Below are 41,130 nucleotides of genomic sequence, written 5' to 3'. Positions count from 1 at the left end.
CGCGCTCGCGGCGATCGACGAGGAGGCGGCCGCCGGGCGCGGCGTCTCGGCGGCGGCGGCGCTGCTCGGCGTCGAGCTCGGCTGAGCACGGCCCCTCGTCGATCGCCGCGAGCGGCCCTCGGTAGGCTGACGCCAGATACGGGCAGAGGCGGACCCGTCGAGAGGAGGAACCGGCTCCGTGCCCGGCTGTCCGAACCGATGATCAGCGTGGTCCTACCCGACGGCAGCCGCCGCGACCTCTCCGAGGGGTCGACGATCGGCGACCTCGCCTCCGCGATCGGCGCGCGCCTCGGCGCCGCCGCCGTGGCCGCCGAGGTCGACGGTGACCTCGTCGACCTGAACTTCGTGCTGCGAGCCGACGAGAGCGTGCGCATCGTCACCGCCGAGAGCCCGGAGGGCACCCACGTGCTCCGCCACTCGACCGCACACGTCCTCGCGCAGGCGGTGCTCGCGCTCTGGCCGGGCGCGCACTACGCGATCGGCCCAGCGATCGCCGACGGCTTCTACTACGACTTCGAGCTCCCCGACGGGAGGCGCTTCACCGACGAGGACCTGCCGCGCATCGAGGAGAAGATGCGCGAGATCATCGCCGAGGACCAGCCCTTCGTGCGCGAGGAGCACACCGTCGACGAGGGCCTCGCCCTCTTCTCCGACCAGCCCTTCAAGACCGAGATCATCGAGGGGGTGCGCGCCGCGGGCGGCAGCGACGAGGAGCTCGCCGGCGAGGTCGCGGCGGGCGCCGCGCAGGTCAGCCTCTACCGCAACCACGAGCGCTTCGTCGACCTCTGCCTCGGTCCGCACGTCCCCTCGACCGGCCGCCTCGGTCACTTCAAGTTGATGCGCGTCGCCGGGGCCTACTGGCGCGGCGACGAGCACCGCCCGCAGCTGCAGCGGATCTACGGGACCGCCTGGGCGAGCGCCCGCGAGCTCGCCGAGCACCTCGAGCGCCTCGAGGAGGCCGCGCAGCGCGACCACCGCCGCCTCGGCGTCGACCTCGACCTCTTCTCCTTCCCCGACGAGATCGGCTCCGGCCTCGCCGTCTTCCACCCGAAGGGCGGCCTCATCCGCCGGGTGATGGAGGAGTACTCCCGGGAGCGCCACGCGGCGGGCGGCTACGAGTTCGTCAACACCCCGCACATCACCAAGTCCGAGCTCTTCGAGATCTCGGGGCACCTCGACTGGTTCGCGGAGGGGATGTTCCCGCCGATGGAGCTCGACGGGGAGCACCGCTACTACCTGAAGCCGATGAACTGCCCCTTCCACATCCTCATCTACCGGAGCCGCCAGCGCAGCTACCGGGAGCTGCCGATGCGCCTCTTCGAGTTCGGCTCCGTCTACCGCTACGAGAAGTCCGGCGTGGTGCACGGCCTGACGCGCGTGCGCGGCATGACCCAGGACGACGCGCACATCTTCTGCACCCGTGAGCAGATGGACCAAGAGCTCGTCTCGCTGCTCGAGTTCGTGCTCTCGATGCTGCGCGACTACGGCCTCGACGACTTCTACCTCGAGCTCTCGACCAAGCCCGCGGGCAAGGCCGTCGGGAGCGACGAGGAGTGGGAGGAGGCGACCGCCGCGCTCGAGCGCACCGCCGGGGCGCTCGGCCTCGCGCTCGTCCTCGACGAGGGGGGTGGCGCCTTCTACGGGCCGAAGGTCTCCGTGCAGGCGCGCGACGCGATCGGGCGCACCTGGCAGCTGTCGACGGTGCAGGTCGACTTCCAGCTGCCGCAACGCTTCGGCCTCAGCTACGTGGGCTCGGACAACAGCCGCCACCAGCCGATCATGATCCACCGCGCCCTGTTCGGCTCCGTCGAGCGCTTCTTCGCCGTCCTCCTCGAGCACTACGCCGGCAAGTTCCCGACCTGGCTGGCCCCGGTGCAGGCGCGCGTGCTGCCGGTGCGCGACGACCACGGGGACTACGCCGCGGAGGTCACCGAGCAGCTGCGCTCGGCGGGCGTGCGCGCCGACCTCGAGGAGGCGAGCGAGCCCCTCGGGGCGCGCATCCACCGGGCGAAGAACGAGCTCCTCCCCTACATCCTCGTCGTCGGCGGGGACGACCTCGCGGCCGGTACCGTGGGTGTGAACGCGCGCAGCTCGGCGGCCCCCGAGCGAGGGGTGTCCGTCGGCGATTTCATCGCCCGCATCACCGACGAGATCAGCCGTCGCGCGAGCCCCGAGGACCGGGTCGGGGCGTGACGCTCGACCGCCTGTGGGCGGCGTGGCGCTCGGACTACGTGAACTCGTTCTCCGAGGTCGCGGCGAGCGGCGCCGACGCCGAGCAGGGGCCCGCGGGGGAGTGCGTCTTCTGCGCGATCCTCGCCTCGGGGGCCCCCGACGAGGAGCGCCACCTCGTCCACCGCTCGAGCGGCGCGGCGACGCTCCTGAACGCCTACCCCTACGCGAGCGGCCATGTGCTCGTGATGCCCCTGCGGCACCTCTCCGAGCCCGAGGAGCTCGACCCCGGGGAGTCGCTCGAGCTGTGGGCCGAGGTGCAGCGGGCGCTCGCCGCCGTGCGCGCCGCCTACGCACCCGACGGGGTGAACCTCGGTGCCAACCTCGGCCGCGCCGGTGGTGCGGGGATCCCCGGCCACCTGCACTTCCACGTGCTGCCCCGCTGGGTGGGCGACACGAACTTCATGACCACGATCGCCTCGGTGCGGGTCCTCCCCGAGGCCCTGTCGGAGTCCTTCGCCAAGCTGCGCGCGAGCTGGCCGGAGTGAGGCTCGCCTTCGCCTCCTACCTGGACGCCATCGCGGAGGAGGCGGACCGCCTCGACAGCCTGCTCGCGGCCGACCTCGACCGCGCCGCGAACCTCGACAAGAAGGTCCCCGCCTGCCCGAACTGGACGGCACGCGAGCTCCTCGGCCACGTTGCCGCGACGCTCGAGTTCTGGGCCGAGCAGGTCGCCGCCGGCGACCCCGAGGAGATGACCGAGACCGTCGAGGAGTGCGACCCCGAGGCGGTCGCGGCCAACGCCGACCGCCTCGTCGCCGAGCTGCGGACCGCCGGCCCGGAGGCGCCCTGCTGGAACTGGAGCGGCGAGGAGTTGACGACCGCCTGGGTCGCCCGCCAGCTGGCGATCGAGACGGCGGTGCACCGCGTCGACGGCGAGCAGAGCCAGGGCCGCCCCCTCCCCGTCGAGCTCGAGCTCGCGATCGACGGCATCGAGCAGCGGATCGCGGTGCACCTCGCGAGCGACCTCGGCGAGGGCTCCTCGGCCTCGCTCGGCGGCACCGTCTGTCTGATCTGCGAGGACGCTCCCGCCGCCTTCGTCGTCGAGGTGGAGCGGGGGCGACTGCGCTGGCGGCACGGCCGCGGCCCCGCCGACGTCGTCCTCGTCGGCGCCGCCTCCGAGCTCTTCCTCTACACCTGGAACCGCCTCCCGCCCGAGGCGCTGAAGCGCACCGGCGACCTCTCCGTGGCCGAGGCCTGGCGCAAGCTCCCGAGCACCTGAGGTGGGAGCGGCCGCCGTGGAAACCGGGCCGCGGCTCCCTCCGGTGGTAACCTCGTAGCGGTTCAGCAGGGAGGATCGATGATCGACGGCCGCCGTCGCCGCACTGCGACGGCCCCCCAGCAGGTGACCGACGCCCCTGCCCAGTCGTGGTGGCGCCTCGGCACGGTGCTCGTCCGCATCGGCGTGACCGCCGATGCCGTCACGCTCGTCGGCATCGCCCTCGCCGCTGCCACCGCGGTGCTCATCGGCTTCGGGCACCTCTTCGCCGCCGTCTTCCTGCTCACCGCTGGCGGGCTGATGGACGCCCTCGACGGCATCGTCGCGAAGGCCGCCGGCAGCGCGTCGGCGCGCGGCGCCTTCTTCGACTCGGTCGCCGACCGGATCTCCGACGGCCTCGTCTTCGGCGGCCTCACCTGGCACCTGCTCCTCGGCGCGCAGCCCCGCGAGGCAATCCTTCCGGTCGCCATCCTCGCCGTCAGCGCGCTCATCTCCTACGAGCGCGCGAAAGCCGAGTCGCTCGGCTTCAACGCCCGCGGCGGCCTCATGGAGCGCGCCGAGCGGCTGATCCTCCTCGGCGTCGCGCTCTTCTTCCACGTCGTGCTCATCTCGCTGCTGCTCGTGCTGCTGGCACTCTGCATCGCTACCGCGGCGGGGCGCTTCGTCCGGGTGTGGCGCATCGCCGGCGGGGTCCCACCCCGCCCCGCGCTCGGGCGTGCCCGCATGGAGAGCCAGTGGCGGGCCTGGCGGGAGAGCGGCCGGGCGCGCAGCCGCCGCAACACCCGCAGCCGCCGCAGCCTCGAGCCGGCGGGGACCCGTCTGCGCAAGGTGCTCGGCAGCGAGCGCGCCGCAGCCCCGGTCGGCCGTCGCGCCGGCGGGCGGCGCCGCGCCGCGCTGGCGCTGCGCGAGCGCTTCGACGGCGGCCGCTGACCTCTCCCCGCACCGTCGAGGAGTAGCGAGTGGCGGCCGGCGGCATCAACCGCACCTACCTCCTCTACCGCGGCGGCGCGGCGCTGCTCCGTCTCCTGCCGCGCCGCCTCGTCCTCTTCCTCGGCGCCGCCGGCGGCCGCCTGGCGGCGCGACGCGCGCCTGAGCGCCGCCGTGCCGTCGCCGCCAACCTCGCCCACGTCCTCGGCGACGGCGGTGCCCCCCGAGCTGACGACCCGCGCCTCGAGGCGCTCGTCACCGAGGCCTTCGTGCAGTACGGCCGCTACTGGGCGGTCACCGCGCGGTTGAGCCGGCGCGACGGAAGGGGCATCGACCGACGCGTCACGATCGAGGGGCGGGAGCACTTCGAGCTCTTCCGCAGCTCGTCGGTCCTCTACGCGTTGCCGCACCTCGGTGTCTGGGAGTGCGGGGGCTTCTGGTGCGTGCGCCAGGGCCTCGACCTCACCACCGTCGTCGAGCCGGCTAGCACCGAGCGGCTGAGCGAGTTCTTCACCAAGGTGCGCAGCGCGCTCGGCCTGCAGGTGCTCGCGCTCGGTCCGCGCACCGCGACCGAGCTGCTCAGCGTCTTGGAGGGGCGGGGCTCGGTCGCCCTCGTCGCCGACCGGGACCTCGTCGGCGACGGCCTCGAGGTCGACTTCTTCGGTGCGACGACCCGCCTGCCGGGCGGGCCGGCGCTGCTCGCGCTGCGCAGCGGCGCGCCACTCGTCCCCGTCGGCACCTACCTGCAGCCCGACGGCGGCATCCGCCTCGCCTTCCTCGCACCCCTCGACACGGCCCGCCGCGGGCGGCTGCGCGACGACGTGCGGCGCGTCACCGCCGACCTCGCGGGCGCGTTCGAGGGGCTGATCGCGCGCGACCCCGCGCAGTGGCACGTCTTCCAGCCGAACTGGCCTGCCGACGCCCCGCTGGAGGGGGCGTGAGGGTTGCGATCGTCTGCCCCTACGCCCTCGACGTCCCGGGCGGGGTGCAGGGCCAGAGCCTCGGCCTCGCCGGAGCGCTCGCGCGCCGCGGCCACGAGGTGGCGCTCCTCGCGCCGGGCGCGGCGGGCGCTCGCGGCGGGGCCTTTCCGGTGGTCGACCTCGGAGCGACGCGCGCCGTGCCGGCCAACGGTTCGGTCGCCCCCCTGGCGCTCGGCCTCTCGGTCCTCTCGCGCACCCGCGGCGCGCTCGGCCGCTTCCGCCCCGACGTCGTGCACCTCGAGGAGCCCTTCGTCCCGCTCGTCGGCCTCGCCGGCCTTTCCGTCGGCGCGCCGCTGGTCGGGACCTTCCACCGCGCCGGCGCGGGCCGCGGCTACCGCTCGCTGCGGCCGCTCCTCGCCCGCTTGGCGGCGCGTCTCGACGGGCGCGTCGCCGTCTCCCTAGCGGCCGCCGCGACCCTCGAGGCGGTGACCGGCCGGGCGCCCGACGAGGTCCTCCACAACGCCGTCGACCCCGAGCGCTTCTCGGCGCCACCGGCGGCCCCTACCGGCGGCGCCCGCCGCATCGCCTTCGTCGGCCGTCACGAGCAGCGCAAGGGCCTCGAGGTGCTGCTCCGCGCCTTCACCGGCCTCGAAGGCGACGACCTCGAGCTGCTCGTCGTCTCCGACGGCCCCGAGCGGGCGCGCCTCGAGCGCGACTGCGCCGATCCCCGGGTGCGCTGGCTCGGAAGGATCGACGACGACGCGCTCGCCGCCCTCCTCGGCGGCGCGCAGCTCTTCGCCGCCCCCTCGCTCGGCGGCGAGTCCTTCGGCGTCGTCCTTCTCGAGGCGATGGCGGCGGGCTGTGCGGTGGTCGCCTCGGACCTCCCCGGCTACCGCGAGGCAGGTGGCGAGAGCGCGTGTTACGTCGCGCCCGGGGACCCCGAGGCGCTGCGGCAAGGGCTCGCGCGGCTCCTCGCCGAGCCCGAGCTCGTCCGCCGGCTCGGCGCCGCGGGGCGCGCCCGCGCCGCGGAGCACTCCTTCTCGGCGCTCGCCGCGGCCTACGAGTCCTGCTACGAGCGGGCGCTCGGCCGCGGGCGCGCGCGTTGACCCCGCCGGGGGGGCCCCGGTGCAGGCCGTAGAATCCGCCCGATGAGTACCGACAACCGCTCCCGCCAGCGCCGCCGCCCCGCGCCGCGCGGTGCCCCCCGCAGCATCCCGGCGCCGCGCCCGAGCCTGCCGCCCGCGGTGCTGCCCTTCGCGACCGCGGCGCGGCCGCTGTCCGGGCGCCTCCTGCTCGCGCTGCCGGTGGTCGTCGTGCTCGTCGCGATCGTCGCCTTCGCCCTCGGCATCGTGCTCCTCGGCATCCTCCTCGTCGTCGGTGCCGGCGTCCTGCTGGCGGCGGGAGCCCGCCTCGGCGCCCCGCAGCGGCTCGTCACCGCGCTCGCCGGCCGCCCCGTCAGCGCGGCCGGCGACGCGCGACTCGTGAACGTCGTCGAGGGGCTGTGCGTCGCCTACGGCCTCGCCACGCCCTCCCTCCTCGTCCTCGAGGATCCTGCGGCGAACGCGATCACGCTCGGGAGCCCGCGCCGCGGCGCCTACCTCGTGATCACGAGCGGCGCCCTCGACCGCCTCGACCGCCTCGAGCTCGAGGGCCTCGTCGCGCACGAGCTCGCCCACCTAAAGCGCGGCGACACGAGCGCCGCCGGCCTCGCGATGCGCCTGCTCGGCCCGCTCGCGCCCCTCGCCGGCGGCAGCCGGCTGCTGCGGCGCACGGGCGACCCACGGCGCGAGTTCGGCGCCGACCAGCTCGGCGCCTCGATGACCCGCTACCCACCGGGGCTGCGCGGCGCCCTCGAGAAACTCGCCGCCGCCCCCTCCCGCCGCCCGGCGGCGGTGGGCGAGCGCCTCGCCCGCCTCACCGCGCCGTTCTGGTGCGCACCCCTCGACGAGGGCCCCTCACTGCCGGTGGTGGCGGGGGTCCTCGATCTCGAGCTGCGGGCTGCGGCGCTCGCCGAGCTCTGACCTTCGAAGTTGACGACCCGAGGAGACAACGATGTCCGGCCACTCGAAATGGGCGACGACAAAGCACCAGAAGGGCGCGAAGGACAAGGCGCGCGGCAAGCTCTTCGCGAAGCTCATCCGCCAGGTCGAGGTGGCGGCGCGCGAGGGGGGCGGCGACGTCAACGCCAACGCCACGCTGCGCACGATGTTCCAGAAGGCGCGTGACGCCTCGGTCCCCCTCGACACGATCGAGCGGGCGGTGAAGCGCGGCACCGGCGAGCTCGAGGGGGTCCGCTACGAGGCGATCTCCTACGAGGGCTACGCGCACGGCGGCGTGGCGGTGATCGTCGAGACCCTCACCGACAACCGCAACCGCACCGGCGCCGAGGTGCGCGCGCTGTTCTCCCGCAACGGCGGCTCGATGGCCGAGCCGGGCGCCGTCGCCTGGCAGTTCGCGCGCAAGGCGGTCGTCTCGGTGCCGCACAGCGTCGCCGAGGACGACCTGATGGGCGTGGTGCTCGAGGCCGGCGCGGAGGACCTCGCCGACGAAGGCGAGCTGTGGGTGCTCACGGCGGAGCCGACGCTCCTCGGCGGCCTGCGCAGCGCCCTCGAGGAGGCGGGGATCCCGATCGACTCCGCCGAGGTGCAGCTGCTCCCGACGAGCGTCGTCGAGGTCAACGAGGAGGGGGAGGCGAAGAAGGTCCTCCGCCTCCTCGAGCTCTTGGAGGACCACGACGACGTGCAGAACGTCGTCGCCAACTTCGACATCCCCGACGCCGTGCTCGAGAAGGTCGCCGTCGACGCCTGAGGGCGCGTCGGCGATCGCCGCGGGGCTCCCGGCGGGGATCCCCGGCCCCGGTGCCGCCGCCCGGTACCATCGAACGCATGTTTGTGCTCGGGGTCGACCCCGGCCTGTCCCGTTGCGGCTACGGCTGCGTCGCCCGTGAGGCCGGCAACGAGCGCGCGGTGACCGCCGGCGTGATCACCACACCGATCGACACCCCGCTGCCAGAACGCCTCGCCGAGCTGCAGGTCGAGCTCACCGCCGTGATCGCCGAGTGCCGGCCGGAGGTCGTCGTCGTCGAGCGGGTGCTCTTCCAGACCAACGCCCGCACCGCGATGTCGGTCGGCCAGGCGAGCGGCATCGCCCTGCTCTGCGCGGCGCAGGCGGGGCTGCCGGTGGTCGAGTACTCCTCGAACGAGGTGAAGCTCGCCGTCACGGGCTACGGCGCCGCCCCGAAGGAGCAGGTGCAGGAGATGGTCGCCCGCCTCCTCGGCCTCGCGGAGGTGCCCCGCCCTCCCGACGTCGCCGACGCCCTCGCCCTCGCCCTCTGCCACCTCGCGGCGCAGCGCCTCACCTCGGCGGTGCCACGGTGATCGGCGCCCTCACCGGCTCGGTCGCCGCCGTCGAGCCCTCCGGCGACCACGCCGTCGAGGTCGAGGTCGACGTGCAGGGCGTCGGCTACCGCGTCCTCGTGGGCGCGCGCGAGGCGGTCGCGCTGCCGCCGCTCGGTGACCCGGTCGCGCTCTCGATCCACACCCACGTGCGCGAGGGGGAGCTCACCCTCTACGGCTTCGGGGACCGCGCCGGCCGCCGCGCCTTCGAGCTGCTGATCACCGCGCACGGCGTCGGCCCGGCGCTCGCGCTCGCGATCCTCTCGGTGCACACGCCCGCCTCGCTGGCCCAGGCGGTGAGCGAGGCCGACCTCGACCAGCTCTGTCTCGTGCCGGGGATCGGCCGCAAGACCGCGCAGCGGCTGTGCATCGAGCTCTCCTCGCGCCTCGAGGTCCTCGCCCCCGCCTTCGTGCCGAGCGCCGCGGGCTCGGACGCGGGCGGGCGCGGCGAGGTGCGCGAGGCGCTCCTCGCCCTCGGCTACCGCAACGAGGAGATCCGCGCCGTCCTCGAGGGCCTCCCGCCCGAGGGGGCGGTGGAGGCGCTGCTGCGCGAGGCGCTCGCCGCGTTGGCGCCGCAGCGGTGAGCCCGCGGCGCGTCGTGGTCGGCGGCGATGAGCTCGAGGACGCGGCGCGCGCCGTCTCGGCCGTCGCCGACCCCCAGGAGGAGGCGATCGAGGCCGGCCTGCGGCCGCGTCGGCTCGCGGACTTCGTCGGCCAGCGGGCGTTGAAGGAGCACCTGGCGATCGTCCTCGAGGCGGCCCGCCGCCGTGAGCAGCCCGTCGACCACCTCCTCTTCGGCGGCCCCCCGGGCCTCGGCAAGACGACCCTCGCGGGGATCGTCGCCACCGAGATGGGGGCGGGGCTGCGGATCACCTCCGGTCCGGCGCTCTCGCGCGGCGGCGACCTCGCGGCGATCCTCTCCGGCCTCGGCGAGGGCGACGTGCTCTTCATCGACGAGATCCACCGCCTGAACCGCACCGTCGAGGAGATCCTCTACCCCGCGATGGAAGACGGCGAGATCGACATCGTGATCGGCAAGGGGCCGACGGCCCGCTCGGTCCGCCTCGGCCTTCCGCGCTTCACGCTCGTCGGCGCGACGACGCGCACCGGCCTCGTCACGGGCCCGCTGCGCGACCGCTTCGGCTTCGTCGAGCGCCTCGAGCACTATCAGGTGGACGAGCTCGAGGAGATCGTCACCCGTACCGGTCGGCTGCTCGACGTCGAGTGCGACCTCGGCGGGGCGCGCGAGATCGCCTCCCGGTCGCGGGGCACGCCGCGCCTCGCGATCCGCCTGCTGCGCAGGGTCCGCGACTTCGTCGAGGTCCGCGAGGAGGGGGTGATCACCCTCGAGGCGGCGCGCCGCGGCTGTGAGCTCTTCGGGGTCGACCACGCGGGGCTCGACCGCCTCGACCGCCGCCTCCTCGAGATGCTCTGCGTGCACTTCGCCGGCCGGCCGGTCGGGCTCACGACCCTCGCGGTGAGCGTCGGGGAGGAGCCCGAGACGATCGAGGACGTCTACGAGCCCTATCTCCTGCAGCGCGGCCTGCTGCTGCGCACGCCGCGTGGGCGGGTCGCGGCCCCGGGCGCCTACGAGCACCTCGGCCTCCCGCTCCCCGCCGCCTACGGCAGCCCGCTCACAGCGAACAGCGGCGGAGCGACGCCACTTTTCTGAGGCGCACGGCCCCCGGCCGCCGGCGGCGCCGCGGACGCGTACCTGCGGGGTGCTCCGGCTACAGTCAGCGGGCCAGTTCCTCCTGAAACGGTGACCATGACCGAACTCAGCACTCTGCTCAACCACGCGACCCTGGTCGCGTCCACGGCGAAGAAGAGCAGCGGCGGGAGCTACCTCCTCCCGATCCTCCTGCTCGGCTTCCTCGCGGTCTACTTCCTCTACCTGCGCCCGCAGCGCAACCGCCTCCGCCAGCAGCAGTCCCAGACGCGCACCTTCGAGGTCGGCGACGAGGTCGTGACGACCTCGGGCATCGTCGGCGTCGTGCTGTCGCTCCACGGCGACCGCGTCGTGATCGAGAGCGGCCACGGCCACACGATGACCGTGCTGCGCTCGGCGATCGCGCGCCGCGTGGACCCGCCCGCGCCCGAGGGCGAGTACTCCGAGGACCAGTCTGACGCCGGTCCCGACGCCGCCCCGAACGAGCCCTGGTGGCCGAAGGGCGAGGAGGAGAACCCCGAAGGCGGGGGAGGGACCAAGTAGTTGGGACGACGCCTCGTGGCGAGCGTGCTGCTCTGCACGATCGCCTGCTTCGGAATGCTCGGCGTCGCCCTCGGCCTCGGCTGGTCGCCGCACCTCGGCCTCGACCTCGAGGGCGGGCTCTCCGTCGTCTACAAGCCCGTCCGCCCTGTCGACCAGGCGACGCTGCAGAACGTCGCGAACATCATGGTGATCCGCGTCAACGGCCTCGGCGTCTCCCAGCCGAACATCACCACCCAGGGCGGCGACGTCGTCGTGCAGCTGCCGGGGGCGAAGAACCAGCAGACGATCCTCGACACGATCGGCAAGACCGCGCAGATCTACTTCCGCCCGGTGCTCTGCGAGGCGCCCGCCTATTCCGGCCCGAAGCTCGTGCACGGCCAGCCCCCCGCCTACAAGGTGCCCCCCACCTGCCCCTCGCAGTACAACTTCCTGCAGTCCGGGACCTACGACTCCTCGACCCAGAACTACGTGCCCCCGGCGGCCGGCGTCGACCCGCAGTACGCGAGCTACCCGACGACCACGCCTGACCAGGACGACACCGACACCGTGGCGCGCCAGAACGTGATCCTCCCGATCGGCGCGGGGACGAGCAACCGCTACGTCCTCGGCCCGGCGGTGATCAACAACCAGATCGTGAACGGCCAGATCATCTCCAAGGCCTACGCCGCCCTCGACACCCAGACCAACCAGTGGGTCGTCGTCTTCGACCTCACCGGCAAGGGCTCGACGCTGTTCAACGCCCTCGCGCACCAGTACTACGGCCAGCTCGTCGCCGACGACCTCGACGGCTCGCTCATCTCGGTGCCGATCATCGAGTCGCAGTCCTTCCCCGGCTCGGGGCAGGTCTCGGGGAACTTCAACCAGGCGAGCGCCAACCAGCTCGGCCAGCTGCTCAGCTCCGGCGCGCTGCCGGTGACGGTGAAGCCGCTCACCACCGAGATCGTCTCGCCGACCCTCGGCAAGGCCTCGCTGCACGCCGGCCTGCTCGCGGGCCTCCTCGGCCTGTTGCTCGTGATGCTCTACACGATCTTCTACTACCGGGCGCTCGGCATCGTCGTCGTCCTCGGCCTCGTGACCACGGCGGCCTTCCTCTACGGCTTCATCTCACTGCTGAGCGCCTCCTCGCTCGGCCTCACCCTCGACCTGTCAGGGGTGACGGGGCTCATCGTCTCGGTCGGCATCACCGTCGACAGCTACATCGTCTACTTCGAACGGCTGAAGGACGAGGTGCGCGCCGGGCGATCGATCCGCGCCGCGGTCGACCGGGGTTTCCGTTCGGCCTACCGCACGATCCTCTCCGCCGACGCGGTCTCGTTCATCGGCGCCCTCGTGCTGTGGCTCCTCTCGGTCGGGGCGGTGCGCGGCTTCGCGTTCATGCTCGGTCTCTCGACGCTCGTCGACGTGGTCACCGCGTACATCTTCACCCGGCCGCTCGTCATCCTCCTCGGTCGCAACCGCGTCTTCACCGAGGCCCGTCACCTCGGCGTGGCGCGCGGCCTCGCGTTCCACGAGGGCCAGTGAGCCCCGACCGGATCCGGCCGGGCTCGGCGGGCGGCGAGGAGCCCGCCCGGCCGCCGGAGGACGTCGAGGTAGCGGAGGTCTCCGAGGTCGTCCCCCCCGCCGCCACCGCCCCGCAACCACCGCCCCCTCCCGCAGCGGCAGAGCCTCGCGAGATCGCGGAGGAGCCGATCGTCGCGCCGCCCGCCGCGCAGGCACGCGGCTTCTTCAGCCGCCTCTACTACGGCGAGACGCGCGTCGACTTCGTGCGCCGGCGACGCATCTGGTTCACCATCTCGGGGGTCGTGCTCCTCGCCGGCGTGGTCTCGCTCGCGACGCGCGGCCTCAACCTCGGGATCGACTTCGTCGGCGGCAGCTCGTGGACGGTGAAGACGACGACCCTCACCATCCCCCAGGTGCAGAGCGACCTCCCGATGCTCTCGGGCGAGACGATCACCGTCCTCGGCACCGGAGCGACGCGCAACATCCAGGTCGAGGCGAAGCTCCCGAAAGGTCAGAGCCAGGCGCAGGCGGCGGCGGTCTCCAAGGAGGTCGCGGCCGCCCTCGCCTCGGCCGCGCACGCCGACGTCAGCGCGGTCTCGATCGACTCGGTCGGCCCCTCCTGGGGCGGCCAGATCACCCACAAGGCGATCGAGGCGCTGATCGTCTTCTTCGTCCTCATCGCCGTGTACATCTCGGCCTTCTTCGAGTGGCGGATGGCGTTCGCGGCGATCATCGCGGTCCTCCACGACATCCTCGTCACGGTCGGGATCTACTCGCTCACCGGCCTCGAGGTCACTCCGGACACCGTGGTCGCCTTCCTCACGATCCTCGGTTACTCCCTCTACGACACGATCGTCGTCTTCGACCGCGTCCGCGACAACCTTCGCCACCTCTCGGTCCGCGACCGGCTCACCATCTCTGACCTCGTGAACCTGTCGATGAACCAGACGCTGGCGCGCTCGATCAACACCTCCCTCGTGGCGATCATGCCGATCCTCGCGGTGCTCGTCCTCGGTGCGCAGGTGCTCGGTGCGACGACGCTGCAGTACTTCGGCCTCGCCCTCCTCGTCGGGCTGACGACCGGTGCCTACTCCTCGATCTTCATCGCCTCGCCGCTCGTCGCGATGCTGAAGGAGCGCGAGCCCCGCTACCGCCAGCTGCGCGAGCGCCTCCTCGCCCGCGGCGGCGAGCGCCTCCTGCTCTCCGCGCTCGACGTCGCCCGCAGCCCGAGCGCCGAGGTCTCCGCGCGGGGCGCCCCCGGCGACCAAGGCGAGCGGGCGGGCGGCCTGACGCGTCCCAACTCCCCGCGAGCGAGCAGCCCCGGCGCCCGGCCGCAGCTGCGGCGCCCGGCGTCGCGCAACCGACCGCGAGGCGGCAGACGGTGATCGACATCCGCGCCGCACGCCAGGATCCGGCGTCGGTGCGCGCCGCCCTCGCCCGCAAGGGCGCGGCGGAGCTCTTCGACGAGCTGCTCACCGTCGACGAGCGCTGGAGGGAGCAGACCGCGATCGCTGACGAGCTGCGCGCACGCACGAAGTTGAAGGGGCGTCCCACCGACGAGGAGCGCCGTGCGCTGCTCGCGACCAAAGAGGAGCTGCGCCTCGTCGAGGAGCGCCTCGAGGCGCTCGCCGCTGAGCGCGACGCCCTCCTCGCGCGCGTCCCGAACCCGCCCTCCGCGAGCGCGCCGGACGGCGTGAGCGACGAGGACGCCGTCGAGGTGCGACGCGTCGGCGAGCCGCCGAGCTTCGGCTTCGAGCCCCGCGACCACCTCGCCCTCGGCGATTTCGACCAGGAGCGCGGCGCCCGTCTCTCAGGAACCCGCTTCGCCTACCGGATGGGCGACTCCGCGCTCGTCGAGCTCAGCCTCTACCGCTACGCACTGGACAGCCTGCTGCCGCTCGGCTTCGTTCCGGTGCTGCCGCCGGTGCTCGTCCGCGAGGAGGCGATGTACGGGACCGGGTTCCTGCCGACCGAGGAGGCGAACCTCTACCAGGTCTCGCCGGACGGCCTCTACCTGACGGGCACCTCCGAGGTCGCCCTCGCCGGCCTGCACCTCGGCGAGATCCTCGAGGCGGAGTCGCTGCCGCTGCGCTACGCCGGCTACTCGACGTGCTTCCGGCGCGAGGCCGGCGCCGCAGGGCGCGACACGCGCGGCATCTTCCGGGTCCACCAGTTCGACAAGGTGGAGATGTTCGTCTTCACCACGCCGGAGGACTCTGAGGAAACCCACGAGATGATCCTCGCCGCCGAGGAGGCGATCGTCAGCGGTCTCGGCCTCGCCTACCGGGTGGTAAACACCGCGGCCGGCGACCTCGGCCCCTCCGCGGCGAAAAAGTACGACATCGAGGCGTGGATGCCCTCCCAGGGGCGCTACCGGGAGATCACCTCCTGCTCGAACACCACCGACTACCAGGCGCGCCGCCTCGGGACGCGGATGCGCGAGGGCGACCAGCTCCGCCACCCGCACACCTTGAACGGGACGGCGATGACCGCCCGCTTCCTCGTCGCGATCCTCGAGTCCTTCCAGGACGAGCAGGGCGCGGTGGCGGTCCCCGAGGTGCTGCACGCGTTCGGCGCGCCGCCGCGCCTCGAGCACACCGCGGCGAGCGTCAGCTGACTGAGCCGCCCTGGGAGGTCCCCCAGACCCCGTGGTCGAGGGGCCCCGGGCCGGCGCCGAGCTCCCAGGAGGCGGCGGCGGCGATCGCCGCGGTGACGTAGCGCTTTGCCCGCTCGACCGCGCCGAGGAGACCCATCCCCCCCGCCAGCCCGGCGGCGATCGCCGCCGAGAGCGTGCAGCCGGTGCCGTGGGTGTGCGCGCTCGCGAGGCGCGGCGCGTGGAACTCGGTGAGCGCGCCCTTCGCGTAGAGGACGTCGACGGACTCGTCGCCCGCGAGGTGCCCTCCCTTCACGAGCGCGGCCCCGGCGCCGAGCGCGCCGAGGGCGCGGGCCGCCTCGCGGAGGTCGCTGCGGCTCTCGACGGCGCCGCCGAGGAGCATTGCCGCCTCGGGGGCGTTCGGGGTGACGAGGAAGGCCGAGGAGAGGAGCTCGCGGTAGGCGGCGAGCCCGCCGGCGTCGAGGAGCTGGCCGCCGGAGGCGGCGACCATCACCGGGTCGACGACGAGCTGGGGGAGCGCGCCCCGCTCCGCCCACGCCGTCACCACCTTCACGATCTCGGCGTTGGCGAGCATGCCGCTCTTCACCGCGGCGACCGGCAGGTCGGCGAGGACCGAGGCGATCTGGGCGTCGACGATCTCCGCGGGCTGGGCGGCGACCGCCTGCACGCCGAGGGTGTTCTGGGCGGTGACCGCGGTGACGACGAGGGTGCCGAAGGCGCCGTGCGCGGCGAAGCTCCGGAGGTCGGCGGCGATGCCCGCCCCCCCGCCGGAGTCGGTGCCCGCGATCGTGAGCACGACCGGCGGGGTGGAGGAGCGGCGCGCCACCTCAGGCGAGCTCCGCCCGCCCCGACATCGGCGAGCTCGGCGTGGCGTGGTGGCGGACGGGGATCCGCCCCGCCGAGGCGGCGAGGCGTCCCGCCTCGACGGCGTGGGCGATCGCCGCGGCCATCCGCGCCGGCTCGCGCGCGCGGGTAATCGCGCTCGCGGCGAGGACCGCGTCGCAGCCGAGCTCCATCGCCCGCGCCGCGTCGGAGGCGGTGCCGATCCCGGCGTCGAGGACGACGGGCACCCCCGCGGCGGCGGTGATCATCTCGATGTTGCCGGGGTTGGAGATGCCGAGGCCGCTGCCGATCGGCGCGCCGAGCGGCATCACCGCGGCGCAGCCGACGGCCTCCAGGCGACGCGCCAGCACCGGGTCGTCGGTCGTGTACGGGAGCACGACGAAGCCCTCGTCGACCAGCTCCTCCGCGGCGACGAGGAGCTCGACGGCGTCGGGGAGGAGGGAGTGCTCGTCGCCGATCACCTCGAGCTTCACCCAGTCCGTGGCGAAGGCCTCGCGGGCCAGCTGCGCGGTGAGCACGGCTTCCTTCGCGGTGTGGCAGCCGGCGGTGTTCGGGAGCAGCGCAACACCCCGGCGGCGGATCACCTCGAGGAGGGTGCCGCTCGCGCCCGCCTCGATGCGACGCAGCGCGACGGTGACCATCGCCGGTGCGGCAGCGGCGATCACCGCATCGAGAACCTCGAGGCTGGAGACGCCGCCGGTGCCGAGGAGGAGGCGAGAGGAGAAGCTGCTGCCGGCGACCACGAGGTCGTCGGTGACGGGGCCGCTCACCCGCCCGCCACCGCGCCGAGGACCTCGAGGCGGTCGCCCGGTTTGACGGCTTCGGCCGCCCAGGAGCTGCGCGGCAGCACGACCCCGTTACGCGCCACGGCGCAGCCGTCGGGGGAGGCGACGAGCTCGGCGACGACCGAGGCGACCGTCGTCTCCTCGCGGAGGGGCACGGCCTCCCCGTTCAAGGTGAAAGCGCCACTGGACGCGGTCATCGGAGCGCCGGGGCGAAGCGGGCCGGGTCGAGCGGTGTGCTCCAGGCAGGCGGCGCGGTGCCGCTCAGCACCGCTTCCAGCACGGCAGCCGTCACCGGGGCGAGGAGGATCCCGTGGCGGTAGTGGCCGGTCGCGAGATAGAGGCCGGGGATCGAGGTCGCGCCGACGAGCGGCGCATTGTCCGGCGAGCCGGGGCGGGCGGCGGCGAAGCTCTCGAGGAGCTCGAACTCCTTCAGCGCCGGCAGCACCTGCACGGCGTCGCGCAGCAGCTCGTAGACGCCACCGACCGTGACGCGCCGGGGGTCGCCGTGCTCCTCGACGGTGGCGCCGACGACGACACGGCCGTCGCCGCGGGGGACGACGTAGACGGACTGGCCGCGCACGACTGCCCGCACCGTTCGGCTCAGCCAGGGGCCCGCGGCCGGGGTGCGCAGCCGGAGGATCTGGCCCTTCACCGGCCGCGGCTGCGGGAGGTCCGCCGGGGCGAACGGGGTGAGCGCCGCACCGCTCGCGAGCAGCGTGCGCGCCGCCGCGAGCTCGCGACCGCCACGGGTGCGCACGCCGCACACTCCGCCCTCGTCCTCGATGAGCGAGACCACCTCGTCGGTGAGGAAGGTCGCGCCCGCGCCCGCCGCCGCGGTCGCGAGCGCCGCGAGCAGGCGCCGGTTGTCGACCTGCCGGTCCCCGGCAGCGAAGAGCCCGCCGCTGATCGCCGGGTCGAGAAGGGGCTCGAGGGAGCGGCACTCGCTCGCCCGGCACCAGCGCGAATCGAGGCCGAGCTCGCGGTGGTACTCGAGGAGCTGCTCGAGCTGTGCCCGGTCCGAGCGGTCCGCCGCGACGAGGAGCGTGCCGCGCTGCTCGAGGCCGACGCTGAAGCCACTCGCCTGCTCGAGCGCGGCGGCGAAGGCGGGCCAGCCATCGGCGGCCCGCAGCGCGATCGCGGTGACGGCCTCCTCGCCGAAGGCGGCCTCGGTGACGGGGGCGATCATGCCGGCAGCGGCGTAGGAGGCGCCGCGCCCGGGGTGCGCGTCCACGACCACCACCCGTTGGCCGGTGCTCGCGAGCCTCCATGCCGCGGTGAGGCCGACGACGCCGGACCCGACAACGGCGAGGTCGAGAGCGGCCATACGGCCATCGTATGACGGGATCCGCGGCCCGCCGGCAGTCACCCGGGCCGCAATGCCCGCGTACGACATCGGAATGTCCAGATGCCCTTGAACACCCCTCGTCACCAAGTGCGCGCAGCGAGTGGTCGATAAGAGGAAGCATGCGGGCGCCGGAGAGCCAGATCAAAAATGGGTGCCACCTGGAATAGCAGGCGGTTCGGGGGAGTGCTGTGGCCGGGATCCCAAGCGCACGGCGCACATCCATTACCGCATTGAACAGGTGCTACGCAGAATCGCTTGTACAGTATTTCGGTGCGCGCATTGAGCGGCGGACGCGACGGCGCGCTCGGCGCGCCCGCTTACCCACCGGAATCCTCCGGCGATTTTCGACAGGCTGCCCGCGGGCGCGCCCTCGCGGCAGGGCTGCCGCGGAGCGCGCCGTCGTGAGCGCGCCGCCTGCTGCCCGGCCGGTGGGTGCTTTCGGCCCGCACATCCTGCCCAACACGGCAGCCGAGGTGCCGCGCCCGATCCGGGGCCGTTTCCGCGGCCGTCGCGCGCGTCGATTGCTCTTGGTGGTCGTGGTGCTCGCCGCGTTCGGCGGCGGAGTCGCGGTCGACCACTTCGCCGTGCCGGGGCACCGCACGGCGAGCACCTCAGCCCAGGAGAACCTCCTGTTCCAGCAGGCGGGCAACCTGCTGAGCGCCGGCAGGCTCTCTGCTGCCGAGAAGATCTATGTGAAGATCCTGAAGCTCGACCCGTTGAACAGCTTCGCCTACTACGACCTCGGGCTCATCTACCAGCAGGCCTCGGATCCGAGCGACGCGACGAGCGCCTACGAGAAGGCACTGCTGCTCAAGCCGGACTACCAGCCGGCGCTCTTCAATCTCGCGGAGATCGAGACGGTGACCAACCCAGCCGCCGCGATCAGTTTGTACGAGCAGATCCAGAAGCTTCCGAACCTGTCGCAACCCGCGGCCGTGGCGTTCAACCTGGGCCTGCTCCTCCTCCAGTCGGGGAAGACCTCCGAGGGATACGTGCAGATCGACTACGCGGTCTCGCTCGACAAGTCGCTGCTCGCGCGGATCCCATCGAAGTACCTGCCGCTGCCGGGAGAGAACGCGACCTCGACCACCTAGCTCGCGCCCTTAAGGCCTGTTCGCCTGCCAGGAATCAAATCCCAACGGCAACCTCATGGTCGGCCTCCGACCGTCGCAGCTATCAGCAGACCGGTCGCGTGGGGCACGTCTCTCCCTCGTGCCAGACACAGGCGAACCTTCCGGGTCCGACAAGGCCGTCAAGTACCGACGCAGATCCAGGAGACCTTGTCACCACTGGACGCCACCGTGACCGTGATCGACGTAGTGCTGGTGTTGACGATCTTCACCGCCGCGGGGGCCGGCCCCTTGGTCTGGTCAGTCCCGGCGCAGGCATAGGAGGTAGTGGAGGTGAAGCCGCTCCCTGCATCAAACGTAATCACGGTACTGGTGGCAGCAGTCGTGATCGTGCCGTAGTACATGTGCGGGTCGGTCTCGAGGGTCAGCCCGCTTGCACCCGTTGTTCCGTACGCTGAGATCAGACCCGTCGGACCGGCTGTGCCTTGACTTCCCGACGGTCCTGTAGCGCCAGATGCGCCAGTGGGCCCCATGACCCCGGTAGCCCCGCCACCCGTCGCGCCTGCAGCACCGGTCGCCCCGGTCAGGCCCGTCGGTCCCTGCACGCCGGTCGGGCCCGCACCTGTCGCGCCGACAGCACCAGTCGCCCCGGTGAGCCCCGTCGGTCCCTGCACGCCCGTCGGGCCCTGCAGGCCGGTCGCTCCCGGCGCACCGTTGCTCCCGGTCGCGCCAGCAGCGCCGCTCGATCCGTTGCCGCCGGCAGTTCCCGTAGCGCCGCTGACTCCGGTGGGTCCCTGGGCACCCGTCGGTCCCGCCGCGCCGGTCGCGCCGGTGAGACCCTGCGCGCCGGTGGCCCCGTTGGTGCCGGCAGCACCCGTCGCACCGTTGGCGCCGGCAGCACCCGTCGCACCGGTGAGACCCGTCGGTCCCTGGGCACCAGTCGGTCCCGCCACGCCGGTCGCGCCGGTGAGACCCTGCGCGCCGGTGGCCCCGTTGGTGCCGGCAGCACCCGTCGCACCGTTGGTGCCGGCAGCACCCGTCGCACCGTTGGTGCCGGCAGCACCAGTCGCGCCGGTGAGCCCCGTCGGTCCCTGGACACCAGTCGGTCCCGCCACGCCCGTCGCGCCGGTGGCGCCGGCAGCACCGGTTGCCCCATTGGTGCCGGCTGTGCCGGTGGCGCCATTGGATCCGGCAGCACCGGTCGCACCGTTGGATCCGGCAGCCCCGGTGGCGCCGGTGAGCCCCGTCGGTCCCTGGGCACCCGTCGGTCCCTGGGCACCAGTCGGTCCCGCCACGCCTGTCGCGCCGGTGAGACCCTGCGCGCCGGTGGCACCGCTGTTTCCCGCAGCCCCGGTGGCCCCATTGGCGCCGGCCACACCGGAGGCGCCGGAGGCGCCGTTGATGCCGGCAGCACCCGTCGCACCGTTGGTGCCGGCAGCACCAGTCGCGCCGGTGAGCCCCGTCGGTCCCTGGGTGCCAGTCGGTCCCGCCACGCCCGTCGCGCCGGTGAGACCCTGCGCGCCGGTGGCACCGCTGTTTCCGGCAGCCCCGGTGGCCCCATTGGCGCCGGTCGCACCGGTTGCTCCGTTGGCGCCGGCAGCGCCGGTGGCACCGTTGGACCCGGCAGCACCAGTCGCTCCGGTGAGCCCCGTCGGTCCCTGGGTACCAGTCGGTCCCTGGGTACCAGTCGGTCCCGCCGCGCCTGTCGCTCCGATGGGACCCTGTACGCCCGTGGCCCCGTTGGTGCCCGCAGCACCGGTCGCACCAGTTAGTCCGGTCGGTCCCGTTGACCCGGGCGCCCCCTGAGAGCCATTGGCGCCAGCCGGTCCCTGTGTTCCGGCTACTCCCTGGGCACCTGCGATTCCCTGGGCGCCCGCGGCTCCCACTGCACCGGCGGGCCCGACGGCGCCACGCGACCCCGCCGAGCCGGGAACGCCTTGCGGGCCCTGAGCACCTTGCGGACCCTGAGTTCCCGCGGGACCTGGAGGGCCGGCTGCTCCCGCGGCACCTTGTGCGCCTTGCGGGCCGGGGGCGCCGGGGGGTCCAGCGGGTCCCTGCGGACCCGTGGCGCCGTTCTGGCCATTTGCGCCAGCGGACCCTGTGGCACCGTTCAGAGCTGCCGCGTTCTCGTTTCCATTGATCGTGATGAACCCCGATGCGGGGTTGGTTCCGTTGCCCGTCGGATGGTTGGATGTCGCTGGGAGCGTGGTCGTCGTCGAGGGAATTGCCGGAGGGATCTTCGGAGCCGCTGCCTGACGGGCGAGAGCAGACGCCACGTTGCTCGTGATCGTGTCGACGGGAGTCGAGCCCGCCACGCCCGTGGGCCCGTTCGGGGAACTCGGTGTGCCGTTGCCGTTGGGGCTGCCGGTATGGATCGCGGCACTGTTCGAGAGCTGGCCAGATCGGTTGGTTACTAGACCGTAGGGGGAGAGGGGCCCCTGATTGGAGCTCGCCGCGAACGCAGCCTGCTCCGAGGTGAGGAGGGGGAGCGTCGAGCCGGTGCTGAGCAAGACGGCGCCGAGGGCAATGGCCGCGCGAGACCGCTGCTTGGGGGTGTACCGCCCACCCTTCGCAGTCTGCTTCTTGCTAGCCAACGGGTCTGCCCTAGCTCCACTCACCTGGCGTCCCAGGCAAGCAACCGATCTCTCTCCACGAAATAGCCGTCCTGCCCATGGAACTCTAATCGCTCTATGAAACGGCAAAATGCCACGGAAGTTCGAGGTATCGAATGCTCAAGATGGAGGTGTTTGCCGCGCATGACCGCCTTGAGTGGGAACATGACCACGCGACGTGGCGACAGGGTCACTGAACAGGCTAAAGCTGCGGGCAAGGGGGCGGTCGAAGGGGCGGAAAATCGATGGAGGGGGTCGGCGGCATATGGGAAACAGAGCGAACTTGACGAAATCTTGATGGAATCCTTATCTTCCACCGATTCTTCGAACTCGGCCTCACCGGCCTGTTCCAGCGGTGAGGCACCGTGGCGATGGCTCGGTGATGCTCCGAGGCGGGTCCGTGTCACGGCTGTGTTAAATTTGGTGCGTTCACTTCGGGCCGACGGCGTCCCGGTCAGTACGGGTGAGGGGTCTCCAGAAGGAGGCTTCCGACAGATGAGGGACGCATGAGCGAGGACCCGGGCCTGAAGGGCCTGTATTCAGACCGCTTCGAACACGACGCCTGCGGTGTGGGCTTCGTCGCCGACTTGAACCGGCGGCCCCGCCACGAGACCGTCGACCTCGGCCTGCAGGCGCTCGAGAACCTGCGCCACCGCGGCGCATTCGGAGCCGACCCCGAGACCGGTGACGGGGCGGGCATCCTCATCCAGCTGCCGCACCGCTTCTACGCGGAGGTTCTCGACGTCCCCCTGCCCGCCGCCGGGCGCTACGCCACCGGCATCGCCTTCCTCCCCGCCGAGCCGGCCGCGGCGGCCGCGGCGCGGGAGGCGGTCGCGGCGATCGCCGAGGAAGAGGGCCTCGACGTCCTCACGTGGCGGCCGGTCCCGGTGGTCCTCAGCGAGGCGGGTGCCGGGGCGCAGCAGGTGGCGCCCCAGTTCTCGCAGCTCTTCCTCGTGCCGAGGACGACCACCGTGCTCTCGGACGACCTCGCGCTGGAGCGGCTCGCCTACGTCGTGCGCAAGCGCGTCGAGCACGCCGTGGCCGGGGTGTACTTCCCCTCGCTCTCCAGCCGAACGATCGTCTACAAGGGCATGCTCTCCACCGAGCAGCTGCGCCGCTTCTACCCGGACCTGTCCGACGAGCGCGTCGAGAGCTCGCTCGCGCTCGTCCACTCCCGCTTCTCGACCAACACCTTCCCCTCCTGGCCGCTCGCCCATCCGTACCGGTTGGTGGCGCACAACGGCGAGATCAACACCCTGGCCGGCAACCGCAACTGGATGCGCGCCCGCGAATCGCTCCTCGCGACCGACCGCTTCGGCGAGGACCTCGGGCGCCTCTTCCCCGTGATCAGCCCGGGCGCTTCGGACTCGGCCTCCTTCGACGAGGTCCTCGAGCTGCTGCACCTCTCCGGTCGCTCGCTGCCGCACGCGGTGCTGATGATGATCCCCGAGGCGTGGGAGAACCACAGGGAGATGGACGCCGCTCGCAAGGCCTTCTACCGCTACCACGGCTGTCTCATGGAGCCGTGGGACGGCCCGGCGGCCGTTGCCTTCACGGACGGCACGCTGGTCGGCGCCGTCCTCGACCGCAACGGGCTGCGCCCCGCCCGCTACTGGGTGCGCGACGACGGTCTCGTCGTGCTCGCCTCCGAGGTCGGGGTGATTGAGATGGAGCCCGAGCGCATCGTCCGCAAGGGTCGCCTGCAGCCGGGACGGATGTTCCTCGTCGACACGGCCGCTGGCCGCATCGTCGACGACGCGGAGGTAAAGGCGGACCTCGCCGCGGCCGCGCCGTACGGCGAGTGGCTGGAGGAGCACCTCCTGCAAATCGCGGACCTGCCGCCCAAGCGCGCCCTCGTCCCGCAGCACGGCTCGATCGTCGACCAGCAGCGCCTCTTCGGCTACACCAACGAGGAGCTGCGGCTGATCCTCGGGCCGATGGCCCGCTCCGGCTACGAGCCCGTCGGCTCGATGGGCTCGGACACGCCGATCCCGGTCCTCTCGGACCGGCCGCGGCTGCTCTTCGACTACTTCACCCAGCTCTTCGCGCAGGTCACCAACCCGCCGCTCGACGCGCTGAAGGAGGAGCTCGTCACCTCGCTCTCCGCGACGGTCGGCCCGGAGCGCAACCTCCTCGCCCCCGAGCCGGAGTCCTGCCGACAGATCACCCTCGACTTCCCGGTGATCGACGACAACGACCTCGCGAAGCTCCTCTATGTGAACGACGAGGGGGAGACCCCCGGCTTTCGTTCGTTCGCGATCGACGGCCTCTACCCCGTCGGGGAGGGCGGCGCGGGGCTCGCGGCGGCGATCGAGCGGATCTGCGGCGAGGTGCTCGCGGCGATCGAGGAGGGCACGAACGTCGTGATCCTCTCGGACCGCCACGCCTCGGCCGAGCTCGCACCGATCCCCTCACTGCTGCTCACCGCCGCGGTCCATCACCACCTGGTGCGCGAGCGGGCCCGCACCCGCACCGGGCTCGTCGTCGAGACCGGTGAGGCGCGCGAGGTCCATCACATGGCGCTCCTCGTCGGCTACGGCGCCGCCGCGGTGAACCCCTACCTCGCCGTCGAGACGGTCGCCGAGATGGCGCGTCGCGGCGAGCTCGGCGCGACGACAGAGCGCGCCGCCGTCCAGCACTACATCAAGGCCGCCGGGAAGGGTGTCTTGAAGGTGATGTCGAAGATGGGCATCTCGACGATCGCCTCCTATACCGGCGCGCAGGTCTTCGAAGCCGTCGGCCTCGAGCGCGGGCTCGTCGACCGTTACTTCACCGGCACGACGAGCCACCTCGGGGGCTCGGATCTCGAGGTCATCGCCGCCGAAGCGGCGCGGCGCCACCACCTGGCCTTCCCCGACCGGCCGAGCGAGCTCGCGCACCGCGAGATCGAGGTCGGCGGCGAGTACCAGTGGCGGCGTGAGGGGGAGTACCACCTCTTCAACCCGAAGACCGTCTTCAAGCTGCAGCACGCGACGCGCGCCAAGCGCTACGAGATCTTCAAGGAGTACACGCACCTCGTCGACGAGCAGGCCGAGCAGCTCGCCACCCTGCGGGGCCTGCTGCGGCTGCGCACCGGCGAGGGGGCGCCCCGGCCGCCGATCCGGATCGAAGAGGTCGAGCCGGTGGAGGCGATCGTCCGCCGTTTCTCGACGGGCGCGATGTCCTACGGCTCGATCTCGGCAGAGGCCCACGAGACGCTGGCGATCGCGATGAACCGCCTCGGCGGCAAGTCGAACACCGGCGAGGGCGGCGAGGACCCGGCGCGCTTCGTCCCCGACGAGAACGGGGACTCCCGCCGCTCGGCGATCAAGCAGGTCGCCTCGGGGCGCTTCGGGGTGACGAGCAACTACCTCGTGAACGCGGACGACCTGCAGATCAAGATGGCACAGGGCGCCAAGCCCGGCGAGGGCGGCCAGCTGCCCGGCGGGAAGGTCTGGCCGTGGATCGCCCGCACCCGCTACTCGACGCCGGGCGTCGGCCTCATCTCTCCGCCACCGCACCACGACATCTACTCGATCGAGGATCTCGCCCAGCTCATCCACGACCTGAAGAACGCGAACGACCGGGCGCGGGTACACGTGAAGCTCGTCGCCGAGGTGGGTGTCGGCACGGTCGCGGCCGGGGTCGCGAAGGCGCACGCCGACGTGGTGCTCATCTCCGGTTACGACGGCGGGACGGGCGCCGCGCCGCTCACCTCGCTGAAGCACGCCGGCTCGCCGTGGGAGATCGGCCTCGCCGAGACCCAGCAGACGCTGGTGCGCAACGCGCTGCGGGACCGCATCGTCGTGCAGGTCGACGGCCAGCTGAAGACCGGCCGCGACGTGGTGATCGCGGCGCTGCTCGGCGCAGAGGAGTTCGGCTTCGCCTCCGCGCCGCTCGTCGTCTCGGGCTGCGTGATGATGCGCGTCTGTCACCTCGACACCTGCCCGGTCGGCATCGCCACCCAGAACCCCGAGCTGCGCAAGCGCTTCAACGGCAAGCCGGAGTTCGTCGAGACCTTCTTCCGCTACCTCGCCGAGGAGGTGCGCGAGCACCTCGCCGCCCTCGGCTACGCGACCATCGAGGAGGCCGTCGGCCACGTCGAGTCGCTCGACACCACCGAGGCGGTCGGCCACTGGAAGGCGCAGGGCCTCGACCTCTCGCCGCTGCTCGTCGCCGCCGAGCCCTTCCACGGCTCGACCGAGCTGCACAAGGTGCGCGACCAGGACCACGGCCTCGCCCTCGCCCTCGACAACGTCCTCATCGCCGAGGCGCGCGCCGCCCTAGAGGACGCGAAGCCGGTACAGATCGAGCACGAGGTGCGCAACACCAACCGCACCGTCGGCACGATGCTCGGCGCCGAGGTGACCCGCCGCTACGGCGCGGACGGCCTCCCGGATGCGACGATCCGCGTGCTGCTCACCGGCTCGGCGGGGCAGAGCCTCGCCGCCTTCCTGCCGGCGGGGATCGAGATCACCCTCTTCGGGGACGCGAACGACTACCTCGCGAAGGGCCTTTCCGGTGGGCGCGTCGTGCTGCGCCCGCCCCGCGGCGCGACCTTCGCGGCGGCGGAGAACATCATCGCCGGCAACGTCTGCGCCTACGGGGCGACCGGCGGGGAGCTGTTCATCTCCGGTCAGGTCGGCGAGCGCTTCTGCGTGCGCAACTCGGGGGCGACGGCCGTCGTCGAGGGGGTCGGCGACCACGCCTGTGAGTACATGACCGGAGGGCGCGTCGTCATCCTCGGTGCGACCGGCCGCAACGTCGCGGCGGGGATGTCGGGGGGCATCGCCTACATCCACGACCCCGACGACCTCCTCCGGCTCCGCCTGAACACCGAGCTCGTCGACGTCGAGGTCCCCGACGAGGGCGACCGCCGCTTCCTGCTCGACCTCATCGAGCGCCACCGCGACCTCACCGGCTCCCAGCGCGCCGCCGAGCTGCTCGAGTCCCCGGACGAGAGCCTCTCGGCCTTCAAGAAGGTGATGCCCCGCGACTACCGGCGGGTCCTCGAGATCACCCGCCTCGCCATCGAGCGGGGGGAGTCGGTCGACGACGCGATCATGGCGGCCGTCGGTGGCTGATCCCCGGGGCTTCCTCCGCCTCGAGCGCGAGGGGCCGAAGCGCCGCCCGGTCGCCGAGCGGCTGCAGGACTGGCGCGAGGTCTACCTCCCCTTCGGCGACGGCCAGCTGAAGGACCAGGCGGCGCGCTGCATGGACTGCGGCATCCCCTTCTGCCACGAGGGCTGCCCGCTCGGGAACCTCATCCCCGAGTGGAATGACCTCGTCTGGCGCGACGAGATGCCCGAGGCGAGCGACCGCCTGCACGCGACGAACAACTTTCCTGAGTTCACCGGCCGCCTCTGCCCGGCCCCTTGCGAGGGGTCCTGCGTCCTCGGCATCTCCGAGGAGCCCGTCTCGATCAAGCAGGTCGAGGTGGAGATCGCCAGCTGGAGCCAGGCGCGCGGCCTCGCCCCACAGCCACCGACGACGCAGACCGGCAAGCGGGTCGCCGTCGTCGGCTCCGGCCCCTCGGGGCTCGCCGCCGCGCAGCAGCTCACCCGCGCCGGCCACGAGGTCGTCGTCTTCGAGCGCGCCGAGCAGCCGGGCGGCCTCGTCCGCTACGGGGTCCCGGAGTTCAAGCTCGAGAAGCACGTCATCGACCAGCGGATCGCGCAGATGGAGGCGGAGGGGACGCGCTTTCGCCTGCGCACCGTGGTCGGCGCCGCCGGCGCGACCGAGGTCCCCGGAGCCGCCGCGGCCGAGGGCCTCACCGTCGTCGACGCCGCGACCCTCACCGCCGAGTTCGACGCGATCCTCCTCGCCGTCGGCTCGACGCGGCCCCGCGACCTCGAAGTCCCCGGCCGCGAGCTCTCCGGTGTGCACTTCGCGATGGACTACCTGAAGGGCGCGAACCTCGTCTGCGAGGGGGTGCTCGCCGAACCGCCGATCACCGCCGCGGGAAAGCAGGTGGTGATCATCGGGGGCGGCGACACCGGCGCCGACTGCCTCGGCACCGTGCACCGCCAGGGGGCGGCCGGGGTCACCCAAATCGAGATCCTCCCCGAGCCCCCGGCGAGCCGCGCCGCGGGCAACCCGTGGCCGACCTGGCCGGTGATCCTTCGCAGCGCCGCCGCCCACGAGGAGGGCGGGGAGCGCCTCTACTCCCTCGCCACCTCCTCGCTCGAGGGCGACGGCGCGAGCGCGGTGCGCGGCCTCTCGGTGAGCCAGGTGACCCGCGCCGCGGACGGCCCCGGCTTCGACCCGCTGCCCGGCAGCGAGCGTCTCCTAGAGGCCGACCTCGTGCTCCTCGCGCTCGGCTTCCTCGGCCCCGAGCAGCAGGGGGTCGTCGGCGAGCTCGGCTGCGAGCTCAACGCGCGCGGCAACATCGCCGTCGACGGCCGCTTCATGACGAGCGTCGAGGGGGTCTTCGCCTGCGGGGACTGCCAGCGCGGGCAGAGCCTGATCGTCTGGGCGATCGCCGAGGGGCGCTCCGCCGCGGCCGCGCTCGACGCCTACCTGACCGGCGCGAGCGACCTCCCGGCGCCGCTCCGTCCCGGGGCCGTCGCCCTCATCTGAGGTGGCGAGCGAGGAGACCCTCGACGAGCTGCGCGCCGCCCTCGAGGGGCTGGTGTCGCGCCTCGACGACCTGATCTACGACGAGCTCGCCGAGGCGGTCGACGACGGCCAGCGGGAACGGCCTGCGCTCGAACGGCGCCTCACGAGGGTGCGCAACGCCCTCGTGAGGGCACGCGCCCTGCTCAGCGAGGAGTGAGCCGAGGCCTCAGGCCTCGTCGGTGGGCGAGGGCGGCAGCGAGCCGAGCTCGTCGGCGTGCAACGGCGCGAGGGCGTTCAGCGCGTCGATCAGCTGGCGCAGCCGGGAGTGGCGCGAGCGGTCGAACTCGAGCGCGATGCGCGCCAGCTCGAGGTGGTCGTGATCGGCGCGCTCGGGGGGGAGGGGGTCGGTGGCGTAGATGCCGCGGGTCCCGCAGAGGTCGGCGAAGCGCTCGGTGAGCTCGGCGAGCTGCACCGCGCTCGGCGCGTGGTGCAGGCGCAGCACCATCGTCTCGCCGACGAAGCGACGGGAGTGGTAGTTGCGGTAGAAGCCGAGAAGCTCCTCGATCGCGTCGTCGACGTCGTCGGTGATCCGGTAGAGCGAGGCGTCGGCGGCGTCGGCCAGGCCCCGCGCGTAGACCACGCCGGAGACGAACTCCTCCCATGCACTCCAGTAGCGGCCGTTCGGCGTGTCGACAAGCACGATCGGCGCCGGCTCGGCCTTGCCCGTCTGCAGCAGGGTGAGCAGCTCGAAGGCCTCGTCGAGGGTGCCGAAGCCACCCGGCAGGACGAGGAAGCCGGCGGACTCCTTCATCAGCATCAGCTTGCGGGTGAAGAAGTACTTCATCTCGACGAGCTTGTCTCCGACGTCGATCCAGGAGTTCGCCTCGGTCTCGAATGGGAGCCGGATGTTCACGCCGATCGTCATCGCCCGCCCCGCACCCTCGTTGCCGGCGGCCATGATCCCCGGCCCCGCGCCGGTGACCACCATGCACCCCTTCTCGGCGAGGCGGCGGGCGAGCTCGCGGGTGAGCGTGTAGAGGCCGTCGGAGGGGGCGGTGCGGGCGGAGCCGAAGATCGTCACCTTCGGCACCTCGCGGAAGGGGGCGAAGATCCGGAAGGCGTTGGCCATCTCGGAGAGCGCGGCGCGGGCGATCTTCAGGTCGAGGCGGCTCGCTTCCTCGCGGGCGAGGCCGAGGGTGGCGGCGACGATCTCGCGGAGCAGGTCGCGGTTGCGCCGCACGCCGCTCGTCGCGATGAGGGCATCGGCGAGCTCGAGCACCGTCGGCGCCCCGCCCGGCGCGGCGGGCGGCGTACCCGACGCGCCAGAGGGCTCGGTCAAGAGAGCCCGGCCGCGGCCGCCTCGTCGCAGAGCCAGAGCACCGAGGAGGAGTCGACGCGCGCCGCCGGCAGGTCCTCTCCGGCGTCGACCTTCGCGAGCGCGTCGGCTTTGTCGGCGCCGGTCACCGTCATCACAAGGCGCGGGATCGCCGCGAGGGCGGCGAAGGTGAGGCTGAGGCGGGGGTGGACGTTGCGGCCGGAGGGGTCGACGTTGTCGACCACCAGCCGGTCGGCGGGGGCGGCGAGCCCCGGGGAGTGGGGGAACAGCGAGGCAGTGTGGCCGTCGGGGCCCATCCCGAGCTGCGCGAGGTGGTAGGTGCCCTCGTTGCGGAGGATCTCCTCGTAGGCCGCGGCGCCGAGCGAGCAGTCCATCACCGCGAAGCGCGCCAGCCCTGAGAGGCGCGGCGCGAGCGCCTCGCGCAGCGTCTGCTGGTTCGCCTCGGGCGAGTCCGGAGCGACGCAGCGCTCGTCGACGAAGTAGCAGGCGAGCCGCCCCCAGGGGACGGTGTCGTTCTCCGCCAGGCGAGCGAAGGCGCGCGCCGCCGAGGAGGAGCCGGAGCAGCCGATGCGGAAGGCCGCCGGCGCGTCCGCGGCGCCGAGCACCCGGTCGATCTCGATCGCGACCACCTCCGCGAAGACGCCCGGGACGTCGTCGACGACCCGCACCTCGCCGATCACCGGCGCACCCGGCCGGGCGTCGGGGCGCTCACGGATTCCGCCATTGGTGACCTCTCGCCTCGATGAGCCGCTCGGCCTCGACCGGCCCCCAGCTGCCCGCCACGTAGCGGGCGAGGGGCGGCTCGGCGTCGGCGAAGGAGGCCTGGATCGGCGAGACGATCGCCCACGCCTGGTCGACCTCGTCGGTGCGGATGAACAGCATCGGGTCGCCGAGCATCGCGTCGAGGAGGAGGCGCTCGTAGGCGTCGGCGTTCTCGCCCGGGAAGGTCTCGGAGTAGTTGAACTCCATCGACACGCTGCGCACCCGGAAGGCCGGGCCGGGCACCTTGGCACCGAACGAGAGGCTGATCCCCTCGTCGGGCTGAATCCGCAGCGTGAGCGCGTCGGGGCGCAGGTCGCGGGCGAGGCGGCCGGCGAAGGCGAGGTGCGGAGGGCGGTCGAAGACCATCGACACCTCCGTCGCCCGCTTCTTCAGCCGCTTGCCCGTACGCACGAAGATCGGCACGCCGGCCCAGCGCCAGTTGTCGACGTTCAGCGACATCGCGACGAAGGTCTCGGTCTGGCTGGCGGGGTCGACGCCCTCCTCCTCGCGGTAGCCGGGCACCTCCTCCCCGTCGATCGCGCCGCGCACGTACTGTCCACGCACGACGTTGTTCACCTCCTCCTCGACAGAGGGGATCACCACCGAGCGCAGCAGCTTCACCTTCTCGTCGCGGATCGCGGTGGCGTCCATCGTCGGGGGCGGCTCCATCAAGGTGAGCGCGAGGACCTGCATCACGTGGTTCTGCACGATGTCGCGTAGCGCCCCCGCGTGCTCGTAGAAGTTGCCGCGATGCTCGACCCCGAGGCTCTCACCCACCGTGACCTGCACGTGGTCGACGTAGCGGCGGTTCCAGATCGGCTCGAAGATCGAGTTCGCGAAGCGCAGGGCGAGGACGTTCAGCACCGTCTCCTTGCCCATGTAGTGGTCTATGCGGAAGATCTGCTCCTCGGCGAAGCAGCCGTGCAGCGCGGCGTCGAGCTCGTGGGCGGAGGCGAGGTCCGAGCCGAAAGGCTTCTCGACGACGAGGCGGGCGAAGGTGCCCCCCTCGGCCGGGCGGTTCAGCTCCTCCTTGGCGAGCCCCTGCGCGACCGTCAAGAACAGCGCCGGGATGGTCGCCAGGTAGTAGACCCGGTTGCCGGAGGTGCCGGCCTGATGGTCGAGCTCCTCGAGCACGGCGCGCAGGCGGCTGAAGGTCGCGGGGTCGCCGTAGTCGCCGCTCACGTAGCGGAAGTTGGGGAGGACCTTCTTCCACCGCTCCGCCTCGTGGGGGGGCGCAGCCTCCTCGCAGAGCTTGCGGAACTCCTCGTCGCTGAGCTCGGTGCGCGCCACGCCGACCACCGAGAACTCGGCCGGCAGCGTGCCGCGGGCGGCGAGCGCGCCGAGGGCGGGGAGGATCTTGCGGTGCGCGAGGTCACCGGAGGCGCCGAATATCACGAGCGCGAGCGGGTCGGCGCGACGCGAGAGCCCGGCATCGAGCTCCACGACTTCGCCGCCGTGCCCGGGTGGGTCGGGGAGCATCGCGGCTTCGGTGGACATCGTCTTGTTCCTCCTCGGGCGGACCCCGACGAGACCCTATCGGCGCGCAGCGTCGCGGCCATGGCAAGCCCAGCCGGCTACAGGAGCTCACCGACCGCGTCGAGGGCGATGCGCAGCGTCTCGCGCCCCGCCGCGGCGGCGAAGCGGCCGTCGGCGAGGAGACGGGCGCGCGTCAGCGCGCCGAAGCCGTAGAGCTCGCGGGGGACGGTCAGCTCGAGCTGCTGCTCGCGCGCGACCAGCTGCACGAGGAGCTGCCGCGGCCCCTCGCGGGTGAGGCGGGCCCCGGCGAAGGACGAGGCCGGGCCGCTCGCCCCCCGCACCCCGGCCCCGGGGAAGCGGTCACCGAGGGCGCGCACGACGGGTGCGAGCTCCGTCGCGGCCTCCTCAGGGAGGTAGCTCTCGAGGCGCAGCAGCGTCCCGTCGGTGAGGTGCTCGCCGAGGAAGGTGCCGAGCGAGCCGGGCTCGACGCCGGGCGCGTCCGGCACCGGCAGATCGGCGAGGAGGGCATGCACGGTGCCCTCCACCTCCTCGTCGCCGGGCCCGGCGTAGGGGTCGCTGCCGAGGAGCTGGGCGGCGATCGCGCTCGCGACCTGCCATCGGTACAGGTGCGCCCCGACCTCGTGGGGCTGACCGAGAGCGACGGGGTAGGGCTGGGCGGAGAGCGGCACGGGCTGCTCGCCGAGCGGCAGGGCGGCGGGGCCGAGACCGCCGTGCGGGAGGGTCGCGTCGAGCAGGCCGGCGAGGTAGTCGCGCAGCGGTGCGTCCGCCGCCGGGCCGGTGAGCGCGGCGAGCGGGGCGCCGCCGAGGACACCTTCGGCGAGGTCGACACCGAGGGAGACCGCGTCGTGACGGTCGGCCTCCATCGCCCGTCCGACGAGCTCCTCGAGGTCGTAGCCGAGCAGCGCCGCCGGCACCGCGCCGTAGAGCGAGAGCGCGCCGTAGGCGTGGGGGAGGGGTGGGGGGGAGAAGCAGCGCTGCACCCGTAGCTCCTCGGCGACACGGGTGAGAGGGCTCCCCTCGTCGCTCACGAGCGCGATCAGCTTGTCGTCGCGCCGCCGGCTGCGCGCGTAGTCGAACAGCGCCCGACTTTCGCGACGGCGCCCGGTGCGCGCCATCACGACGACGAAGGCCTCCTCGAGGGGGAGGGCGGCGAGCGCCGTCGGCTCGGTGGAGTCGCAGACGACGAGCGAGCGGGCGGAGGGGCCACCGTGCGCAAGGGCCGTGGCGGCGAGGAGACGCGCGGTGCGCGCCGCGGAGCCGACCCCGAGGACGACGACGCGCTCCTCGTCGAGGGAGTCCGCCCAGCGCTGCAGCTCGCGGCGCTCGCGGTCGACGGCACGGGGCGCGTCGAGCCACGCGAACTGCGCGCCGCCGCCGCCCCACAGCGAGGGGTCGCGCGCCGCGAGCCGGTCGGCGAGCTCGTCGCGGTCGATCTCTGTCGTGCGGGGGGCGCTCAGGGGTGCTTGGGGGCCGAGGCCGCCTTCTCCTCCAGCTTCTCGATGACCTCGTCGAAGGACTTCGCGAAGGAGGTCACACCCTCGTGCTCGATCTGTTCGGTGACGTCGGCGAGGTCGACGCCGACGGTCCCGAGGCGCTCGATGACCGAGCGCGCCCCCTCGGGGTCCTCGTCGACGGTCCGTGCCACGGTCCCGTGGTCGAGGAAGGCGTCGGCCGTCGGGCCGGGCATCGTGTCCACCGTGTCGGGGCCGATGAGCCCTTCGACGTAGAGGAGGTCGGGATAGACCGGGTTCTTGGTGGAGGTGGAGGCCCACAGCGGGCGCTGGCGACGGGCGCCCTTTTCGGCGAGCGCGGCGAAGCGCCCGTCGCCGAAGCGCTCGCTGAACAGCGCGTAGGCGAGGCGGGCCTGTGCGACGGCAGCCTTGCCGCGCAGCGCCTCGGCCTCACGGGCCGTGGCGCTCCCGGGCGCGCCAGCGGCGATCGCCTCGAGGCGGCGGTCGACCTCGGTGTCGACGCGGCTCACGAAGAACGAGGCGACCGAGGCGACGGTCGAGAGGTCGCCGCCGCCGGCGGCGAAGCGCTCGAGGCCGCGCAGGTAGGCCTCGATCACGGCCGTGTAGCGCTCGAGGGAGAAGATCAGCGTGACGTTGATGCTGTGCCCGCCGGCGATCATCTCCTCGATCGCCGGGACGCCTTCGAGGGTCGCGGGGATCTTCACAAAGGCGTTCGGCCGCTCGAGGCGGCGGTGCAGGTCGCGGGCCATCGCGATCGTCGCCTCGGTGTCGTGCGCGACGGCCGGCGAGACCTCGATCGAGACGAAGCCGTCGCCGCCTCGCGCCTCGTCGAAGACCGGGCGCAAGATGCGTGAGGCGCCGAGGACGTCGAAGAGCACGAGCTCCCAGTAGGCCTCCTCGACGGTCGAGCCGGCGGCGACGAGGTCGAAGAACTGCTCGTCGTAGTCGCTCCCCGCCTCGATCGCCTTGGCCATGATCGTCGGGTTGGAGGTCACGCCGCGGATGCCCTTCGCGACCAGCTCCTCGAGGCCGCCGGCGGCGACGTAGGAGCGCTTCAGGTCGTCGATCCAGGGGCTCTGGCCGCCGAGGCGGTAGAGATCGTGCAAACGGGTCATCTGTCCTCCTCGGCGTGGCGCGACCGCGCCTTTCGACTCTAGGCAGCTCCGCCGGCCCTCCCGGCGCCGCCGTGGAAAGAGGTCGGTGGGGGTCGCGGGTAGCCTCGCGGCGCCAGATGGGTAGGGGACTAACCGGAGGGACTGCGTGAAGATCGGTCGGTTGCATCTCGGGCGCAACAAGAGCGCCGTGCAGAGCACCGGCGCGGGCGGACCCTCGCTCTCCGAGACGGTGACGCTGCTGCGCCGTTACGTCGTGCAGGAGACCGTCGGGCCGATCAAGCGGCTCGGCCGCGTCCTCGCCTACGGCCTCGCCGGGGCGCTCGCCTTCGGCCTCGGAGGGCTGTTCGTCGTGGTCGGCGTGCTCCGCCTCACCCAGGCCGAGAGCGGCACCACCTTCGCCGGCAACTGGTCCTTCGCCCCCTATCTCTTCGCCGCCATCGCCGGCGTGGCGCTCGTCGCCGCGTTCGTCGCGCTCACGGTGCGCGGCCTGAACGGCGACCGCCACGGGGCGGGGCCGCACCGGGAGGAACCGTGAGCCGTCGTCTGGACTTCCTGCTCGTGACCGACGGTGGGGGAGAGGACCGGATCTCCCTCTCCGACATCGAGGGACGCCTGCGCGCCCTCACGGGAGGCACCCGCGAGGCGCTCGCAGGCTCCCGTCAGAACGTGCTCGTGGGCGGGGTGGTCGGTCTCGTCGCCTTCATCGCCGGCACCTACCTGCTCGGCCGCCGTCGTGGGCGCAAGCGCGCCACCGTCCTCGAGATCCGGCGGGCCTGATGATCGGCCTCATCGACGGCGTCGCCCGCCGACTGCTGCGCCGCGGCCTGCGCCAGGGGCTGCTCGAGGGTAACGCCGCATGGCTGATGGTCGCCGCGGCCGCCGGGCTGGCGAGGCTGCTGCTGCGGCCGGAGTCGCCGAAGGTGATCCGCGAGGAGCTGCGCGTCGGCGAGTCGCTCACCGTGACCCACGTCGCGCCGCCGCGCCGTCGCCGAGGCAAGGACACCGCCGAAGCCGAGCAGGCGTGAGCGGTCGCCGCGGCGGGCGGCGCTGATCGTGGGGGTCTTCACCGCAGGCGAGCGGGTCCTGCTGATCGACGGCCGGGATCGCCGCTACCTCGTGCGCCTCGACGCGGGGGGCTCGTTCCAGAGCCACTCCGGCGTCGTCGACTTCGACGCCGTGATCGGCGCCGAAGAGGGGACCCAGATCGTCGTCCGCCGCCGCGAGGGCGCGCCCGGTGAGCCGCGGCGCTTCCTCGCCTTCCGGCCGACCCTCTCGGACCTCATCTTGAAGATGCCGCGCGGCGCGCAGGTGATCTACCCGAAGGACCTCGGGGCGATCCTCATCGCCGCCGACCTCTACCCGGGAGCGCGTGTCTTTGAGAGCGGTGTGGGCTCCGGTGCGCTCTCCATCGCCGCCCTTCGTGCCGGCTGCGAGGTGGTCGGCTACGAGCTCCGCGCCGACTTCGCGGCGCGCGCCCGCCACAACGTGGAGGCGGCGACCGGCACGCTCGCGCACTACCGGGTGGAGGAGCGCGACGCCTACGAAGGAATCGACGAGAGCGGCTTCCAGCGCGCGCTGCTCGACCTCCCCGAGCCCTGGCGGGTCGTCCCGCACCTCACGAGCGCACTCGAACCGGGGGGCGTGCTGTGCGCCTACCTCCCTTCGATCAACCAGACGGCGCAGCTGCGCGGCGTGCTCGGGCGCTGCGGCTTCGTGCTCGCCGAGACGATCGAGGTCCTCCACCGCAGCTGGCACATCGAGGGACGATCGGTGCGACCGGACCACCGGATGGTGGCCCACACCGGCTTCCTCACCTCCGCGCGCCTCGCCGCGAAGGGCGCGCTGCTCGACCCCGATCACGAAAGTGCGGGCGCGGAGAGCGGCTGGAGCGAGGCGGGCGGCGAGCAGGCGGCGCTCACCGAGGAGTGAGGAGGGGGCCGCTGAGCGGCCCTCAGCCCGGCGTCAGTCCTGTTCGATGAAGATGCACTCGCCGGGGCACTCCTCAGCGGCCTCGGTGACCGCGTCCTCGAGGTTCGCCGCGACCGAGACGAGGCCCTGCGCACCTCCCGGCTCGTTCTTCACCGAGTCGCCGTCCTTCACGTACGCGAGGCCGTCGTCCTGCAGCGTGAACACGTCGGGGCAGATCTCCTCGCAGAGGCCGTCGCCGGTGCAGAGATCCTGGTCAATCCAGACTTTCATGGTGCTCCTCGTCGATCCGTCACGCTGGACTCTACCGGACCGGGCCCCACCAGTCGGGCACCTGGCCCCGCTCGCGGAGGCCTCCGCACCGTCTCCTTGGGCGGCCGGGACGATGCGCATCGTCGCGGGGACTTCGGTGTAGGGTCCGACAACGGCTGGGACACGCGCCCGTAAGGAGGTGGTCCCCCGATGGACGATGAGAACCTGAGCGAGCTTCGGGCCCGCGCCGAAGCGGCGGAGGACGAGGTGACGCAGCTGCGTCACCGCCTCCAGGAGGCGCCGCAGCGGGTGCGGGTGCTCGAGGAGCGCCTCCTCGAGGTGAAGGGCCAGCTGGCCCAGGCGCTCTCGCAGAACGAGAAGCTCTCTTTCACCCTGCAGCAGGCCAAGGAGAACATCGCGGCGCTGCGCGAAGAGGTGGACAAGCTCACCCAGCCGCCCTCGGCCTACGGCACCTTCCTGCAGAAAAACGACGACGGTAGCGTGGACGTCTTCGCCTCCGGGCGCAAGATGCGCGTCTCGCTGCACCCGGCGATCGAAGGCGAGGAGCTGCAGCGGGGCCAGGAGGTCGTCCTCAACGAGTCGCTCAACGTGGTGCTCGCCCGCGAGTTTGAGCACGCCGGTGAGGTGGTCACGCTTCAGGAGCTGATGGACGACGGGCGCCGCGCCCTCGTCGTCGGCCGCGCCGACGAGAGCCGCGTCGTCGAGCTCGCCGAGGTGCTCGTCGGGGTGCGCCTGCGCGCCGGCGACTCCCTGCTCATGGACACCCGCAGCCAGCTGCTCGTCGAGAAGCTGCCCCGCCCAGAGATCGAGGAGGTCATCCTCGAAGAGGTCCCCGACATCACCTACGACGACATCGGCGGCCTCGACAGCCAGATCGAGGCGATCACCGACGCCGTCGAGCTGCCCTACCTGCACCGCGAGCTCTTCCTCGAGCACCAGCTGCCCGCGCCGAAGGGGATCCTCCTCTACGGCCCCCCGGGCTGCGGCAAGACCCTCATCGCGAAGGCCGTCGCCAACAGCCTGGCGAAGAAGGTCGCCGAGACGATGGGCAACGAGAACGCCCGCAGCTACTTCTTGAACATCAAGGGCCCGGAGCTGTTGAACAAGTACGTCGGGGAGACCGAGCGCCAGATCCGCCTCGTCTTCCAGCGGGCGCGGGAGAAGGCCGAGGAGGGCTACCCGGTCATCGTCTTCTTCGACGAGATGGACTCCCTCTTCCGCACCCGCGGCACCGGCATCAGCTCGGACATGGAGTCGACGATCGTGCCGCAGCTGCTCGCGGAGATCGATGGCGTCGAGTCGCTGCGCGACGTCATCGTGATCGGCGCCTCGAACCGCGAGGACCTCATCGACCCGGCCATCCTGCGGCCGGGTCGACTCGACGTGAAGATCAAGATCGAGCGGCCGAACGAGACCGCCGCACAGCAGATCTTCGCCCGCTACTTCAACGTCGAGCTGCCGCTCGACGTCGCCGACGTCGCCGAGTACGGGGGCGGCGATGTGGCGAAGGCCGTGCAGGCGATGATCGAGCACACCGTCCGCGAGATGTACCGGACCGACGAGGAGAACCAGTTCCTCGAGGTCACCTACCAGAACGGTGACAAGGAGATCCTCTACTTCAAGGACTTTTCCTCCGGGGCGATGATCGAGAACATCGTCCGTCGCGCGAAGAAGCTGGCGATCAAGCGCACCCTCGAGGACGACGGCCACGGGATCCGCCTCGACGACCTGCTCGAGTCGATCAAGCAGGAGTACAAGGAGAACGAGGACCTCCCGAACACGACGAACCCCGACGACTGGGCGAAGATCTCCGGCCGCAAGGGCGAGCGCATCGTGTACGTCCGCACCATCATCGACCGCGGCGACGACGACAAGCGCGGCGGGCGGGCGATCGAGCGTGTCGGGACGGGCCAGTACCTCTGAGATGCCGGTGAGCATCACCGGGTCGGCCACGCGCCGCTCCGGTTAGCTTCGGGCTATGGCGGTCCCGAAGGTCCTCGGCATCGAGACGGAGTACGGCATCCACGCAATCTCGGCGGAGTCGAACCCGACGAGCGCGTCGTCGCTGCTCATCAACGCCTACGTGGCGGATCTCGCCGGCAAGATCGGCTGGGACTTCGAGGACGAGTCCCCGGGCCAGGACGCCCGCGGCTTCGTGCGCGACGGCAACGCCGCGCCCGAGATCGAGACGCACCTCGTGAACACGGTGCTCACCAACGGCGCCCGCTACTACGTCGACCACGCCCACCCCGAGTACTCCTCCCCGGAATGCTCGAACGTCCGCGAGCTGTTGACCTTCGACCGCGCCGGCGAGGTCATCCTGCAGCGCTCGATGGCCGCCGCCAAGCGGGTCCTCCCGGCCGGCGACGAGATCGTCATCTACAAGAACAATTCCGACGGCAAGGGCAACTCCTACGGCTGCCACGAGAACTACCTCCTGCACCGCGAGCTGCCCTTCGCCCGCATCGCCCGCGAGTTCACCGTCCACCTCGTCACTCGGCAGGTGTACACCGGCGCCGGGAAGGTCGGCTGCGAGGAGGAGGGGAGCCGCCGCAGGGGCTTCGAGCTCAGCCAGCGCGCCGACTTCTTCGAGGAGGAGGTGGGCCTCGAGACGACGCTCAAGCGGCCGATCATCAACACCCGCGACGAGCCGCATTCGGACCCCGGCCGCTACCGCCGCCTGCACGTGATCACCGGCGACGCCAACCTCGCCGAGGTCGCCGCCTTCTTGAAGGTCGGCGTCTCGGCGATCGTGCTCTGCCTGATCGAGGACGACGCACTCACCGCGCGCGAGCTCGTCCTCGCGCAGCCCGTGCGGGCGATGCACGACGTCTCGCACGACCTCTCCCTGCAGCTGCCCCTCGAGCTCGTGAGCGGCCAGCGGATGACCGCCATCGAGCTGCAGTGGGAGCTGTTCGACCTCGCCCGCAAGTACGCCGACGAGCGCGGCCTCGAGGCGCTCGGCCCCGAGGCCGTGGGCGAGGAGGTCCTCGAGCGCTGGGAGTCGGTGCTCGTCGACCTGGAGAACGACCCCGCGCAGCTGAAGCGCCAGCTCGACTGGGTCGCGAAGCGCGAACTGATCGACGCCTACTGCGCCCGTCACGACTGCCCCGAGGACGACCACCGGGTGCAGGCGCTCGACCTGCAGTACCACGACCTGCGCCCGGAGCGCTCCCTCTTCGCCCGCCTCAACATGGAGCGGCTGATCAGCGAGGAGGAGGTGCTGGCCGCGATTACCGACCCGCCACGCACCACGCGCGCGTATTTCCGCGGCGAGTGCCTGAAGCGCTTCGCGAAGTACATCGTGGCCGCCAACTGGGACTCGATCATCTTCGACCTGGGCGAGGGGCCACTCCGGCGGGTGCCGATGATGGACCCGCTGCGTGGCAGCTCTGGGCATGTCGATACGCTGCTAGCGGAGTCGAAGAGCCCGCATGAGCTCATCGATCGCCTCGGCGGGTCCTCGCCGGTGGACCCGACCTTCGGGGCGTGACGACGGAGGAGGAGCACCGTCCTTTGTGCGACAGGGGAGAGCGGGATACCACCGCAGGGACGGGCCACGTAGTACACCGGGGGGACCTGAGGGAGGAACATGGCTGAACGAGAGCAGAAGCGAAGGACAGCTCCCCCGCGCGAGGAACAGGCGGCCGTCGAAGAGGCGCCGCAGTCGACCGAGCGCGCGGAGCGTCTGAAGGCCGAGATCGACGAGCTGCTGGACGAGATCGACGAGGTCCTCGAGGACAACGCCGAGGAGTTCGTGCGCAACTACGTGCAGAAAGGCGGCGAGTAACCGCCGTCGCCGACCGCCGCTAGGGTGGCGCCCCGATGAGCCTCCACCTCTACGCGCCAGACGAGGACCCAGGTCCGAGCTTCACCGACCTCCTGCGCCGCGCCGCCCCCGAGGCGCTCGCCGGGGGATCGTCGAACACCCTCGGTGAGATCCCGCACGGGACCACGATCGCGGCCCTCCGCTACGCGGAGGGGGTCGTGATGGCCGGTGACCGCCGCGCCACCGAGGGCGTCTCGATCGCCCACCGCGGCATCGAGAAGGTCTTCCCGGCCGACCACTACTCCGTGGTCGGCATCGCCGGCGCCGCCGGGCCGGCGATCGAGATGGTGCGCCTCTTCCAGACCCAGCTGGAGCACTACGAGAAGGTGGAGGGCGCGGCGCTCAGCCTGGAGGGCAAGGCCAACCAGCTCTCCCAGATGCTGCGCAGCCACCTGCCGATGGCGATGCAGGGCCTTGCCGTCGTGCCGCTGTTCGCCGGCTACGACGAGCGCCGGATGTACGGCCGGATCTTCACCTACGACGTCACTGGCGGCCGTTACGAGGAGCGCGACTTCTCGGCGACGGGCTCGGGCGGGCGTGACGCCCGCACGACGATCAAGCTGGGTTTTCGCGAGGCGCTCTCGCGCGACGAGGCGGTGGAGCTCGCCGTCGAGGCCCTCTACCAGGCCGCCGACGAGGACGCCGCGACCGGTGGCCCCGACCCCGTGCGCGGCATCTACCCGATCATCGCCACCGTCGACAGCGGCGGCTA

Annotated in this window: 38 protein-coding genes (1 of these 38 only partly in view); 27 read left to right on the top strand and 11 right to left on the bottom strand. The window is 72.4% G+C overall.

Translation table 11 applies throughout. From position 1 onward, the window contains the following. Positions 1-198: 198 nt before the first annotated feature. The 15 genes from thrS to serS all read left to right on the top strand — a co-directional run bounded on the left by thrS (position 199) and on the right by serS (position 15,019). Positions 199-2,193, top strand: a complete 1,995-nt coding sequence (thrS, locus tag VNF07_09975) for a threonine--tRNA ligase (protein ID HVB06557.1) — start codon at positions 199-201, stop codon at positions 2,191-2,193. Beyond that, the gene (locus tag VNF07_09970) at positions 2,190-2,717 is read left to right on the top strand and encodes an HIT domain-containing protein (GenBank protein HVB06556.1); all 528 of its coding nucleotides are present in this window, start codon (positions 2,190-2,192) and stop codon (positions 2,715-2,717) included. Before thrS ends, VNF07_09970 begins: the two co-directional genes overlap by 4 nt. Then, on the top strand, positions 2,714-3,451 hold the full coding sequence (locus VNF07_09965; protein ID HVB06555.1) for a maleylpyruvate isomerase family mycothiol-dependent enzyme: 738 nt from the start codon (positions 2,714-2,716) through the stop codon (positions 3,449-3,451). Before VNF07_09970 ends, VNF07_09965 begins: the two co-directional genes overlap by 4 nt. A gap of 78 nt (positions 3,452-3,529) precedes the next feature. Next, positions 3,530-4,378 (top strand): CDP-alcohol phosphatidyltransferase family protein, encoded by an 849-nt coding sequence (locus VNF07_09960; GenBank protein ID HVB06554.1) that lies wholly within the window; start codon positions 3,530-3,532, stop codon positions 4,376-4,378. Positions 4,379-4,407: 29 nt separating this feature from the next. Continuing rightward, positions 4,408-5,316, top strand: a complete 909-nt coding sequence (locus VNF07_09955) for a hypothetical protein (protein HVB06553.1) — start codon at positions 4,408-4,410, stop codon at positions 5,314-5,316. Then, positions 5,313-6,401: a glycosyltransferase family 4 protein gene (locus VNF07_09950; protein HVB06552.1), complete on the top strand. Its 1,089-nt coding sequence runs from the start codon at positions 5,313-5,315 to the stop codon at positions 6,399-6,401. Before VNF07_09955 ends, VNF07_09950 begins: the two co-directional genes overlap by 4 nt. A 42-nt stretch (positions 6,402-6,443) precedes the next feature. Beyond that, positions 6,444-7,316 carry a M48 family metalloprotease gene (locus VNF07_09945; GenBank protein HVB06551.1) on the top strand — a complete coding sequence of 291 codons (873 nt, stop codon included), beginning with the start codon at positions 6,444-6,446 and terminating at the stop codon, positions 7,314-7,316. 31 nt (positions 7,317-7,347) lie between these two features. Beyond that, the gene (locus tag VNF07_09940; protein HVB06550.1) at positions 7,348-8,103 is read left to right on the top strand and encodes a YebC/PmpR family DNA-binding transcriptional regulator; all 756 of its coding nucleotides are present in this window, start codon (positions 7,348-7,350) and stop codon (positions 8,101-8,103) included. 77 nt (positions 8,104-8,180) lie between these two features. Beyond that, the gene (gene ruvC / locus VNF07_09935) at positions 8,181-8,672 is read left to right on the top strand and encodes a crossover junction endodeoxyribonuclease RuvC (GenBank protein HVB06549.1); all 492 of its coding nucleotides are present in this window, start codon (positions 8,181-8,183) and stop codon (positions 8,670-8,672) included. Beyond that, positions 8,669-9,274, top strand: a complete 606-nt coding sequence (ruvA, locus tag VNF07_09930) for a Holliday junction branch migration protein RuvA (protein ID HVB06548.1) — start codon at positions 8,669-8,671, stop codon at positions 9,272-9,274. The genes ruvC and ruvA overlap by 4 nt, the downstream gene beginning before the upstream one ends. Continuing rightward, the gene (ruvB, locus tag VNF07_09925; protein ID HVB06547.1) at positions 9,271-10,362 is read left to right on the top strand and encodes a Holliday junction branch migration DNA helicase RuvB; all 1,092 of its coding nucleotides are present in this window, start codon (positions 9,271-9,273) and stop codon (positions 10,360-10,362) included. The genes ruvA and ruvB overlap by 4 nt, the downstream gene beginning before the upstream one ends. Before the next feature lie 96 nt (positions 10,363-10,458). Continuing rightward, positions 10,459-10,902, top strand: a complete 444-nt coding sequence (yajC, locus tag VNF07_09920; protein HVB06546.1) for a preprotein translocase subunit YajC — start codon at positions 10,459-10,461, stop codon at positions 10,900-10,902. Further along, on the top strand, positions 10,903-12,423 hold the full coding sequence (gene secD / locus VNF07_09915) for a protein translocase subunit SecD (GenBank protein ID HVB06545.1): 1,521 nt from the start codon (positions 10,903-10,905) through the stop codon (positions 12,421-12,423). It begins immediately after the preceding gene. Further along, complete coding sequence (secF, locus tag VNF07_09910) at positions 12,420-13,787, top strand: protein translocase subunit SecF (protein HVB06544.1); 1,368 nt, start codon at positions 12,420-12,422, stop codon at positions 13,785-13,787. Before secD ends, secF begins: the two co-directional genes overlap by 4 nt. Further along, positions 13,784-15,019 (top strand): serine--tRNA ligase, encoded by a 1,236-nt coding sequence (serS, locus tag VNF07_09905; GenBank protein ID HVB06543.1) that lies wholly within the window; start codon positions 13,784-13,786, stop codon positions 15,017-15,019. The genes secF and serS overlap by 4 nt, the downstream gene beginning before the upstream one ends. Here serS and thiD read toward each other — a convergent pair. The 4 genes from thiD to thiO are packed head-to-tail and all read right to left on the bottom strand — an operon-like array spanning position 15,012 to position 17,968. Then, positions 15,012-15,842: a bifunctional hydroxymethylpyrimidine kinase/phosphomethylpyrimidine kinase gene (gene thiD, locus VNF07_09900; protein ID HVB06542.1), complete on the bottom strand. Its 831-nt coding sequence runs from the start codon at positions 15,840-15,842 to the stop codon at positions 15,012-15,014. The two genes, serS and thiD, sit on opposite strands and share 8 nt — an antisense overlap. 1 nt (position 15,843) lies before the next feature. Then, positions 15,844-16,629 carry a thiazole synthase gene (locus VNF07_09895; protein HVB06541.1) on the bottom strand — a complete coding sequence of 262 codons (786 nt, stop codon included), beginning with the start codon at positions 16,627-16,629 and terminating at the stop codon, positions 15,844-15,846. Beyond that, positions 16,626-16,841 (bottom strand): sulfur carrier protein ThiS, encoded by a 216-nt coding sequence (thiS, locus tag VNF07_09890; GenBank protein ID HVB06540.1) that lies wholly within the window; start codon positions 16,839-16,841, stop codon positions 16,626-16,628. Before thiS ends, VNF07_09895 begins: the two co-directional genes overlap by 4 nt. Then, positions 16,838-17,968 (bottom strand): glycine oxidase ThiO, encoded by a 1,131-nt coding sequence (thiO, locus tag VNF07_09885; GenBank protein HVB06539.1) that lies wholly within the window; start codon positions 17,966-17,968, stop codon positions 16,838-16,840. The genes thiS and thiO overlap by 4 nt, the downstream gene beginning before the upstream one ends. A gap of 422 nt (positions 17,969-18,390) precedes the next feature. Here thiO and VNF07_09880 point away from each other — a divergent pair, with 422 nt between their 5' ends. Continuing rightward, positions 18,391-19,083, top strand: coding sequence for a tetratricopeptide repeat protein (locus VNF07_09880; GenBank protein ID HVB06538.1), 693 nt, complete (start codon positions 18,391-18,393; stop codon positions 19,081-19,083). A gap of 158 nt (positions 19,084-19,241) precedes the next feature. On the opposite strand, the gene VNF07_09875 is transcribed toward VNF07_09880, so the two are convergent. After that, entirely contained in the window at positions 19,242-19,463 is a 222-nt protein-coding gene (locus VNF07_09875) for a hypothetical protein (protein ID HVB06537.1), read from the bottom strand. A gap of 2,714 nt (positions 19,464-22,177) precedes the next feature. Here VNF07_09875 and gltB point away from each other — a divergent pair. Genes gltB through VNF07_09860 form a run of 3 tightly spaced genes read left to right on the top strand, consistent with a single transcriptional unit; the run spans position 22,178 to position 28,425 of the window. Then, the gene (gene gltB, locus VNF07_09870; protein HVB06536.1) at positions 22,178-26,734 is read left to right on the top strand and encodes a glutamate synthase large subunit; all 4,557 of its coding nucleotides are present in this window, start codon (positions 22,178-22,180) and stop codon (positions 26,732-26,734) included. After that, entirely contained in the window at positions 26,727-28,229 is a 1,503-nt protein-coding gene (locus VNF07_09865) for a glutamate synthase subunit beta (GenBank protein ID HVB06535.1), read from the top strand. Before gltB ends, VNF07_09865 begins: the two co-directional genes overlap by 8 nt. 1 nt (position 28,230) lies before the next feature. Next, positions 28,231-28,425, top strand: a complete 195-nt coding sequence (locus tag VNF07_09860; GenBank protein ID HVB06534.1) for a hypothetical protein — start codon at positions 28,231-28,233, stop codon at positions 28,423-28,425. 9 nt (positions 28,426-28,434) lie between these two features. Here the strand turns inward: VNF07_09860 and VNF07_09855 are convergent, their stop codons facing one another. From VNF07_09855 to tal, 5 genes are all read right to left on the bottom strand, one after another. Next, positions 28,435-29,487 (bottom strand): TIGR00730 family Rossman fold protein, encoded by a 1,053-nt coding sequence (locus VNF07_09855; GenBank protein ID HVB06533.1) that lies wholly within the window; start codon positions 29,485-29,487, stop codon positions 28,435-28,437. A 56-nt stretch (positions 29,488-29,543) separates the two neighbouring features. After that, entirely contained in the window at positions 29,544-30,224 is a 681-nt protein-coding gene (locus VNF07_09850) for a 6-phosphogluconolactonase (GenBank protein ID HVB06532.1), read from the bottom strand. Positions 30,225-30,252: 28 nt separating this feature from the next. Further along, a complete protein-coding gene (zwf, locus tag VNF07_09845) occupies positions 30,253-31,803 on the bottom strand; it encodes a glucose-6-phosphate dehydrogenase (protein ID HVB06531.1) in 1,551 nt (516 codons plus the stop codon). Positions 31,804-31,880: 77 nt separating this feature from the next. Beyond that, entirely contained in the window at positions 31,881-32,921 is a 1,041-nt protein-coding gene (locus tag VNF07_09840; protein HVB06530.1) for a hypothetical protein, read from the bottom strand. Positions 32,922-33,256: 335 nt separating this feature from the next. After that, positions 33,257-34,390 (bottom strand): transaldolase, encoded by a 1,134-nt coding sequence (gene tal, locus VNF07_09835; protein ID HVB06529.1) that lies wholly within the window; start codon positions 34,388-34,390, stop codon positions 33,257-33,259. Positions 34,391-34,535: 145 nt separating this feature from the next. Between tal and VNF07_09830 the strand changes: the two genes are divergently transcribed. The 4 genes from VNF07_09830 to VNF07_09815 are packed head-to-tail and all read left to right on the top strand — an operon-like array spanning position 34,536 to position 36,319. Then, positions 34,536-34,925 carry a hypothetical protein gene (locus VNF07_09830; GenBank protein HVB06528.1) on the top strand — a complete coding sequence of 130 codons (390 nt, stop codon included), beginning with the start codon at positions 34,536-34,538 and terminating at the stop codon, positions 34,923-34,925. Next, a complete protein-coding gene (locus tag VNF07_09825; protein HVB06527.1) occupies positions 34,922-35,167 on the top strand; it encodes a hypothetical protein in 246 nt (81 codons plus the stop codon). Before VNF07_09830 ends, VNF07_09825 begins: the two co-directional genes overlap by 4 nt. Next, positions 35,167-35,415: a hypothetical protein gene (locus tag VNF07_09820; protein HVB06526.1), complete on the top strand. Its 249-nt coding sequence runs from the start codon at positions 35,167-35,169 to the stop codon at positions 35,413-35,415. Before VNF07_09825 ends, VNF07_09820 begins: the two co-directional genes overlap by 1 nt. A 28-nt stretch (positions 35,416-35,443) precedes the next feature. Further along, entirely contained in the window at positions 35,444-36,319 is an 876-nt protein-coding gene (locus VNF07_09815; protein ID HVB06525.1) for a tRNA (adenine-N1)-methyltransferase, read from the top strand. A gap of 33 nt (positions 36,320-36,352) precedes the next feature. On the opposite strand, the gene VNF07_09810 is transcribed toward VNF07_09815, so the two are convergent. After that, positions 36,353-36,589, bottom strand: coding sequence for a ferredoxin (locus tag VNF07_09810; GenBank protein ID HVB06524.1), 237 nt, complete (start codon positions 36,587-36,589; stop codon positions 36,353-36,355). A gap of 189 nt (positions 36,590-36,778) precedes the next feature. Here VNF07_09810 and arc point away from each other — a divergent pair, with 189 nt between their 5' ends. The 4 genes from arc to prcB all read left to right on the top strand — a co-directional run. Then, positions 36,779-38,512 (top strand): proteasome ATPase, encoded by a 1,734-nt coding sequence (gene arc, locus VNF07_09805; protein HVB06523.1) that lies wholly within the window; start codon positions 36,779-36,781, stop codon positions 38,510-38,512. Positions 38,513-38,567: 55 nt separating this feature from the next. Further along, on the top strand, positions 38,568-40,082 hold the full coding sequence (dop, locus tag VNF07_09800; GenBank protein HVB06522.1) for a depupylase/deamidase Dop: 1,515 nt from the start codon (positions 38,568-38,570) through the stop codon (positions 40,080-40,082). A gap of 99 nt (positions 40,083-40,181) precedes the next feature. After that, positions 40,182-40,379, top strand: coding sequence for a ubiquitin-like protein Pup (locus VNF07_09795; protein HVB06521.1), 198 nt, complete (start codon positions 40,182-40,184; stop codon positions 40,377-40,379). 35 nt (positions 40,380-40,414) lie between these two features. Beyond that, a protein-coding gene (prcB, locus tag VNF07_09790) for a proteasome subunit beta (protein HVB06520.1) crosses the window boundary here: on the top strand, positions 40,415-41,130 show its 5' portion. It continues 94 nt past the right edge of the window; only the first 716 of its 810 coding nucleotides appear in the window; it begins with the start codon at positions 40,415-40,417; its stop codon lies beyond the right edge, outside the window.

It is taken from the genome of Acidimicrobiales bacterium (genome assembly GCA_035533595.1).
Classification (GTDB): domain Bacteria; phylum Actinomycetota; class Acidimicrobiia; order Acidimicrobiales; family Bog-793; genus DATLTN01.
This window is presented reverse-complemented; position numbering and strand designations above follow the sequence as displayed.

Excerpts from the sequence above, each read along its gene's own strand:
- thrS (HVB06557.1), top strand. The coding sequence starts at position 199 with ATGATCAGCGTGGTCCTACCCGACGGCAGCCGCCGCGACCTCTCCGAG.
- VNF07_09960 (HVB06554.1), top strand. The coding sequence starts at position 3,530 with ATGATCGACGGCCGCCGTCGCCGCACTGCGACGGCCCCCCAGCAGGTG.
- VNF07_09945 (HVB06551.1), top strand. The coding sequence starts at position 6,444 with ATGAGTACCGACAACCGCTCCCGCCAGCGCCGCCGCCCCGCGCCGCGC.
- VNF07_09940 (HVB06550.1), top strand. The coding sequence starts at position 7,348 with ATGTCCGGCCACTCGAAATGGGCGACGACAAAGCACCAGAAGGGCGCG.
- ruvC (HVB06549.1), top strand. The coding sequence starts at position 8,181 with ATGTTTGTGCTCGGGGTCGACCCCGGCCTGTCCCGTTGCGGCTACGGC.
- yajC (HVB06546.1), top strand. The coding sequence starts at position 10,459 with ATGACCGAACTCAGCACTCTGCTCAACCACGCGACCCTGGTCGCGTCC.
- thiS (HVB06540.1), bottom strand. The coding sequence starts at position 16,841 with ATGACCGCGTCCAGTGGCGCTTTCACCTTGAACGGGGAGGCCGTGCCC.
- thiO (HVB06539.1), bottom strand. The coding sequence starts at position 17,968 with ATGGCCGCTCTCGACCTCGCCGTTGTCGGGTCCGGCGTCGTCGGCCTC.
- VNF07_09875 (HVB06537.1), bottom strand. The coding sequence starts at position 19,463 with ATGTACTACGGCACGATCACGACTGCTGCCACCAGTACCGTGATTACG.
- gltB (HVB06536.1), top strand. The coding sequence starts at position 22,178 with ATGAGCGAGGACCCGGGCCTGAAGGGCCTGTATTCAGACCGCTTCGAA.
- zwf (HVB06531.1), bottom strand. The coding sequence starts at position 31,803 with ATGTCCACCGAAGCCGCGATGCTCCCCGACCCACCCGGGCACGGCGGC.
- tal (HVB06529.1), bottom strand. The coding sequence starts at position 34,390 with ATGACCCGTTTGCACGATCTCTACCGCCTCGGCGGCCAGAGCCCCTGG.
- VNF07_09820 (HVB06526.1), top strand. The coding sequence starts at position 35,167 with ATGATCGGCCTCATCGACGGCGTCGCCCGCCGACTGCTGCGCCGCGGC.
- VNF07_09810 (HVB06524.1), bottom strand. The coding sequence starts at position 36,589 with ATGAAAGTCTGGATTGACCAGGATCTCTGCACCGGCGACGGCCTCTGC.
- arc (HVB06523.1), top strand. The coding sequence starts at position 36,779 with ATGGACGATGAGAACCTGAGCGAGCTTCGGGCCCGCGCCGAAGCGGCG.
- dop (HVB06522.1), top strand. The coding sequence starts at position 38,568 with ATGGCGGTCCCGAAGGTCCTCGGCATCGAGACGGAGTACGGCATCCAC.
- VNF07_09795 (HVB06521.1), top strand. The coding sequence starts at position 40,182 with ATGGCTGAACGAGAGCAGAAGCGAAGGACAGCTCCCCCGCGCGAGGAA.